Genomic DNA, 55,389 nt, shown 5'->3' with positions numbered 1-55,389 from the left:
CCCGATGTTGCGGACCTTGGCCAGGTCGGTGAGCACATCCTGTGCCACGGGTGTATCCCCTGTCTTGAGCTCGCAGGCTCACTAGGGCTGGGAGTGCCTGCCGGGCCGCTCGGGGCGGCCCGGCAGGCACGACGTCACCAGCGGTAGTGGGCGAAGGCCTTGTTCGACTCGGCCATCTTGTGGGTGTCCTCGCGGCGCTTCACGCTCGCGCCCAGGCCGTTGCTCGCGTCGAGCAGCTCGTTCATCAGGCGCTCGATCATGGTCTTCTCGCGGCGCTGACGGGAGAAGGTGATCAGCCAGCGCAGCGCGAGGGTGGTCGCGCGGCCGGGCTTGACCTCGATCGGCACCTGGTAGGTCGCGCCACCGACGCGGCGGGACTTGACCTCGAGCGCCGGCTTCACGTTGTCGAGAGCGCGCTTGAGGGTCACCACCGGGTCCGTGCCGTTCTTGTCGCGGGCGCCTTCGAGGGCGCCGTACACGATCCGCTCGGCCACGGAGCGCTTGCCGTCGACCAGCACCTTGTTGATGAGCTGGGTCACCAGCGGAGAGCTGTAGACCGGGTCGGAGATCAGCGGCCGCTTCGGGGCCGGTCCCTTGCGGGGCATCAGCTCTTCTCCTTCTTCGCGCCGTAGCGGCTGCGAGCCTGCTTGCGGTTCTTCACGCCCTGCGTGTCGAGGGAACCGCGGATGATCTTGTAACGGACACCGGGGAGGTCCTTCACACGACCGCCGCGCACGAGCACCATCGAGTGCTCCTGGAGGTTGTGGCCCTCACCGGGGATGTACGCGGTGACCTCGATGCCGCTCGTCAGCTTCACGCGGGCGACCTTGCGGAGCGCCGAGTTGGGCTTCTTGGGCGTGGTCGTGTAGACGCGGGTGCACACACCGCGCCGCTGCGGGCTGCCCTTGAGCGCCGCGGTCTTCTGCTTCGCGACCTTGTCCTGCCGGCCCTTGCGGACCAGCTGCTGGATCGTTGGCATACGCCGGCTGCTTCTTCCATTCGAGTGCTCGTCGCCTTGGGGGCGTCGACCACTGTTTACCTGGTCCCTCTCTGCACCCGAGGTCGGGCGTGTCGTGCCCTTCCGGTGGAGCCCGGCGAGGGTCCGGCACGATCCCCAGGTCCGCAGGCGACATCCCAGGACGCCCCTACGAGTGGAGGTCACCGCGGCCGGCTGTCCAGCACGACTGGCGCGTAGGCACGCGGAGCGGCCCGACATGGGTCGGGCACGAGTACCAAAGATACCCCGGTCCAATCCCACGGGTCAAAACGGGTGGGTCCGGCGGCTTGACACGACCGCTCCCACCCTGCCGGCGGCACGCCCGCCAGACTGACCGGGTGAATCCCGACCTGGTCGAGGGCATGGCGGAGATCGCCCGCACGTACGTCGACAACACCGCGGAGCCGGGTTCTGTTCCCCTCGAGCCGGTGGTGCTGGCGGTGCGCGGCCCGGTGGTCGTAGCCCGAGTGGGTGACGTCGTGGTGAAGGCGCACGAGCCCGGCACCCCGGTGGAGCCGCTGCGCGCGCGGTTGGCGGTCGCCGCCGACCACCGGACGGGCGACGTGCTGCTGCCACCGCTCGGGCCGCCGGCGTTCGTCGGCGACCGGGTGGTGACGGTGTGGCCGTTCGGCACGCCGGTGCCGCAGGGCGAACCGGAGGAGCTGCCGATGGAGGCCGCCGGGCGGGTGCTCGCGGCGCTGCACCGGTTCCCGGCGGCCGACTTCCCCGGCGTGCCGGAGTCCGGCGCGTGGTCGCGGATGGTGCGCGCGGTGCGCGAGATGCCGTCGTCGCCGGTGGCGGACGTGGTGCTGCGGGCGTTCGGCACGCTGCCCGCCGCGCCGAGGGCGGGCTCGGCGGTGATCCACGGCGACTGGCACCTCGGCCAGCTGCTGTGGCGGGACGGGTGGCGGCTGATCGACCTGGACGACCTCGGCCGCGGCGACCCCGCGTGGGACCTGGCGCGGCCCGCGGCGCTGCTGCTGGCCGGCGTCCTCGACCCGGACACCTGGGCCCGCCTGCTGGACGCCTACGCCGCGGCCGGGGGCACCGCGGTGGCGCCGACCGACCCGTGGGCCGCGCTGGAGGTACCGGCGCGGGCGCTGGTGGTGCAGATGGCGGCGCGTGCGCTGACGGCTGCGGAGCGTGACGGCAAACGTTTGGACGACGCCCAGGATGCCCTGATCGAGGCTTGTGGTCGGATCGTCTCGACCCACGAACCGGTCACCCGCGGCTAATATCGCGGTCAACGCACCGAGAGCAGGAGGCTCAGACGATGCAGTGTCCCAAGTGTCATGCGAACATGCGCACCTACGACCGCATGGGCGTGCACATCGAGCAGTGCGACGGCTGCCGCGGAGTCTTCCTCGACTACGGCGAGCTCGAGGCCATCACCCGGTTGGAAACCCAGATGGCTCCCCCGCCCCCGCCCGCCGCGCACGCCCCGGCACCTGCCCCTCAGGTCCACTACGTGCAGACCCAGCCCGCGTGGGGTCACCAGCAGCACTACGGCGGCCACCACTACGGCCACCGCAAGCACCACGGGCTGTCCGGGCTGTTCTTCTCGTCCTGACGGGGTGCGGGCGGCTCCTCCGGGAGCCGCCGTTGCGACTACCGAGAATCCGGGTGATAATCGGTAGTCAGGGAGGTGCGCCATGTCGGTCGCCACGGAGGCCGCGTTGATCCGCGGCCTGTTCTCGCAGGTGGAGGACATCGAGGAGGTCGCGTCGTCGCTCTCGGAGGACGACGTGCGACGGCACAAGCTGACCGACGTGGTCAGCCGCGTGCTCTCCGGCGCGCCGCCCGTGCGCCCGGTCGTGGCGGGCGAGCTGCTCGACCTGACGGAGAAGACGGTCAAGGCCTGGGCGCGCGAGGGCGTGCTGGAGGTCGTGACGTCGGAACCCCGGATGCTGTTGGACGCCGTGCGCCTGCACGAGGTCGTCCACCTGGTGTCGGAGTTGCGCCGGGCGGGTCGGACGAGGGGTTTGCTGGACGAGGTGCACCGACGGTTGAGCGACGCGTCCCTGCTGGACCGCGAGGACCTGGCGACGAGTCTCGACCAGATGCACCGCGGCGAAGGACGCGTGGTCCGCTCAGCTTGATCGAAGTAGTCGAAACCCCGGTGGCGACGCTCCAGTCCGCCGGACTCAGAGGCCAGGCCCGGGTCGCCTACGACCGTTTCCTGGACGAGCTCTCCCACTCCGGTTGCGCCGCTCTCGGCTACCGGATCACCGGTCCCGAACCGCTGCCCAGGCTGTGCGTGAAGCACCTGCGCGGCCCGGACCGGGTGGTGGTCGCCTTCCCCTCGCCCGACACCGCGTGGGTCCTGCTGGTGGGCGCGCACGACGACGACCCCGGCCGGAACCTCTACGACGCGCTGTACGAACTGGCGGGCGTCGCGCCGGCCCTCAACGAACGTCGCACCAAACCACCGTGCTGCGCCGACGGCGGGCCACCGCTCGCCGACGCCGACCTGGTGGACGACCTGGTCGCGCGGGCCAGGTCCCTGGCCAAGTCCCGCCGCCGCGCGCTCTAGCCCCTCGAACGGCCGGAGGCCCCGGGGGCGATTGCCCCGGGGCCTCCGGTCGGTGGATCAGCCGATCACGGACTTCAGCGGTAGTCGCGGCCGAAGTCGTAGTCGTCCAGCGGGACCGCGGCACCCGTGCCCGTGCCGAAGACGTCCGGCGTGTAGTAGCCGTCGTCGTAGCTCGGGATCGCGTAGGCCGCCGCGCGGGCCTCCTCGGTGGGCTGCACCTGGATGTTCCGGTACCGGTTGATGCCGGTGCCGGCCGGGATCAGCTTGCCGATGATCACGTTCTCCTTCAGGCCGATGAGCTTGTCCGAGCGGCCGTTGATGGCCGCGTCGGTCAGCACCCTCGTGGTCTCCTGGAAGGAGGCCGCCGACAGCCACGAGTCGGTGGCCAGCGACGCCTTCGTGATGCCCATCAGGACCGGACGGCCGGCCGCGGGCTCGCTGCCCTCGGCGACGGCGCGGCGGTTGCCCGACTCGAACTCCGCGCGCTCGACCAGCGAGCCCGGCAGGAACTCGGTGGCACCCGAGTCGATGATCGTCACCCGGCGCAGCATCTGCCGGACGATGACCTCGATGTGCTTGTCGTGGATCGCCACACCCTGGGCCCGGTAGACCTTCTGGACCTCCTGCACCAGGTGCAGCTGGGCCTCGCGGGGCCCCATCACGCGCAGCACCTCGTGCGGGTCGGGCGTGCCCTCCAGCAGCTGCTGGCCGACGGACACGTGGTCGCCGTCCTGCAACGGGCCGGTGGCCGTGTTGGCCAGGCGCTGACGCTTCGACAGCTTCTCGAAGAGGATCTCCTCGGACCCGTCGTCCGGGATGAGGGTGATCTTCCAGAAGCGGTCGCCGTCCTCGATCCGGACGCGGCCGTCGACGTCGGCGATGGGCGCCTTGCCCTTCGGCACGCGGGCCTCGAAGAGCTCCTGCACACGGGGCAGACCGGTCGTGATGTCGTCACCGGCCACACCACCCTGGTGGAAGGTGCGCATCGTCAGCTGCGTGCCGGGCTCACCGATCGACTGCGCGGCCACGATGCCCACGGCCTCGCCGACGTCGACCAGCTGGCCGGTCGCCATCGAACGGCCGTAGCACGAGGCGCACACACCCACGGCGGACTCGCAGGTCAGCACCGAGCGGACCTTCACCCGGGTCACGCCGGCCTCGACCAGCGTGGCCAGGGCCGGGTCGCCCAGGTCGTCACCGCGGTTGAGCACGGTGTTGCCACCGGCGTCGGTGATGTCCTCGGCGATCGTGCGGGCGTAGACCGACGTCTGCGCGAACTCCGCCAGGCCGACCTTGTCGCCCTGCCGCTCGCCGACCGTCATGTTCACGCCGCGCGAGGTGCCGCAGTCGACCTCGCGGATGATGACGTCCTGCGACACGTCCACCAGACGACGGGTCAGGTAACCCGAGTCGGCGGTGCGCAGCGCGGTGTCGGCGAGGCCCTTGCGGGCGCCGTGCGTGGCGATGAAGTACTCCAGCACCGACAAGCCCTCGCGGAACGAGTTCTTGATCGGACGCGGGATGTACTCGCCCTTCGGGTTCGTGACCAGACCGCGCATGCCCGCGAGGGAGCGGACCTGGGTCATGTTGCCCGCCGCGCCGGACTTCACGATCACGCGGATCGAGTTGTCCTCCGGGAAGTTGGCCTCCATGGCCTCGGCGACCTCTTCCGTCGCCTTGGTCCACACCTTGACCAACTCGCTGTTGCGCTCGGTGTAGGAGAGCTGACCGCGCTGGTAGCGCTTCTCCACCGCGTCGGCGAGCTTCTCGTACTCGTCCAGGATGTCCTGCTTGGACTCCGGCATGAGCACGTCCGAGATCGCGACCGTCACGCCGGAGCGGGTGGCCCAGTGGAAACCGGCGTCCTTCAGCTTGTCCAGCGTCCGGGCGACGGTGACCATCGGGTACCGCTCGGCCAGGTCGTTGATGATCGTGGCCTGCCGCTTCTTGGGCATGACCTCGTTGATGAAGGCGTAGTCCTGCGGCAGGATCTCGTTGAACAGGACCCGGCCGAGGGTGGTGTGGGCCAGCCACGGCTGACCCGGCTCCCAGCCCTCGGGCTCCTCGCCCTTGGGCGGGTTCTTGTCGTAGATCCGGATCTTGGCCATGGCCTGGAGACCGAGGACCTTGCGGTCGAACGCCATCTGCGCCTCGGCCGGCGAGGAGAACGCCAGGCCTTCGCCCAGGTCGTCCTCGCGGTGCCGGGTCAGGTGGTACAGGCCGGTCACCATGTCCAGACGCGGCATGGCGAGCGGCTTGCCCGACGCGGGCGAGAGGATGTTGTTCGACGACAGCATCAGCACGCGGGCCTCGGCCTGCGCCTCGGCCGACAGCGGCAGGTGAACCGCCATCTGGTCACCGTCGAAGTCGGCGTTGAACGCCTCGCAGACCAGCGGGTGCAGCTGGATGGCCTTGCCCTCGACCAGCTGGGGCTCGAAGGCCTGGATGCCGAGGCGGTGCAGCGTGGGCGCGCGGTTGAGCAGCACGGGGTGCTCGGTGATGACCTCTTCGAGCACGTCCCACACGGCCGGGCGGGCCCGCTCCACCATGCGCTTGGCCGACTTGATGTTCTGCGCGTGGTTGAGGTCCACCAGGCGCTTCATCACGAACGGCTTGAACAGCTCCAGCGCCATCTGCTTGGGCAGACCGCACTGGTGCAGCTTGAGCTGCGGGCCGACCACGATGACCGAACGGCCCGAGTAGTCGACGCGCTTGCCGAGCAGGTTCTGGCGGAACCGGCCCTGCTTGCCCTTGAGCAGGTCGGACAGCGACTTGAGCGGACGGTTGCCCGGACCCGTCACCGGCCGGCCGCGGCGGCCGTTGTCGAACAGCGCGTCGACGGCCTCCTGGAGCATCCGCTTCTCGTTGTTGACGATGATCTCGGGCGCGCCGAGGTCGATCAGTCGCTTGAGGCGGTTGTTCCGGTTGATCACGCGGCGGTACAGGTCGTTCAGGTCGGACGTGGCGAAGCGGCCACCGTCGAGCTGCACCATCGGGCGCAGGTCCGGCGGGATGACCGGGACGCAGTCCAGGACCATGCCCTGCGGGTTGTTGCGGGTCGCCTGGAACGCGGCGACGACCTTGAGGCGCTTGAGGGCGCGGAGCTTCTTCTGCCCCTTGCCGCTGCGGATGGTCTCCCGCAGCACGTCGGCCTCGGCGTCCACGTCGTAGTCACCCAGCAGCTTCTGGATGGCCTCGGCGCCCATGGCGCCGGTGAAGTAGTCGCCGTAGCGGTCGTACAGCTCGCGGTAGAGCATCTCGTCCGCGATCAGCTGGGCGCGCTCGAGCTTGGTGAAGGTGGACCAGATCTCGTCCAGCCGGTCCAGCTCGCGCTGGGCGCGGTCGCGGAGCTGGCGCATCTCCCGCTCGCCGCCCTCCTTGACCTTGCGGCGCACGTCGGACTTGGCGCCCTCCGCCTCCAGCTCGGCCAGGTCGGCTTCCAGCTTCTGCGCGCGGCCCTCGACGTCCGCGTCACGGCGGTTCTCGACGCGCTTGCGCTCGACCTGCATCTCGCTGTCCAGCGTCGGCAGGTCGTTGTGGCGCAGCTCGGTGTTCACGCCCACGATCACGTAGGCCGCGAAGTAGATGATCTTCTCGAGGTCCTTCGGGGCCAGGTCGAGCAGGTAGCCCAACCGGCTGGGGACGCCCTTGAAGTACCAGATGTGCGTGACGGGCGCGGCCAGTTCGATGTGGCCCATCCGCTCGCGGCGCACCTTGGCACGGGTCACCTCGACGCCGCAGCGCTCGCAGATGATGCCCTTGAAGCGCACGCGCTTGTACTTGCCGCAGTAGCACTCCCAGTCCCGGGTGGGACCGAAGATCTTCTCGCAGAACAAGCCGTCCTTCTCGGGCTTGAGCGTGCGGTAGTTGATGGTCTCGGGCTTCTTGACCTCGCCGAAGGACCACTGGCGGATGTCGTCCGCGGTCGCGAGACCGATGCGGAGCTCATCGAAGAAGTTGACGTCGAGCACGTCTACTCTCTTCCCCTTTTTGTTTCGGTGTGCACAGGAGCTGGCGGTGAGGCCGCCGGGAGCGCGGTGAGGCGTTCCCGGCGGCCGGCGAGGGTCAGTTGACGACGTCGTCCACGGACGGCGACTCGGACCTCGACAGGTTGATGCCGAGGTTCGCGGCCGCGCGTTCGAGGTCTTCGTCGTCGCCGTCGCGCATCTCGATCGCGGCGCCGTCCGAGGACAGCACCTCGACGTTGAGGCACAGCGACTGGAGCTCCTTGAGCAGCACCTTGAAGGACTCCGGGATACCCGGCTCCGGGATGTTCTCGCCCTTGACGATGGCCTCGTAGACCTTCACGCGGCCGAGCACGTCGTCGGACTTGATGGTGAGCAGTTCCTGGAGCGTGTAGGCGGCGCCGTACGCCTGCATCGCCCAGCACTCCATCTCACCGAAGCGCTGACCACCGAACTGCGCCTTACCACCCAGCGGCTGCTGCGTGATCATCGAGTACGGGCCGGTCGAACGCGCGTGGATCTTGTCGTCCACCAGGTGGCCGAGCTTGAGGATGTACATGTAGCCGACCGAGACCGGGAACGGGAACGGCTCGCCGCTGCGACCGTCGAGCAGGGTGGCCTTGCCGTTCGGCTTGACCATCCGCTCGCCGTCGCGGTTGGGGAGCGTCGCGCCCAACAGGCCCATCAGCTCGTCCTCGCGGGCGCCGTCGAACACCGGGGTCGCCGTCTTGGTGCCCGGGTCGACCTCGTAGATGTCCTCGGGCAGGTTCTTCGCCCAGTCCTCGTCGCCGTTGACGCTCCAGCCCTGCTTGGCGATCCACCCGAGGTGGGTCTCCAGGACCTGGCCGATGTTCATACGACGCGGCACGCCGTGCGTGTTCAGCACGATGTCGACCGGGGTGCCGTCCTCGAGGAACGGCATGTCCTCGACCGGGAGGATCTTGCCGATGACGCCCTTGTTGCCGTGCCGGCCGGCGAGCTTGTCGCCGTCCTGGATCTTGCGCTTCTGGGCCACGTAGACGCGGACCAGCTCGTTCACGCCGGGGGGCAGCTCGTCGTCGTCCTCGCGGCTGAACACGCGGATGCCGATGACCTTGCCGTACTCGCCGTGCGGCACCTTCAGCGACGTGTCGCGGACCTCGCGGGCCTTCTCGCCGAAGATGGCGCGCAGCAGGCGCTCCTCCGGGGTCAGCTCGGTCTCGCCCTTGGGCGTGACCTTGCCGACCAGGATGTCGCCCGGCTGGACCTCGGCGCCGATGCGGATGATGCCGCGCTCGTCCAGGTCGGCCAGGACCTCCTCGGAGACGTTCGGGATGTCCCGGGTGATCTCCTCGGCGCCCAGCTTGGTGTCGCGGGCGTCGATCTCGTGCTCCTCGATGTGGATCGAGGTCAGGACGTCGTCCTGCACGATCCGCTGCGAGAGGATGATCGCGTCCTCGTAGTTGTGGCCCTCCCACGGCATGATCGCCACGAGCATGTTCTTGCCCAGGGCCATCTCGCCGTTCTCGGTGCACGGCCCGTCCGCGATGACCTGGCCGTGCTCGACCCGGTCGCCCTCGTTCACGATGGGCTTCTGGTTGATGCACGAGCCCTGGTTCGAGCGGCGGAACTTGTGCAGCGCGTAGGTCTGCCGCGACGCGTCGTCGGCCATGACCGTGACGTAGTCGGCGGAGATCTCCTCGACCACACCGGCCTTCTTGGCCACGACCACGTCACCGGCGTCGACCGCGACGCGCAGCTCCATGCCGGTGCCGACCAGCGGCGACTCGCTGCGCAGCAGCGGGACGGCCTGGCGCTGCATGTTCGCGCCCATCAGGGCGCGGTTGGCGTCGTCGTGCTCCAGGAAGGGGATGAGCGCCGTCGCGGCGGACACCATCTGGCGCGGCGAGACGTCCATGTAGTCGACGTCCGACGGGTCGATGAACTCGACCTCGCCGCCCTTCTTGCGGACCAGGACGCGGTTCTCCACGAAGTTGCCGTCGTCGTCGATCTTGGCGTTCGCCTGCGCCTTGACGTAGCGGTCTTCCTCGTCGGCCGTCAGGTAGTCGATCTGGTCGGTGACCCGGCCCTCGACCACCTTGCGGTACGGCGTCTCGATGAAGCCGAACGGGTTGACCCGCGCGAACGACGAGAGCGAGCCGATCAGGCCGATGTTCGGGCCTTCCGGCGTCTCGATCGGGCACATGCGGCCGTAGTGCGACGGGTGGACGTCGCGGACCTCCATGCCGGCGCGCTCACGGGACAGACCGCCCGGACCCAGCGCCGACAGGCGGCGCTTGTGGGTCAGACCCGCGAGCGGGTTGATCTGGTCCATGAACTGCGACAGCTGCGAGGTGCCGAAGAACTCCTTGATCGCGGCCACCACGGGGCGGATGTTGATCAGGGTCTGCGGCGTGATCGCCTCGACGTCCTGGGTCGTCATCCGCTCGCGGACGACGCGCTCCATGCGGGAGAGGCCGACCCGGATCTGGTTCTGGATCAGCTCGCCGACGGTGCGCAGGCGGCGGTTGCCGAAGTGGTCGATGTCGTCGACCTCCACCGGCACCTCGGTCTCGCCCGGCTGCATCGACGTCTCACCGGCGTGCAGGCGGACCAGGTACTCGATCGTCGTGACGATGTCGTCCTCGGTCAGCACGCCCGTGGTGATCGGGGTGGCCAGACCCAGCTTCTTGTTGACCTTGTACCGGCCGACCTTGGCGAGGTCGTAGCGCTTGTCCTTGAAGAACAGGTTCTCCAGCAGGGCCTGCGCGGACTCCTTCGTCGGCGGCTCGCCCGGGCGCAGCTTGCGGTAGATGTCGAGCAGGGCCTCGTCGGTGCCCGCGGTGTGGTCCTTCTCCAGCGTCGTGAGCAGCGTCTCGCTGAACGAGAAGCGCTCGCGGATCTGCTCCGTCGACCAACCGAGGGCCTTCAGCAGCACCGTCACCGGCTGGCGACGCTTGCGGTCGATGCGGACACCCACGGTGTCGCGCTTGTCCACGTCGAACTCGAGCCACGCGCCCCGGGAGGGGATGATCTTGACGCTGAACACGTCTTTGTCGGTCGTCTTGTCGATCGCCGTGTCGTAGTAGACACCGGGCGACCGGACGAGCTGGGACACCACCACGCGCTCGGTCCCGTTGATGATGAACGTGCCCTTGTCGGTCATCATCGGGAAGTCACCCATGAACACGGTCTGGCTCTTGATCTCGCCAGTCGTGTGGTTGGTGAACTCCGCCGTGACGAACAACGGGGCGGCGTACGTCATGTCCTTGTCCTTGCACTCCTCGGTCGAGGCCTTGACCTCGTCGAAGCGCGGGTCGGAGAAGGAGAGGGACATCGAGCCGGAGAAGTCCTCGATGGGGGAGATCTCGTTCAGGACCTCCTCGAGGCCGCCCGTGGGGGCCTCGTCACCGGCGTCGACGCGGCGCTGGAACCAGGCCTCGTCTCCGGTGAGCCACTCGAACGACTGGATCTGCAGGTCGAGCAGGTTGGGCGTCTGAAGCGGCTCGTGGATCTTCGCGAACGAAACCCGCTTCGGCGCTCCGGGGATCCCCGACGTGGAGTTGGTCGCAGCAGTGGCCTTGGTCGCGCGAGAGATCGCCAAGATGCGTCCTTCCAGGGACAGGTAGCTGGCTAGTCAGCGGAACTAGCACGGCTGTCAAGGGTGCGGCGATGCCCGGCAATCCAGCTCTCGGCGAAGGGCAAACGGAAAGAGGGCAGCGCAAAGGGGCAGTCTAGCTACGCGCACGCCAACTGTCGAGAGGCACCTGGAAGGACCTTCCTCGTGTTCAACGACAGAGTGACCCCGCCGACGCCCGCAGTCAAGATGCCACGCACTGATCACCCCTGTGGCGCAAACCGCGTTCACCGCGAGTAACGGCCGTGACCAGGGCAAACTCCGGGGTGTTCCGCCTCGCGAGGCGTTGACCTGCCCCGGAAGCCGCGAACCGACCCCCGTTCGGGCCGCAGCCACCGGGCCAAGAAAAAGTGACGGACGTCACGTTGTAAACGATCAAAAAGAGCGCACCGGGGTCCTGAGTGGACGCCCGGCGGCTCACCCGCACCGGGCGAGGGACGCCGACTGGTCCGCGGTCGACCCGAACATCTCCATGTTGTCGACCTTCCACCGGTCGCCGGCCTTCTCGGCGCCGACCCGCATCATCGCGATGCCGCCGCCGCTCTGGTTGTCCGTCGTGCGGGTGGTGACCTGGTCGATGAACAGCAGGACGGTGGCCCGGCCGTCGTCCAGCGAGGTCACGCCGCTCGACACGGCCTTCACCGTGACCACCAGCTTCTGCTCGGGCGCCAGCGTGCGCACCGGCTCGAAGATCGCCTCGTACTGGCACTTGGCCTTGCCGACCAGCAGGTCGGCCGCGGCCTTCTCGGTGGCGGAGACGTCGGCGAAGTTGTACGAGAAGGCCTTCTCCACCGCGTCCCTGACCTGGCCGGACACCTCGGTGGTGGCGGCGCTGTCCACCAGGGCCCGGTTGTACCGCACGTCGCCCGCGCGGCCCTGGAACCAGACGCCCAGGCCCACCAGCACGGCGGCCAGCACCAGCAGGGACACCGGCAGCAGCAGCCCGCGCCGGGTCGGCTCCTCCCCCACCACCTCGACCGGGAGCGGTTCGGCGGCCTCGGGCCCGGGCTTGCGCCTGGGCTTGGGCGACGGGGCGTCGACCGGCTCGGGCAGCGGGGCGTCCCGGCGGCGTCGACCGGTCGGGCGCGGCTTGGCGGCCGGCTCGTCGGGGTCTTCCGGCTCGTCCGGGTCGGTGGAGTCGGCCGGTCGGTCGGATTCGGCCGGCTCGACGGGCTCGACGGGCTCGGTCGGCTCGGTCGGCCGAGGGGGGTCCGTCTCCTCGACGGCCGCGGGCGCCGCGGTGGTCGGGGTCGGGTCGGCCGGCTCGGCGGGCGGGGTCACGACGGGCGGGTCGGTCGGTCGCTTGCGCAGGCCGGCCACGCGGGGGCGGCCCGTCGGGGTGGACGGGACGGGACGGCGTCGGGCGGGAGGCACGGGGGTCCACTCTCCTAATCAGGCGCCGCCGGCCAGGACCGGCCCCAGGGCGCTGAGCTTCCAGCCGCCGTCGGTGCGGGTCAGGTCGGTCTGGTAGCGGTTGACCTTCTTCACCGACGCGGCGCCCTCCGGGGTGACCGTCGTCTCCACGACGGCGATCAGGTGGGCCTTGCCCGCCCGCGCGTCCAGGTCGGTCACGGCCGCGTCGAGCACCCGGCTCACGGTGACCGTCTTCGCGTCCTCGATCTGCTTGCGGCGCGAGTCGCGGGAGTTCTCGATCTCCGACCGCAGCCCGCCGGTCGAGGAGTCGAGCCAGCGGTTCAGGTCCTCGTCCACCTTCTTGTAGTCGAGCGTGGTGAAGTTCGCGATGCCGACCTGGCCGACCCGCAGCACCTCCTCGCGCTCGTGCGCGAACTCGACCGAGTCGCTGCGCGTGGCGCCCCACCAGGACACGCCGGCCCACACCGCGTACCCGGCCGCGAGCACCGCGAGCACCACGGCGACCGGGGTCACCCACCGTCGGACGTTCATCACCCTCCTCAGCCCGGCAGCCCGAGCAGCTGGCCGAGGCTCGTCAGCACCGGCACGTCGGCGGCGGGCCTCGAGGTCGACTCCTGACCCGGCTGCGACGTCTCGTCGCCCTGCGGCGTGGTGGGCGTGCCACCGTACGGCGCGTTCTGCGAGCCGCGCACACTGGTGGCACTACCCCTGGCGAGCGCGCAGTACGCCTGCGTGTTCAGGGCCTGCGGCGTGGTGTCGGTGCCGGAGCGGATCTTCGTCCCCTCGTAGCCGACCGTGCACGGCGGCGGGTCGAACACGTTCAGGGCCAGCCCGAAGTGCGCGGTGCCGTCGCCCGCGGCCACCGAGAAGCCGCCGCCGACCGCGATCGGGTAGGTGACCGCGATCTGCTCGAGGCCGTCGAGCCTGGTCACCAGGATGTTGCCGGTGGTGAGCAGGTTCGCGAACACCACACCCAGGTTCGGCCCGCTCTCGTCCAGCAGCGCGGACACCTGCTCGGCGGCCTGCGGCGCCACCGCGATCAGCTGCCGGATGTCCCCGTCGGACTTCTTCAGCTGCTCGGCGAGCTGCCGCAGGTCACCGCTGAACGACCGGATCGCGCTGCCCGAGGCCACCTGCGTGCGCAGCACGACCACCCCGCTGTCGAGCAGCGACTTGGTCTGCGGCAGGTGCTGCGTGGCGGCGGCGGTGAACGACCGGGTGTTGTCCAGCAGCACCTGGAGGTCGGGCCCGGTGCCGTCGAACGCCAGGTCCAGCTCGTCCACCACGGTCCGCAGCGAGTCCGTCGGCACCGACTTCGCGAACGCGTCGAGGTTGCCGAGCAGGGTGTCCACCGGCGGCGGGATCCGGGTCGCCGATTTCGGGATGACCGACCCGGCGGCCAGGTACGGCCCGTCGACGCCGCGCGGCCGCAGGTCCACGAACTGCTCGCCGACGGCGGACCGGTTCGCCACCACGGCCTCCAGGTCGGCGGGGATCGCCGGTGCGTCCGGGTCGATGCCGAGGTCGACCTCCAGCCCGTCCGCGGTCAGCCGCATCGCGCCGACCCGGCCGACGGCGACACCCCGGTAGGTGACCTCGGCGTTGGTGAACACGCCGCCCGAGTCGGCCAACTCCATCGTCACCACGTACCCGGACGAGCCGAACACCCGGCCGAGACCCGCGTACTTCGCGCCCACGTAGCTGACGCCCAGCAGCGCGATCAGCACGAAGGCGCCGATCTGGAGCTTGATCTTCCGGGGGATCACCCGCGACCACCTCCCAGCAGGCCACCGAGCAGGTCGCCGAGCCCGGGCGTGGTGCCGAGCTGCGGCAGCGGCAGGTTGGGCAGCGGCAACGGCAGCGACGGCGCGTTGCCGGTGATGCCGGGCAACGACGGGATCGCGCTCTGCCGGGACCGGCCGAGGTTGTCCGCGATGGTGCCCAGGTTCAGGTCGATGTCGGCGTACAGGTTGGTGTAGTCGCCCTTGATGCCGTCGACCGCCGAGTCCGGGAACGGGTAGGTCAGCAGCAGCTCGAACCCGTTGGGCAGGTTGGTGCCCGCCTCGGCGAGCTTCTGCAACGTCGGCGCCAGCGCCTTGAGGTCGGCCACGATGTCGTCCTTGGACCGGTTCACCGTGTCCACCGCGACGTCGGAGAGCTTGTCCAGCGACTGGAGCAGCGTCACGAGCTGGGTGCGCTGGTCGGACAGCACCTTCAGGCCCGGCTCCAGCCCGTCGAGCACGCCGGTGATCTGGTCGCGTTGCGCGTTGAGCGTGCCGCCGAGCCGGTTGACCCCGTCCAGGGCCCGGGTGATCTCGGCCTTGTGCTCGTCCAGCTGCCCGACCAGGGTGTCCACATCGGACAGCAGCGACCGGATCTCCGGCTCGTTGCCCTCCAGCGCGGCGCTGAGCTCCTTCGAGATGTTCTGGAGCTGCGCGATGCCGCCGCCGTTGAGCAGCATGGACAGCGCGCCGAACACCTCCTCGACCTCGGGGTTGCGGTTGGTCCGCTCGACCGGGATGGTCGCGCCGTCGGTCAGCGTGCCCTGCTCCTGGCCGGTGGCCGGGTTGCCCAGCTCCACGTACTTCTCGCCGAGCAGCGCGGACTGGCGCAGCTTCGCGACCGCGTTGGCCGGCAGCGTCACCGAGCCGTTCACCAGCAGCGTGACCTCGGCGGTCCAGCCGTCCGGGCCGAGCCCGATGCCCTCGACCCGACCCACCGGCACGTCGTTCACCTTGACCCCGGCCTGCGGCACCAGGTCCAGCACGTCCTTGAACCGCACCTTCACCCGGTACGGCCGGTCGCCCACGTCCGCGCCGCCGGGCAGCGGCATGTTGTAGACGCCGTCGAACCCGCCCGAACCGCAGCCCGCCAGCAGGAACGCGACGAGCACCACGACGAGCCGCCTCATTGCGGCACCCCCGCGAGCGGCAGGGGCAGCGGCAGCCTGCCCTGGTTGAGGTCGGTGATGACCTCGGCCGGCGTCTTCAGCGGCACCGCGCCGGACAGGATCGGGGCCAGCTGGTTGCACGTCTGGGACAGCACCTGCGGCACCTTCCCCGGCTCGACGGACTGGATCAGCTTGCAGATCAGCACGATCGGCGGCTGGTTCAGCTCGTTCAGGTCAGCGCGGACGTCCAGCGTGCCGGACGCCGCGTTGTAGGCGTTCTGGAGGTTGCCCAGCGCGAGCGGCGCGACGTCGAGGGTTTCGGCGAGCGCGGCCCGCTGGTCGACCAGGACCTGGGTGATGCCCGCCAGTTTGTCCACATTGGACTTGACGGCGCCCCGGTTGTCCTTGATGAACCCCTGGATCGCGCCCAGCGCGGTGGCCAGCTCGGTCAGCGCCGCGCCGAGGTCGTCCTTCTCGTCGGCGAGGAACTTCGCGACGTCGGCGAGCTGCCGGTTGAAGTCCCGCACCTGACCGTCGTTCGCGGCCAGCATGCCGGTGAACCGCGACAGGTTGTCGATCGTGCCGAACAGGTCGTCCTTCGAGCCGGACAGGGTGCGGGTGGCGTCGCCGAGCTGCTTGATCGTGTCGCCGATCGCCCTGCCGTTGCCGTCGAGGTTCTTCGCGGCCGAGGTCAGCAGGTCCGACAGCGCGCCGTTCTTGTTGGCACCGTTGGGTCCCAGCGCCGTGGTGAGCTTGTCCAGGCTCGCGTACAGCTCGTCGAGCTCGACCGGCGTCGCGGTGCGCTCGCGCGGGATCGTGGCGCCGTCGCCGAGCGTCGGCCCGGACGAGTACGCCGGCGACAGCTGCACGTACCGGTCCGACACCACGCTGGGCGCGACCACCACGGCCTGGGCGCCGGCGGGCACCTTCACGGCGCGGTCGAGCGACAGGGTGACCCGGACCTGGGTCCCCTCCGGTCGCACGTCCTCGATCTCGCCGATCCGCACGCCGAGCACCCGCACGTCCGAGCCGGGGTAGACGCCGACCGCCGCGCCGAACAGCGCCGTGACCTTGCGGGTGCCCGCGCCGTCGAACGCCCACCACATCGCGGTCGCCGCGACGAGCGCCAGCACGACCGCGATCACCACGGCCCGACCCAGGTCACGTCCCGCGCGCGTGGTCGCCATCAGTTCCCCTTCTGCACGCCGGGGGGCAGGCAGCCCTCTTCGTTGAAACCGATCACGCCGAGGTTCACCGACGGGGGCAGCAGGCCGCAGATGTAGGTGTCGAACCAGCGGCCGTTGCCCAGCGTGTTGGCGAAGACCCGGTAGAACGGGGCCAGCAGGGCGAGACCGCGGCCGAGCGCGTCCTGGTTGCGCTGCAACATGGTGGTGACCCGGTCGAGCTGGTCGAGCGCCGGCTTGAGCTGCGCGGTGTTGTCCGCGACCAGCCCGGTCAGCTGCCTGGACAGCTCGCGGGTCCCGCCCAGCAGCGCGGTGATCGCGTCCTTGCGCTTGCGCAGCTCGCCGAGCAGCAGGTTGCCGTCCGCGAGCAGCTTCTCGAACTGGTCGTTGCGGTCGGCCAGGGTTTGGCTGATCTGCTTGGTGCCAGCCAACAGCTGCGCGAGCTGGTCGTCCCGCGAGGAGATCGTCTTGGACAGCGCGGAGAGACCGTCCAACGCGCCGCGCACGCTGTCCGACGAGCCCTCGAACGTCTGGGACAGCACCTGGAAGCTGTCCGCGAGCTGGTTGGTGTCGATCTGGCCGACGGTCGTGGCGAGGCCGTTGAACGCCTCCTGCACGTCGTAGGGCGCGAGCGTGCGGTCCTTCGGGATCGGGTCGCCGGGGTCGAGCGGCCGCGACCCCTGCGGGTCCAGGGCCAGGAACTTCTGCCCCAGCAGGGTTTTGATCCGGATCATCGCGGTGCTGCGGTCGCCGACCCAGGCGTCCTTGACCTTGAACGAGACCACGACCCGGTCGTCGACCAGCCGCACCCGGGTGACCTTGCCGACCTTCACGCCCGCGACGCGCACCTCGTTGCCCGACACCAGACCCGCGGCCTCGGAGAACTCGGCCGAGTACGTCGTGCCGCCGCCCACGATCGGCAGGTCGTCGGAGTAGAACGCGGCGAGCAGCAGCAGCGCGATGACGGTGAGGCCGACGAGGCCGACGGTGACCGGGTTCCGTTGCGGTTTCACGGGCGGCACCTCGGCTGGGTCACGGGCAGGGCGGTGATCGGGATCGGGGTGGTGATCAGCGGCGGCACCGCGACCTTGCCCGAGCCCTCGCACAGGAAGAAGTTGAACCACGAGCCGTAGGAGGCGGTGCGGGAGAACGCCTCCAGCTTGTTCGGCAACCGCTGGATCACGCCCTCCACGACGGACTCGTTGTCCGCCAACGTCTGCGACACCAGCCCGAGGTTCGCGATGCTCTCCTTGAGCGGCCGCCGCGACTGGTCGACCAGGTCCGCGGTCGTGGTGGTGAGATCGCCCAGCGCGCTGATCGCCTCGCCGATCGGCTCGCGGTCCGCGGCCAGCCCGGTGGTCAGCTCCTGGAGCGTCGAGACCAGCGTGGACACCTCGTCGGTGCGCGCGTTCACGGTGTCCAGCACCGAGTTCAGGTTGGCCACGACCTCGCCGATCACCTGGTCCTTGGCCGCGAGCGTCGAGGTCAGCGAGGCGGTGTGGCGCAGCAGGCTGTCGATCGTGCCGCCCTCGCCCTGCAACACCTGGACGATCTCGCCGGACAGCTTGTTCACGTCGTCCGGGTTCAGCGCCTGGAACAGCGGTTTGAACCCGTTGAACAGCACGGTCAGGTCGAGCGCGGGCTTCGTGCGCGCCAACGGGATCGTGTCGCCTGCCTTGAGCACCGCGTTCGGGTCGCCGACGCCCTGGTCGAGCGAGACGTACCGCTGCCCCACCAGGTTCCGGTACTTGATGGTCGCCGTGACGCCGGCGGGCAGGGTCCGACCCTCCTCCACCGAGAAGTCGACCTCCGCGACCCGCTTGTCCACCACCCGGATCCCGTCGACCTGACCCACCCGGACGCCCGCGATCCGCACGTCGTCGCCCTCGTTGAGCGCGGTGACGTCGGTGAACCTGGCCTTGTAGCCGGTGGCGGCGGCGAAGTTGCTGTTGGAGATGGTGATCGCGAGCAGCGCGGTGGCCAGGACCGTGACCACGGCGAAGATCGCGAGCTTGACCAGCGGCGCGACGAGGGACCTCACGCGGTCACCTCCGCGCCCCGGTACAGCGGGCCGAGCAGCAGCGCGGTGAAGCTCGGCATCTGCTCCGGCGTGGCACCGAACTGCGGCGCGAGCAGCGCGGACAGCATCGCCTGCTCCTGCGGCGAGTTGGCCGTGCCCATCTCGTTCACCGCGGACGGCGAGGTGGTGCCGTACGCGGTCGCGGCGGGCAGCACGCCGTCGTTCGCGACCCGGGCGGCGGGCGGCGAGGACGAGCCGTCCTTCACCGCGCCCTCCGGCGGGTACTGCGGGAACGGGTTCGGCCGCGGCACGAGGTCGTAGCAGCGCGGCCCGCGCTTGTCGGCGTACTCCGGCTCGTCCTTGTTCGGCTCGTACTTGCCGCGGTTGGCGGTGATCTCCAGCGTGATGTGCAGGCCCGGCTCGTCGGTGCCCTTGCCGAACGCCTGGTCGATCACCGGCTTGAACTCGGTGAGCTGCTTGAGCAGGCACGGGTACTCGGGCGCGTACTTCGCGAGCAGCTGCAACGTCGGCCGGCTGACGTCGGCGAGCCGGATCAGGTTGTTCTTGTTCACGGTGAGGAACGTGTTCAGGTCCATCGAGGTCGTGGTCAGCGAGCCGTAGAGGGTCAGCAGGTTCTGCTTCTGGTCCACGAGGGTCCGGCTGGTGACGGTCGCGTCGGTGAGCGCCTGGAGCAGGTCGGGCGCGGCGTCGGCGTAGACGTTCGCGACGTCCGCGAGCCGGGAGATGCCCTCCTTGAGCGCGGGCAGCTGCGGGTTGAGCTCGCCGAGGTACCGGTCCAGCCGGACCAGGGTGTCGCCGAGCGGCTTGCCGCGGTTCTCCAGCGCCTGGGACACCGCGGTCAACGTGGTCGCGAGCTTCTCCGGCTGCACGGCCTGGATCACCGGCATCAGGTCGTCGAGCACCCGTTCCAGCTCGATCGCGCTGCTGGAGCGGTCCTGCTCGATGACCGCGCCGTCGGTGATCGGCGTCGTGGACTGCCTGGGCAGCACCAGGTTCACGTACCGCTCGCCGAACAGGGTTTTCGGGAGCAGGCGCGCGGAGACGTTCGCCGGTATCTGCCCGACCCGCGCCGGGTCCAGCGCGAGTTCGAGCTCGGCGCCGTCGCCGGAGGTGCGGATCGCCTTCACCGCGCCGACGACCAGGCCGCGCACCTTCACGTCCGAGTCGACCAGGAGCTGGTTGCCGACGTGGTCGGTTTTCAGCACGACCTTCACGCGTTCGGTGAAAGCGTTGTCGTACAACGCGATGGTGAGGCTGAGGAAGAGCGCGATCACCGCGAGGAAGACCACGCCCAGCAGCCGGCGGCGGATCACGGCGCGCCTCCCGCGCGGTGGGGACGTCGGCGCGTCATCCGGCGATCCTCACCGTCGTGGTGGTGCCCCAGATCGCCAGGCTCAGGAAGAAGTCCAGCAGGCTCGTGGTCACGATCGCGGTGCGCACCGCCCGACCGACCGCCACGCCGACGCCGGCCGGGCCGCCGCTCGCGCGGTAGCCGTAGTAGCAGTGGGTCAGGATGATCACGACCGCGAACACCAGCACCTTGAGGAACGACCACAGCACGTCGATCGGTGGCAGGAACAGGGTGAAGTAGTGGTCGTAGGTGCCCGCGGACTGGCCGTAGAACTCGACGGTGATCAACCTCGCCGCGAGGTAGGAGGTCAGCAGGCCGATCACGTACAGCGGCACGATCGCGACGAAGCCCGCGATGATCCGGGTGGTGACCAGGAACGGCAGGCTGGGGATGCCCATGACCTCCAGCGCGTCGATCTCCTCGGAGATCCGCATCGCGCCGAGCTGCGCGGTGAAGCCGGAGCCGACGGTGGCGCTCAGCGCGAGACCCGCCACCAGCGGCGCGATCTCCCGGGTGTTGAAGTAGGCGGACACGAAGCCCGCGAACGCCGACGTGCCGATCTGGTTGAGCGCGGTGAAGCCCTGGAGACCCACGACCGTGCCGGTGAACACCGACAGGCCGACCATCACGCCGATCGTGCCGCCGATGACGGCGAGCGCGCCCGAGCCGAAGCTGACCTCGGCCAGCAGGCGCAGCGTTTCGCGCAGGTAGCGGGTGAGCGTGCGCGGGGTCCACGCCAGGGCGCGCAGGTAGAACCACAGCTGGTCGCCGAAGCCGTCGAGGATCTTCAGCGGCGCGTTGGCCGCAGCCCGGGCGCGGTCGCCGATGGTGGCCACGTCAGCTCCCCTTCGCCGGGACGACCTGGAGGTAGATCGTGGTCAGCACGAAGTTCACGAAGAACAGCAGCAGGAACGTGATCACCACGGCCTGGTTCACCGCGTCGCCGACGCCCTTGGGCCCGCCGGACGGGTTCAGCCCCCGGTAGGCCGCGACGATGCCCGCGATGAAGCCGAAGATCAGGGCTTTCAGCTCGCTGATCCACAGGTCGGGAAGCTGGGCCAGCGCGCTGAAGCTCGCCAGGTACGCGCCGGGGGTGCCGTCCTGGAGGATCACGTTGAAGAAGTAGCCGCCCATCACGCCGACGACGCTCACCATGCCGTTGAGCAGCACGCTCACCAGCATCGCGGCCAGCACCCGCGGCACCACCAGGCGCTGGATCGCCGAGACGCCCAGCACCTCCATCGCGTCGATCTCCTCGCGGATGGTGCGCGAGCCGAGGTCGGCGCAGATCGCGCTGCCGCCCGCGCCCGCGATGAGCAGCGCGGTGACGATCGGGCTGGCCTGCTGGATGATCGCGAGCACGCTGGCCGCGCCGGTGAACGACTGCGCGCCGATCTGCCGGGTCAGGCTGCCGATCTGGAGCGCGATGACCGCGCCGAACGGGATCGAGACCAGGGCCGTGGGCAGCACCGTGACGCTGACGACGAACCAGCACTGCTGGATGAACTCGCGCAGCTGGAACGGGCGGCGGAACGTGTTGCGGACGACGTCGGCGCCCAGCGCGAACAGGCGTCCGGTCTCCCGCAGGGCGCCCGCGCCCGGGAAGGCGGCCGGTGCGGTCACCGCGGACCTCCCTGCCGGGGCCACGGGCTGGGGCGGTGCGCGGTGTCCGGCGCGGTGTCCGGCGCGGCGTCGGGTGTCGTGGGGTGGGGCGTGGTGGGCGCGCCGACCAGGTAGTGGCGCTGTTCCTCCGGGGTCAGGCTCGCGATGATGCCCTGCTGCGCCTGGGGAGGCAGCGTGTGGATGATGCTCATGACCCGGTCCTTGCGGCGGCGGACCGCGCCTCGGGGCGGGAGGCCCGGGGTCGGTTCGAGCTGCGGCACCACGCCGCGCACGTCCTCGTCCGGCGGGCCGTCGGCGTGGCCGGCGTCGCGGTGGGCGAGCTCGGCGGCCATGGTGGCCTGGTCCTTCTCCTCGGACATGCCGATCGGGCCGATGCGGCGGCCGTTGAGGAACTGCTCGACCACCGGTTCGTCACTGGTCAGCAGCACCTCGCGCGGGCCGAACATGATCAGTTCGCGGCGGAACAGCATGCCCAGGTTGTCCGGGACGGTGCGGGCGACGGTGATGTTGTGGGTGACGATCAGGATCGTCGCGTCGATCTGGGAGTTCAGGTCGATGAGGAGTTGGCTCAGGTAGGCGGTGCGGACCGGGTCGAGACCCGAGTCCGGCTCGTCGCACAGGATGATCTCGGGGTCCAGCACGAGGGCCCGAGCCAGCCCGGCCCGCTTGCGCATGCCGCCGGAGATCTCGCCGGGGAGCTTCTTCTCCGCGCCGACGAGGCCGACCATCTCCATCTTCTCGAGGACGATCCGGCGGACCTCGGCCTCGGTCTTGCGGGTGTGCTCGCGCAGCGGGAAGGCGACGTTGTCGAACAGGTTCATCGACCCGAACAGCGCGCCGTCCTGGAAGAGGACGCCGAAGAGCTTGCGGATCTCGTAGAGGCGGTGCTCGGAGCAGCGGACCAGGTCCGTGCCGTTGATCTCGATCCTGCCCTTTTCCGGCTTGAGGAGGCCCACCAGGGATTTCAGGAAGACCGACTTGCCGGTGCCGGAGGGGCCCAGCATGACGCTGACCTCGCCTGGGGGGAGAGTCAGGGTGACGTCCCTCCAGATGGTCTGCTTGCCGAAGGACTTCGTCAGGCCCTCGACGACCACCTCGACGCCCATCGCACCTCCAGGTCACCGTCGACCCCGTTGCCCAACCTGTTGCCGGCAACCTTCGACCGGCACTCGTCGCGGCTCGCGAGGAGCCGTCACCTCATGCGCAACGAGGCTGCCGCGCCATGGTTACTCACGAGTTAGGTAGTGGCGGTAACAGCCTCATAACGGTGTTCGCCTCCCGGTCGACGCCTGGTCGTCACCTCGTGCCCACTCTGCGTCCTTCCCCACCTCGGCGCACCTTCATCGGGGGGGGCGGTGGGGGTAGTGGGTGCGTCCGGCGGGGTGGCTGTGCGCAGGGGGTGCGGTGGGCGCGTGGGGGTGTTGAGCGCGAGGGGTGTAGTGGGCGCGAGGGATGCGGTGGGCGCGAAGGGTGCGGTTGTCCACAGGGGGTGCGGTTGTCCACAAGGCCGGTCGCTTGGCTGTCTCGCTGCGGTTTCGCATGGGAGAATTGTGTTGGGGGCCGGAGGCGTGGCCCGCCGATTTTTGTGTTTTTTGGGGCCTGGCCGAGTTTGAGGGAAATCTTTTCAAGCGTTGCCCGGTGAAGGGTGGCGTGTGTTTTTGGGGTGCGGCCGGCGGTTCAGGGGTGGCGGGCTTTTCAAGCGTGTCCTCGCCGGACGGGCAGGCCTCCGGGGAGGTAGGGCGTTGCGTGTTCTCCCCGTATGGCCTGCCTGAGGCAACCACATGCGTCAAGGGGGCCGTTTTTGAGTTTGGCCGGCGGTAGCGCTGAATGTGCCCCCTTGACACATGCGGTTGGGCTTCGCCCAGGCCATACGGGGAGAACACGCCAGGCTTGGCCTGTGTAAAAGCAAAAGCAAAAGAGGCGGCACCCTGGGGGTGCCGCCTCTTTTTGGCTGGTGCTAGATCACTTGAGCGAGATCTTGGCGCCGGCGGCCTCGAGCTTCTCCTTGGCGGCGTCGGCGACGTCCTTCGCCACGTTCTCCAGGAGCGGCTTCGGGGCGGACTCGACGAGCTCCTTGGCCTCCTTCAGGCCCAGGCCCGAGACGACCTCGCGGACGACCTTGATGACCTGGATCTTCTTGTCGCCGGCGGCCTCGAGGACGACGGTGAACTCGTCCTTCTCCTCCTCGACGGCGGCCACGGGGCCGGTGCCACCGACGGCGGCGACGGCGACGGGGGCGGCGGCGGTGACCTCGAAGGTCTCCTCGAACTGCTTAACGAAGGCCGACAGCTCCAGGAGGGTCATCTCCTTGAACGCGTCGAGCAGCTCGTCGGTGCTGAGCTTCGCCATGATGGCGGTCCTTTCTAATCAACGCCCGAACTGGACGCGTATGTGTCGGTGATCAGCTTTCGGCGGGAGCGTCGGTCTCGGCGGCGGCGGGCGCCTCCGCGGACTTCTTCTCCACCAGGGCAGCGGCAAGGCGGGCGACCTGGGAAGCCGGGGCGTTGAACAGACCCGCGGCCTTGGCCAGGTTGCCCTTCATCGCGCCCGCCAGCTTGGCGAGCAGCACCTCACGGGTTTCGAGGTCCGCGATCGCGGTGACCTCTTCGACCGAGAGCGGGCGGCCATCCATGTAGCCGCCCTTGATGACCAGGGCCTTGTTGTCCTTCGCGAAGTCGCGCAGCGCCTTCGCGGCGTCGACGGGCTCGCCCTCGACGAACGCGATGGCCGTCGGACCGACCAGCAGGGCTTCGAGGCCCTGCACGCCTGCATCCTCGGCGGCACGCTTGACCAGCGTGTTCTTCGCAACGGTGTACGTGGTGCCCGCGCCGAGAGCGCGACGCAGCGTGGTGAGCTGCGCCATGGAGAGGCCACGGTATTCGGTGACGACAGCGGCCGAGCTACCGCGGAACTTGTCCGACAGCTCGGCGACGGCCGAAACCTTGGTGGGCTTCGCCATGATCGCCTCCTCTCTGGGCTGGGGGTGACGCCGGCCCTGACGAGAGGTCACGCGGAAAACGAAAACGCCCCGGCGCAGGTGCGGCACGGGGCGAGACAAGGCGTGAGTGAACGCGCCTGCGAGTCTTCCTCGTCCTCCTGCGCGGGCCGTTCGCATCGCCTGCGAACCTTCGCTCCCACACGTGAGTGCGGGAAGACCAGCGGTCTTTGGTGGAACCACATCACCGTATCAAGGTTCCCTGCTACGGATCAAATCGGGGTGTGGTGCGCCGGCATGATGTGATCCGTGACGGATGAGCAGCCGCGCAACCCGGACCCGGTCGAGCCCGCTCCGGCGATCGATCCCGAGCAGCTTCGGCAGTTCCAGGAGTTCCAGCGGTTCCAGGAGTTCCAGCGGTTTCAGCAGGCTCAAGGAGGGTCGGGGCAAGGGGGTGCGGCACCGGGGAGCGTGGCACCGGGGCAGTGGGAGCAGGGGCAGTTGGGGCCTGGACCGTCTGCGCCGCCGCAGGGGCCGCCGCCGGTTGCCGAGGTGCGGTACGTCGAGGCGCGCAAGCCCTTGTGGCGGGTGGTGCTGGGCAGCGGGCTCTTCCGGCGGTTGGTGTACCTGCTGGTGGTGTTCCTGGTGCTGCTGTACTTCTACCAGCGGTTCTTCGGTGGCGACGAGCCCGGGGACGTGGCGGTGGACAGCGGTGGTGTGGAGAACAACGTCATCGCGCCGCAGACCCCGTACGGGATCGGCGGGACGGTCGCCTACTTCTACAAGCACGTCGGCACCGGTGACGCGAAGAACGCGTGCGGGCTGTTCAAGGGTGACGCGCCGCGCAAGGCGTTCGCCCAGGCGTTCGGCGAGACCGAGTGCGCGGCCGCGGTGGCCAAGTTGCAGAAGCAGGTCACCAACGTGACCAACTACCGGCAGCTCGGGTTCCCGGTGGACATGCGCGAGGTGCCCCCCGGCGGCACGGTCGAGGTCAGCTCGTGCCTGCTGACCGTGCGGGACGGGCCTCGGCTGGGGAAGTTCGTGCTGACCGCGCAGCCGAGCAAGAGCTGGGTGATCACCGGGTACGAGGCCGAGGCGGCGGACTGCGTGACCGGGTGAGGAACGCGAACAGCCCCCGGCGGGAGGCCGGGGGCTGTTCGGGAGAACGGGAACTCAGACGACGGCTTCGTCCGTCAGCAGGTTCCGGGTGCGGTTCGGGTCGACCGGGATGCCCGGGCCCATCGTGGTCGAGACGGTGACCTTGCGCAGGTACCGGCCCTTCGCGGCGGACGGCTTCGCGCGGAGGATCTCGTCCAGGGCGGCGGCGTAGTTCTCGACCAGCTTCTCGGAGTCGAACGACACCTTGCCGATGACGATGTGCAGGTTGGACTGCTTGTCCACGCGGAAGTTGATCTTACCGCCCTTGATGTCCGTCACGGCCTTCGCGACGTCGGGCGTCACGGTGCCGGTCTTCGGGTTCGGCATCAGGCCGCGCGGGCCGAGGATGCGGGCGATGCGGCCGACCTTGGCCATCTGGTCGGGGGTCGCGATCGCGGCGTCGAAGTCGGTCCAGCCACCCTGGATCCGCTCGATCAGCTCGTCGGTGCCGACCGCGTCCGCACCGGCGGCCTCGGCCTCGGCGGCCTTGTCGCCGGTCGCGAAGACGATCACGCGGGCGGTCTTGCCCGTACCGTGCGGCAGGTTCACGGTGCCGCGGACCATCTGGTCGGCCTTGCGGGGGTCGACACCCAGGCGGATCGCGACCTCGACGGTCGCGTCCAGCTTGACCTTGGAGGTCTCCTTGGCGAGCTTGGCCGCTTCGAGGGGCGAGTACAGCCGCTCCCGGTCGACCAGCTCGGCGGCGTTCTTGTACGCCTTGCTGCGCTTCATGTGCTTCTGTCCTTAAGCAACAGTTGTGGTGCGGACCGGCGCGGTCCTCCCACGACGAACGGTGGTTTCGGTCAGCCCTCGACCGTGATGCCCATGGAGCGGGCGGTGCCGGCGATGATCTTCGCGGCCTGCTCGACGTCGTTCGCGTTCAGGTCGACCATCTTGGTGGTGGCGATCTCGCGAACCTGGTCCGCGGTGATCTTGGCGACCTTCACGCGGTGCGGCTCGCCCGAGCCCTTCTCGACACCGGCGGCCTTGAGGATCAGCTTCGCGGCCGGCGGGGTCTTGAGCTTGAAGTCGAACGAGCGGTCCTCGTACACGGAGATCTCGACCGGCACGACGGTGCCGCGCTGCGACTCGGTCGCGGCGTTGTACTGCTTGCAGAACTCCATGATGTTGACGCCGTGCTGGCCCAGCGCGGGGCCGACGGGCGGCGCGGGGTTGGCCGCACCGGCCTTGATCTGCAGCTTGATGACCGCTGCGAGCTTCTTCTTCTTGGGTGGCATCTCAGTTCCTCTATTGCGGTGTCCGCGCGCGGCCCTGCCAGCCGCAGCGTGGCTGCCGGCGCCTCACCACGGAGGCGCCGATCAGATCTTGGAGACCTGGCTGAACGACAGCTCGACCGGCGTCTCGCGGCCGAAGATCGACACCAGGACCTTGAGCTTCTGACCGTCCGCGTTGACCTCGCTGATCGTCGCGGGCAGCGTGGCGAACGGGCCGTCCATGACGGTGACCGACTCGCCGACCTCGAAGTCCACCTCGACCGCGGTCTTCACGGGGGTCGCCGAGGCCTTCTTGCCGGCCGCCGGCTTCTCCTGGACCTGCGGGAGCAGGAACTTCAGCACGTCGTCGATGGTCAGCGGCGACGGCTTCGAGGTCGCGCCGACGAAGCCCGTCACGCCCGGGGTGTTGCGCACCGCGCTCCACGACGGGTCGTTGAGCTCCATCCGGACCAGGATGTAGCCGGGCAGCACCTTGCGCTGCACCTGCTTGCGCTGGCCGTTCTTGATCTCGGTGACTTCCTCGGTCGGCACCTCGACCTGGAAGATGTAGTCCTCCATGTCGAGCGTCTGGATGCGCGTCTCGAGGTTCGTCTTGACCTTGTTCTCGTAACCGGCGTACGAGTGCACGACGTACCAGTCGCCGGGCGCGCGGCGCAGGGCCTCGCGCATCTCGGCGGCCGGGTCGGCGGGCTCGGCGTCGATGTCGCCCTCGGCGACCGCGTCACCCTCGGCTTCGACGTCCTCGGCGGCGGGAGCGGTCTCCTCGTTCTCCTCCGACGCCTCGACCTGGTCGACGTCCCCGCCGTCGTTCGACGTGCCGGGGTCCTGCTCGTCGGTGAGGTCGGTCGGCTCCTGGGCGTCCAGGCCGTTCTCGGAGGTCACTGTGGGTCTCGCTTCCTTTTCTGCATCACGTGTCCGGCCGCCGTGGAGGGCGGCCGAGAGGCTCGGCTCAGCCGAAGACCTTGAACACGCCCCAGGCGAAGGCCGAATCAAGGCCGAAGACCAACGCCACCATGAAGGCCACGAAGACCAGCACGACCGAGGTGTAGGTCACCATCTGCTTGCGCGTCGGCCAGATGACCTTGCGCAGCTCGCCGACGACCTCGCGGAAGTAGCGGAAGAGCCGGCTGAAGACGTTCGGCCGCTTCTCCTGCGTGTCCCGAGCGCGCGTGGCGCGGCCCTTCTTGTCCGCCGACACCTCGACGTCCGCCTTGGCCTCGGCCTTCTTCTTGGCCTCGGGACGGTCGGCGGAGTCCTTGCGGCCCGCCGGGCGCGCGGAACCTCGGCGCTCGCGCCGTGCTGCGGCAGTGGACGGCCGGTTGGCGCTCTCGCGCTCTTCCGGCTCCTGCTCGCGGCCCTCGCTCATGCCGTCCTCCGCTCAACCATCGCGCTTCGACGCAGGGGCGACAGGACTTGAACCTGCAACCTGCGGTTTTGGAGACCGCTGCTCTGCCAGTTGAGCTACACCCCTATGTGAGGCCCCGAATTCGTCGGGATCCTCCTGGCCGGAGACGCCTTCCACCGTCCTCACGTGGCCCGTGAGGCAGCAACACGGCGTTCCGAGTACAGAAGCATACGGCACGGTGTGGCCCATCTTCCAACCGGGCAGGTCAACGGGGGAGCCGGGGGTCGGCGCGGGTGTGCGATCTGCCACGATTGGGCACATGGCTACGCCCGAGACGACCACCGAGTCCAGCCCCTCCGAGCACCCGAGGATCTCCCAGCGGATCGGCGGCATCGCCGAGTCCGCGACCCTCGCCGTGGACGCGAAGGCCAAGGCGCTCAAGGCCGCCGGACGACCGGTGATCGGCTTCGGCGCGGGAGAGCCCGACTTCCCCACCCCCGAGGCGATCGTGGCCGCCGCCCAGGCTGCTTGCGCCGACCCCCGCAACCACCGCTACACCCCTGCCGCCGGCCTCCCCGAGCTGCGCGAGGCCGTCGCCGCGAAGACGAAGCGCGACTCCGGCTACGAGGTGTCCGCCTCCCAGGTGTTGATCACCAACGGCGGCAAGCAGGCCGTCTACCAGGCGTTCGCCACGATCCTGGACCCGGGCGACGAGGTCCTGCTGCCGGCGCCGTTCTGGACCACCTACCCCGAGGCGATCACGCTCGCGGGCGGCGTGCCGGTGCAGGTCACCGCCGACGAGTCGACCGACTACCTGGTCACCGTCGAGCAGCTCGAGGCGGCGCGCACGCCGAAGACGAAGGTGCTGCTGCTCTGCTCGCCGTCCAACCCGACCGGCTCGGTGTACAGCCGCGAGCAGCTCGTCGCGATCGGCGAGTGGGCGCTCGAGCACGGCCTCTGGGTGATCACCGACGAGATCTACGAGCACCTGACCTACGACGGCGTCGAGTCGGTGTCGCTGCCGGTCGCCGTGCCCGCGCTGGCCGACCGCACGATCGTGCTCAACGGCGTGGCGAAGACCTACGCGATGACCGGCTGGCGGGTCGGCTGGCTGATCGGCCCGGCCGACGTGGTGAAGGCCGCCGCGAACCTCCAGTCGCACCTGACCTCGAACGTGGCCAACGTGTCGCAGCGGGCCGCGCTGGAGGCCGTCTCCGGCCCGCTGACCGCGGCGCACGAGATGCGTGAGGCGTTCGACCGGCGGCGGCGCACGATCGTGGAGCTGCTGTCCGCGATCCCCGGCGTGCAGTGCCCGACGCCGACCGGCGCGTTCTACGTCTACCCGTCGGTCAAGGCGCTGCTGGGCAAGACCCTGCGCGGCGCCGAGATCACCGACACGGTGCAGCTCGCCGCGCTGATCCTGGAGCACGCCGAGGTCGCGGTGGTGCCCGGCGAGGCCTTCGGCACCCCCGGCTACCTGCGGCTCTCCTACGCCCTGGGCGACGACGACCTGAAGACCGGCATCACCAGGCTGGCCGAGCTGCTGGCCGAGGTGCAGTAGTCGCGTTCCTCGAGGAGGGCGTCCCGGTGTAGCGGGGCGCCCTCCTTTTTTGTGATCGAGAACACAGCAGGACGACGCTTGCAGGTGAACAGTCGTAACCCGGGCGCGGAACTTGACGATGCTCCGTTCAGTGGAATGGATCTTCACCCGAGGAGCGCAACGATGACTGCGGCAGACCCGCCGAAGCGTCGGAGGTGGCTCGTGCTCACCGGCACGGTCGTAGTGGTGCTCGCCGGGCTCCTCGCCGCGGTGTCGGCGAGGTGGCCCGACGAGCCGTCGCGCGTGGTCTACGAGGTCACCGGCGACGCCGCGAGCGCGACGGTGACCTACTCGACGTTCACCGAGACGGGCACGACGCACGAGGTGCTGACGACGTTCCCGTGGCGCAAGGAACTGGTCGTGCACGAGGAGATCACCGGCGGCGTGCTGACCGTCCGAGTCGGCGAGGGCGGCGGCTCGGTGGCGTGCGGGATCAGCGTCGACGGCGTCGAGCGCAAGTCCGCGACGGCCACCGGGCCGCTCGCCAGCGCGCTGTGCAGCGGGTTCGCCGACGGCGGGTTGCGCGGCACGTGGTTCCCGGTCGGCGGGCTGCTGGTGTAGCCGCTACGGCAGGCGCACGCGGGCGGAGGCGCCCCCGAGCACCGACCTGCCCTCGAACGAGGCCGTTACGTTGACCTTGAACGTGCCGTCCTCGAGCACCTTGGTCACCTTGCCGGTGACCTCCACGAGCGCGCCCTCGTCGTCGTCGGGCACCGGTACGGGCCTGCCGAAGCGGACGCCGTACTCGACCACCGCGCCCGGGTCGCCGGTCCAGTCCGTGACGATGCGCGAGGCCATGCCCATCGTGAGCATCCCGTGCGCGATGACGCCGGGCAGGCCGACGCCCTGGGCGAAGCGCTCGCTCCAGTGGATCGGGTTGAAGTCGCCCGACGCGCCCGCGTAGCGGACCAGGTCGGCGCGGGTGATGCGCAGCGTCAACGGGGGCAGCACGTCGCCCACGGACACCTCGGCGGCGGTGATCACGCGTCCTCCCCGCGGACGACGAGGGTGCAGCGGCCGGTCGTCAGCGACTCGCCCTGGTCGGTGCCGACCTCGGCCCGGATCGACAGCATGTCGTTGCCCATCCGGGAGGTGATGGCGTCGACGTGCAGCACGACCTCCAGCCGGTCGCCCGCGGTGATGGGGCGGTGGTGGGTGAAGCTCTGCTCGCCGTGCACGACGCGGGTGTAGTCCAACCCGAGTTCGGGGTCCTCCACCAGCACGTCGTTGGCCTTCAGCGACACGATGATCGCGAACGTGGGCGGCGCGATGACGTCCTTGTGGCCGGCGGCGCGGGCGGCGTCGGGATCGCGGTAGACGGGGTTCGGGTCACCGATGGCGTCCGCGAACTCGCGGATCTTCTCCCGCCCGACCTCGTAGGTGAACGCGGGCGGGTACGAACGCCCGACGAAAGCTTGGTCCAAGGGCACCGCCGCAGGTTACGCGACGAGGCCCGCCCCCGGTTCGGGGACGGGCCTCGTCGAAAGCTCTGCGATCAGCGCGTTTCCTTGTGCGCCCGGTGCGTCTTGCAGTTCGGGCAGAACTTCTTGATCTCCAGGCGGTCCGGGTCGTTGCGCCGGTTCTTCCTGGTGATGTAGTTCCGGTGCTTGCACTCCTCGCACGCGAGGGTGATCTTCGGGCGTACGTCGGTTGCAGCCACGGTCCTTGCCTTCCTGAGAGCGCGCGTGCCCCGGTGAGCCCTGGGCGGGCCTGTCCAGTGCGGGCTTACCGCCTGGCGGGGATCGAACGAGTAGCGGTGGCCGGACTTGAACCGGCGACACAGCGATTATGAGCCGCTTGCTCTACCAACTGAGCTACACCGCTGTACACAACACGGCCGCAGTGCTGCTGCACCGCGGCCATTTTGTGGAGCCCCTTTACGGAATCGAACCGTAGACCTTCTCCTTACCATGGAGACGCTCTGCCGACTGAGCTAAAGGGGCTTGCTCTTGCAGCGAGTAGAACTCTACAGGAGGGATCCCCGATCGGTGAAATCGGGGGGTCCCCTAGTGCACGAGCGTGAGCACCGTCTCGTCGCGCGCGCCCCTGACCTGCACCGTCCTGGCGCGCAGCCACGCCTCGAAGCGGTCCTCGGAGAGCGGGCGGGAGATCAGGTAGCCCTGGGCGATGTCGCAGCCCATGCCGACCAGCTGGTCGCGGGCGGCGTCGTCCTCGACACCTTCGGCGACCACCGTGAGCCCGAGCGAGTGGCCCAGTTCCACGATCGAGCGCACCACCGCCATGTCGCCCAGGTCGGTGCCCATGCCCAGCACGAACGACTTGTCGATCTTGACCTCGTCCACCGGCAGCTGGCGCAGGTAGGCGAGCGACGAGTAGCCGGTGCCGAAGTCGTCCACCGCCAGCACGACGCCCATGGTGTGCAGGCGCCGCAGCACGGGCAGCGCGCGCTCCGGGTCGGCCATCACGCCGGACTCGGTCAGCTCGAAGGTCAGCAGCTCGGCCGGCACGTCGTGGCGCAGCAACGCGCGGTGCACCCGGTCCGGGAACTCCTCGTCGGCCAGCGTCCGCACCGACAGGTTCACCGCGATCGACATCCGCAGGCCGCGGTCGATCCAGCGGCGGACCCGCTCCAACGCGGTGTCCATCACGAAGTCGGTCAGCACGTCCACCAGGCCGGTGGCCTCGACCGCGGGCACGAACTCGTCCGGGTCGACGCGGCCGAACTCCGGGTGCTTCCAGCGCACCAGGGCCTCCGCGCCGACGACCTGGCGGCTCGGCAGGGCGACCTTCGGCTGGTAGTGCACCGAGATCTGGCCGTTCTCCAGCGCCGACCGGAACTGGGTGACCAGCTGGAACCGGCGCAGGAAGATCTGGCCCATCGACGGCGCGTACTCGCGCTGCGGCTCGTTCTCCGTCGTCGCGCGCACCGCCACGTCCGCCCACTGGAGCAGCGCGTCCGCGTCCGGGTCCTCCACGTCGGCGTTGGCCGACGACGCCCAGCCCACGACCGCGCTCGCCTCGACGGTGAGCCGGTCGACCGGGTACGGCACGGACAGCGCGGCGCGCAGGCGTTCGGCGATCTCCCCGATCCGCTCGGCCTGCCGATCCAGCAGCAGCGCGGCGAACGCACCGCCCTCCAGCCTGGCCAGCGGCACCTCGGGACCGAGTTCGTCGCGCAACCGCCGACCGGCGGCCACGACCATCCGGTTGCCCCACGCCTGACCCAGCGCGTCGGACACCGTGGAGAGCACGTCCAGGTCGATCCGGACCACCACGGACAGGTCGGCCTGGCGCATCGGCTCCACCGCCGCCTCGCGCAGGCCGGGTCGGTTGAGCAGGCCGGTCAACGGGTCGTGGTAGGCGTCGTGGCGCAACCTGGCGAGCAGCCGGCGGTTGTCCACGGCGGTCGACAGGTGGCTCGCGAGCGTGCCGAGCAGCTGGATGTCGGCCTTGCCGAACCCGCGCCAGCGCGAGAGGCGGTCGTGCACCTCGACCGCGCCGAGCATCTGGGTGGCGCCGCGCAGCGGCACGACCAGCGCCTCCTGCGCGTCCCGGCGGACCAGCGCGTCCGACACGTCCTCGCCCGCGTCGGCCAGCCGGAAGTAGCGGACCGAGGAGCCGGGCAGCTGGAGCATGGCGTCGTCGCGCAGCAGCCTCGGGTCGTCGCGGCGCAGGCCCGGTGGCAGCGGCTCGCCGGCGACCAGGGTGCGCATCGGGGCCTGCGGGTCGGTGCGCAGGCGCAGCACGACCCGGTTGGCGTTCAACTGCTCGCGGATCCGCTCGGCGATGCCCTGCCACTCGTCGTCGTCCGCGCGGCCGTCGCCGTCGTCGAGCCCGTTTCCCTTGGGACCGGTGGCGTTGCGGCCGGACCTGGCGACCCGCAGCGACACCTCGCCCAGCGCCTCCAGGTCGCGCTGCTCGCGCAGCAGACCCGAGTAGGCCAGGTAGATGGCGGTGATGCCGGCGAACACCAGCACGATCAGCAGGCCGCCCCACGGCGCGCGCGTCGCGATCTCGTAGCCGACGAGACCGGCCGAGGTGTTCAGCAGCGCGACGACCAGGGTTTGGAGCACCAGACGCAGGCTCGGGCCGACCCGCATGCCCTTGCCGAGGAACTTCAGCGCCATCAGGCCGAGGATGCTGGCCAGCAGCGGTACGGCGATGGTGCCGAGGAAGGCGCCCGCCCAGATCGGGCCGCGGCCGTCCAGGAACACCTTCACGGCCTCGGCGACCGCGAAGGCCACCGAGATCTCCATGAACATCAGGCCCGCGTTGTAGACCGCGCGGTCGAGCACCCGCCTGCCGAGCAACGTGCCGACGCCCGCCACCACGTGCGCGGCGAGCACGACCTCGAAGGGCGCGACGAGCAGGCCGAGCACGAGCGGGATCTCGGTGAACGAGATGGTCCACGCCACGCCGCTGCGGACGTCGACGTTGATCGCGAGCTGCTCGGCCAGCAGGAACCCGACCACCAGCAGCGGTCCGGTCCAGAGCAGGTCGAGGTTGTGCGGGTCCTCGGGCAGCCACAGCCCGACGACGAGCGCGGACAGCGCGCCCGCGAGGAGGAGCAGGACCGCGAACACGCTGAAGGCGCGGTTCGTGGACCGGGTCGGCGTACCAGTCGCCGTGGCCGACGCGTGGTCGGACATCCAGCCTCCTCGTCGGCCGTGGTGTCACTGCGCGGCCGGGTCTCGGCCTCCTGGCGTGACTTGAGGGGTCCCGGATAGCCGACCGAGACCCCTCCAGGGCTGCCAATGTACCCCGGTCGGGCGATGAAATGGCAGGTCGGCCAGCTAATTGCCACGAGAAGTAACGCTTCGGGTCACACGATCAGATGCCCATGGAGCACCGTGACCGCCTGGCCCCCGAGCCGCACCCGATCGCCGGCGAGCGTCGCCCGGACCAGGCCCCCGCGCGGCGACGCCTGCTCGGCGAGCAGCTCCGCCTTCCCGAGCCTCGGCGACCACCACGACGCCAGCGTGCAGTGCGCGGAACCGGTCACCGGGTCCTCGGGCACGCCATAGGACGGGTAGAAGCAGCGTGACACCACGTCCAGGCCCGGTCGGTCGCCCGGCGCGGTGACGATCACGCCCCGACCCGGCACCCGGGCCAGCGCCTCCAGGTCCGGTGTGATCTCGCGCACCTCCGCCGCGGACCCGACCTCGACCAGCACGTCCGACACCGCCCGCGCCACCGCCCCGATCGTCACGCCCGGCAGTCCGGCCCGCAGGTCCGGCGTCGCCTCGACCGGCGTGGCCGGATCGGCCGGGAAGTCCATCTCCACCCAGCCGTCGCGCGCGGTGCAGGTCAGGGTGCCGCTGCGGGTGGTGAACGCGTGGTCGCCGCCCAGCACGTGCGCGGTGGCCAGGGTGGCGTGCCCGCACAGGTCCACCTCCTTGACCGGCGTGAACCAGCGCAACCGGTGCGTGGTGGTGTCCACGAACGCCGTCTCGGCGTGCTTCATCTCGGCCGCGACGGACTGCATCCAGTCCTCGTCGGCGGGCCCGTCCAGCAGCACCACGCCCGCCGGGTTGCCCGCGAACGGGCGGTCCGTGAACGCGTCGACCACGTAGATGTCCACGGTGGGAGGTTACGGTCGGGTGTGGACTCGTTGCTGCCTGCTTTCGACCCTTCCGGCGAGCCGTACTCCTTCACCGAGTTCGCGCCCGACGCGCTGAACGCGACGTGGGGCGCGTTGCGGGTGCACTCGCTCGCCTACCGACCCGACGACGACCTGGACGCCCGGCTGCGCGCGTGGCCGCTGCCGTCGACCGACGACCGGGACACCGCGGCCGTGGTGACCGTGCCCAGCCGCGACCTGACCGCGGCGGACGCGCTGGCGCGGCACGGTTTCGCGCCGTTGGTGGTGCTGGCCGCGCGACCGGCCGGACGGGTCGGCGTCCCCTCCGACGCCTTCTCCGGCGACGTCCGGCCGATGACCGGGGACGACGTCGAGGCGGTGACCGCGATCAACCTGGAGACCGTGCGGTACGACGGGCACTTCGGGATGGTCAACGAACGGCCGTCGACCGAGGGGGTGCTGCGCGGGCGGATCGCGGGCCTGCTGGAGCGGGACGAGCCGTGCTCGTGGGTGGCCGAGGTCGACGGGCGGGTGGTCGGGGCGCTGAACTACGACCTGCCGGGGCACTCCGAGTGGGTCGCGGGGCGGACGTCGGTGCGGCCGGTGGCCTACGTCGGGCTGCTGGGCGTGCTGCCGTCGTTCCGCGGCGGCGGGGTGGGCGGCGCGCTGGCCGCGGTGGCGCACGAGCGGTTGGACGCGGCGGGCGTGGGGGTGACGTTGCTGCACCACGCGGCGCCGAACCCCCGTTCGACGCCGTTCTGGTACTCCCAGGGCTACCGGCCGCTGTGGACGAGTTGGCAGCGGCGGCCCTGCTAGACCAGGACCAGTTCGCCCTCGGGCGTGTGCCGGCCCAGTTCCTCCTTCAGCTCGGCGCGGATGTGCTCCAGGCACCGGCGCGCGTTCGCCGCCGCGGTGTGCTGGGCCGCACCGCTGCCGACCGCCTCGCGCAGCACGAGCCAGACGGCGGCCTCGTCCTCCTGCACGGCGGTGAACAGCTCGCGGCGTTCCGGGAACGGGTGGAGGCCGATCTTCTCGGTGTGCGTGCGCAGCGCGTCCAGGGTGTCGTCGTCGAGCGTGCCGGTGCGGACGATGCGGTCGAGCTTCGCGGACAGGTCCACCGAGTTCAGCTCGGTGGTCGACAGCGGGCCGAAGTTGAGCACCGTGTTCAGGCCGTACTCCAGGTCGTCGGCGGCGGTGAGCAGTTCGCGCAGCCGGCGTCGTTCGGGCGAGGGCGGCGCGGGGTCGGGCGTCGACCGCCGCCGACCGCGCGCCCAGCCACCCAGCAGGACCCCGACGACGAGTCCGACGAGGGCGATGACGAATTCGCTCATGTGATCAGTCTCGGGGCTCCGCGACCCCCGACCCGCCCGATCCGCGACGGCGGGTCGATCCCGGCGACGAACGGTCGGGGCGACTTCGGTTGGACTGAACAGCGCAACCGGTCGGCGTGGCGAGGTGATCCGAACGGCCGCAGAGGGGAAGGTGGTGCCCGGCGGCGCGTTCCGCCGGTCGTCGTCCGGGCGGGTGAAACCCCGGTCCGGGCGGTACTCGCGCGGCCGGCCGGACCTCCTACCAGGCGGAGGGACGACCAGGGGGTTGGTTATGACGATCGTGATGGAACTGTCGGGACGCGCGCGGTCCATGCTGCGCGCGGTGGCGGCCGGCCGGGCCGAGCTGTCCGGTGGCAGCGAACCGGACCTGTACGTGGACGGACTGCCGTGCTGCGACCAGTCGGCGAGCCACGCGCTGGTCCACCAAGGCCTCCTCCGCCCCCGCTCCGCGGTCCGCTTGGGGGAGCGGGTCGGCGCGGAGCTGACGGAGGAGGGCAGAGCGGCCATCGCGTAACCCTCGAACATGTGTTCGACATGGGTTATGCTTGGCTCGGGGCCGGCACGCAAGCGAGAGGAAGCGCTTGCGCGTCGGCCCCATCTGCGTTTTCAGAGCGTGCCCCAGATGCCGACTGCGGCGCGGTAGTGCGCCGGTACCGCAGCGGGGCAGACCGGTGCGCGCACCTGAATCGCACGTCCCTGAAGTGCGCGGTACCTGTGGTGGAAGCGAAGCCGCGGCGCCAGGCGGAGCGTCAACTCGGACGGGCGCACCGTCATCAGGCAGCGGTCGAACAACACGTGGATGTCCGCGCAGAGGAGCAGTCCCTCGTCGAGGTCCGGCGCGCCGTGAGCGGTGGGCGCACCGAGATGAGCGGGCTTGAGCACTTCGGCCGGGCACTCCCCCGCGGCCGCGCACACCGCGCCGTGTCGCCGCAGCAACGCCGCGCGGAACCGAGGTCCCCCGACGCGCGTCGCGACGAGCCCCGCCGTGGATCCGGCGGGCGATGCCGACAGGCCCGCGTACGCCTGCCGACGCGGTGGCGCGACGGCCACGGGCAGCAGGCGGACGACGTTCGCCCGGTGGAGCGGGGTGATCGACTGCTGACGCGAGTCGTCCGTCTGCGCCGTTCGCAGGTCCACGACGCCGATCGGGCGGTCGAGCCGGCGCGAGGTGCCGCCGAAATGGGCGGTGCAGCGGGTGACGGGGATCTCGACATCGGCGTGATCGGCGAACTCCAACCGGCAGTTCTGGCAGAGGCACTCGGGCCGCTTGGCCTTACGCGTGAGACTCGTCCGCGCGCAGCGCGAGCACGTCGGCATAACCGCCGTTGACCTGGAAGTGCCGGTCCTCCCCGACCGACGACAACGACCACGCACCCACTGCACACCCCCGATGTCGGCAGCACGAACGGCACTACTCCGGGCAAGGACCCCGGGAATGCGAAGACCTCCGCCAGTAACCTGGCGGAGGTCTTCGGTGCTTCGCGTGGCGGGTAGAGGATTCGAACCTCTGTAGCTTTCGCGACGGATTTACAGTCCGCTCCCATTGGCCGCTCGGGCAACCCGCCCCGCTCCCGGTGGTGCCGGGTGCGGTGGAGAGAATACATAGGGCTGCCCGGGGGGTTGCAACCGGGTGGTCCCGGTAGGCTTTCGGACGGTTCCGGAGGGCTTCTACACGGAGGTGTTCGGCACGTGGCAGACCCGTCGTTCGACGTGGTGAGCAAGGTCGACCGGCAGGAGGTCGACAACGCCCTCAACCAGGCCTCGAAGGAGTTGGGAACGCGGTTCGACTTCCGCGGTACCGGGACGAGTGTCGCCTGGGCGGGTGAGGAGGCGATCACGTTCGAGTCCGAGACCGAGGAGCGGTGTCGGGCGGCGATCGACGTGTTCCAGGAGAAGTTGATCAAGCGCGGCATCTCCATGAAGGCGTTCGAGATCGGGGACCCGGCGGTGTCCGGGAAGGTGTTCAAGGTCACGGGGAACCTCGTGCAGGGCATCACGAGCGAGAAGGCCAAGGAGATCGCCAAGGCGGTCCGCGACGAGGCGCCCAAGGGCGTGCAGGCGCAGATCCAGGGCGACCAGCTGCGCATCTCGGGCAAGAAGAAGGACCACTTGCAGGACGTCATCGCCCTGCTCAAGAACCACGACTTCGGGATCGCCCTCCAGTTCACCAACTACCGATGAAGGGCATCGTCCTGGCGGGCGGCAGCGGCACGCGGCTGCACCCGATCACCCAGGCGGTGTCCAAGCAGCTCCTGCCCGTCTACGACAAGCCGATGATCTACTACCCGCTGTCGGTGCTGATGCTCGCCGGCATCCGGGAGGTGCTGGTCATCTCCACGCCCACCGACCTGCCGCTGTTCCGCCGGCTGCTGGGCGACGGGAGCCAGTTCGGCCTGGAGATCTCCTACGCCGAGCAGGCCCACCCCAACGGGTTGGCCGAGGCGTTCGTCATCGGCGCGGACTTCGTCGGCGACGACAGCGTCTCGCTCGTGCTGGGCGACAACATCTTCTACGGCCAGGGCTTCTCGCGGGTGCTCCAGCACCACGCGGCGAACCTCGACGGGTGCGTGCTGTTCGGCTACCCCGTCAAGGACCCCGAGCGGTACGGCGTGGGCGAGGTCGACGCGGACGGCAGGCTCGTCAGCATCGAGGAGAAGCCGGACCGGCCGAAGTCCAACAAGGCGATCACCGGCCTGTACTTCTACGACAACCAGGTCGTGGAGATCGCCCGCGACCTCGAGCCGTCGCCGCGCGGCGAGCTCGAGATCACCGACGTCAACCTGGAGTACCTGCGCCGGGGACGGGCCCACCTGGTCGACCTCGGCCGCGGCTTCGCGTGGCTGGACACCGGCACGCACGACTCGCTGCTGGAGGCGGGCCAGTTCGTGCAGGTGCTCGAGCACCGGCAGGGCGTGCGGATCGCGTGCCCCGAGGAGATCGCGCTGCGGATGGGCTTCATCACCGCCGACGAGTGCTACGCGCTCGGCGAGAAGCTCGCCAAGTCCGGCTACGGCCGGTACGTGATGAACGTCGCACGCGAGGTCCGCTAACCCCGGCGGGCGAGTTCCTCCAGCCGGCGCACCCGGTCCGCGATGGGCGGGTGCGTGGAGAACAGGCGCGAGAGGTGCTCGCCCGGCCGGAACGGGCTGGCGATCATCAGGTGGGACTGCGCGACCACCTGCGGCTCGGGCGCGAGCGGCGCGGCCCGGGTGCCGGCGTCCAGCTTGCGCAGCGCCGAGGCCAGCGCCAGCGGGTCGCCGGTGAGCTCGGCGCCCGACTCGTCGGCCTGGTACTCGCGCGACCGGCTCACGGCCAGCCGCACGATCGCCGCCGCCACCGGGCCGAAGATCGCGATCAGCAGCACCGCGAACGGGTTCGGCCGGTCCTCGTCGTCGCCGGAGAACACGCTGGCGAAGATCGCCAGGTTGGCCAGCATGCTCACCGCGGACGCGAGCGCGCCCGCCACGCACGAGATCAGGATGTCCCGGTTGTACACGTGGGACAGCTCGTGCCCCAGCACGGCGCGCAGCTCGCGCTCGTCCAGCAGCTCCAGGATCCCGGTGGTGCAGCACACGGCCGCGTTGCGCGGGTTCCGGCCGGTCGCGAACGCGTTGGGCGCCGCGGTCGGGCTGACGAACAGCCTGGGCATCGGCTGCCTCGCGGTCTGGGCCAGCTCGCGCACGATCCGGTACAGGGCGGGCTGCTCCACCTCGGACACCGGCCGCGCCCGCATCGCGCGCAGGGCCAGCCGGTCCGAGTTGACGTACGCGTAGACGTTCACGCCCAGCGCGAGCACCAGGCCGAACACCAGGGCGGTACGCCCGAAGAACGCGCTGACACCGGTGATCAGCGCGCCCATCGCGCCCAACAGGAGCGCGGTCTTGAGCCCGTTGTAGTGCTTGTGCACGGTGCTTCGCCTCCGCCGTTACGTCCTCTCCCTCAACGCGCCGGGCCTGCGCGTGGTTCCGGTACCGGGACGTGCCGGGCGGCCGGCGGCCTGCTCGGGCGCCGGTTCGGCGGCCGGGTCGAGCTCCGGCGGCGGCGGCACGTGCGCCACCCACGAGCCCAGGACGTCGCGCTCGTGCACCAGTTCGGCGACCGCGCCGGTGCCGTCGAGGGTGCCCGTGCCGGGGTAGGAGAAGTCCGGCGCCCAGTGCAGCGCGTCGAACGGGCAGGCCTCGACGCAGATGCCGCAGTACAGGCACTGGCCGTAGTCGATGGCGAACCGGTCGAGCACGTTGCGGGCGCGGGGACGGGCCGAGCCCGGCTGCTGCTCGACCTCGGTGTGCGAGTCGATGTGCAGGCACCAGTCGGGGCACTCGCGCGCGCAGATCATGCACACCGTGCAGTTGGCCTCCAGCAGCGCGATCACGCCGCGCGTGCGCGGTGGGAGGGTCATCGGTCTTCCCTTCTGGGTCCCCACGAGGGGTCGGGCACGCCGGGTGGCGCGGTGCGGCGGCGGCTCGGCGCGGACGTGCCGTCCTCGCCCGGTTCGAGCCGGCCCGGCCACGGGCGGACCACGCGCGAGGCGAGCACGAAGTCCTTGCGCAGCGGGTGGCCCGCGAACGAGTCCGACAGCAGCAGCCGGTCGACGGGGTGGTCCAGGGCGAGGCCGAACATCTCGGCGGCCTCGCGCTCGTGCCAGGCGGCGCCGGCCCACAGGTCGGCCACCGATGGCAGCGGCTCGTCGGCCAGTTCGGCGCGGATCAGCAGGCCCGCCGTGGTGGCCGGGTGCACGACGTGCAGCAGCACGGCGTGCACGCGGCCCGAGGCGCCCGGCCGGCCCGCGTCCTCGACACCGAGCCAGTCGAACATCAGGCAGCCCAGGGCGTGCGCGGTCTCGGCGGCCCGGCGGTAACCGGCGGCCGGCACGTGCGCGGTGGTCTGGCCGAAGGCCGTCTTCGCGGTGGCGTCCGGGATCAGCCCGGCCAGTGCGCGGGAGGTCACGACACCAGCCGGTGCAGCGCGGCGAGCCCGTCGAGCAGGGCTTCGGGGCGTGGTGGGCAGCCGGGTACCGCGACGTGGACGGGCAGCACCTGGTCGATGCCCTTGGTGACGCTGTACGAGTCCCAGTACGGGCCGCCCGTGTTGCTGCACGCGCCCACGGACAGCACGTAGCGCGGCTCGGGCATCTCCTCGTACGTGGCGATCACGGCGGGCAGCATGGCGTCCGTTACCGTGCCCGACACCACCAGCACGTGGGCCTCCCCCGCGGCGCGCACGGGGTCCACCCCCAACGCGGCCAGGTCGGGTTCGCCATCCAGGGCGGCCATGACCTCGACGCCGCAGCAGGCGAGGCCGAGGTCCATCACGGTGACCCGGTAGGTCGTACCCCAGTCGAGAGTGGAAACCGTCACATCCGATGAGGTTAATACGTGAGGCCCGCCAGGTCCCCCACCCGGCGGGCCCCAACCCCCCAAATTACTCCCCCACTGATTGCTCCCACGTGAACTCGCACCTGGTTGCAGGGATAAGTCTTCTACGGTTCCCGTATACCTGTCCACCCCGATCGCCAAGATCTTCGGATAATTTGTGCGCGAACTGTGGCCAAGTTCAGTACAACTAATCGGTAGAACATCTCGCCCTGACCCGAGAGGTGCCCATGTCAACGTCCAGCCAGTTGCTGCTCCCCGTCGGCAACCAGCTCAGCAGGCTCCTGCACGCCTCGCCGATGCTGATGGACACCACGTTCGACCAGCTCAGAACCCTGATCGCGGTGTACGAGACCCGATCGGCCCTGCGCGCGGCCCGGGTGCTCGGACGCGAGCAGTCCAGCGTGCAGAAGCAGGTCGACACCCTGAACCGGAACTTCCGGCAACTGTGCGGTGAACCGCTGGTCGTCAAGCAGGGCCGGGGAAAGGACGTGCTGATCACACCGACGGGTGAAGCTCTGGTGGAATTGGCGAAGACCACCCTGACGGACTGGCTGGATTCGATTCACGAGTGCCGGCGCAAGCTGGGCACCACGCTCACCGTGGGCACCACGCGGTTCATGCTCGACTCGCTGGCCAAGGCGTGGCACCACGTGGCGGACGACTTCCGGCAGCGGGACGTGGAGCTGAAGGTCGTGCACATCCGGACCCGGGACATCTGGTCGAAGCTCGAGTCCAAGGAGGTCGACATCGTCTGCGGCAGCGTCGTCACCCAGGCGGGTGGAGATTCCGGGTTCGAGGAGTTCGACGTGATCGAGTGGCGGCGCGGCGGGCTCGCGCTGCTGACCAACCTCCCGCCGCACCGGCTGGGCACCGCCGTCGGCACCGGCGAACTGCCCCGACTGCCGCTGGTCGTACCGGGCGACGGGCTGATCGCGGAGTTCCTGCGCGGGTGGTTCGGGCCGGACTACCGCAACGAGCTGGACATCGCGGCCGAGATCGACGAGATCCAGTACGGCATGTCGCTGCTGCGGTCGGGGCTCGTGGAGGGCTGCATGATCGTCACGTCCGGGCTGGGCGTGGTGGCCGCGAACAACGAGCTGCGCGAGGGGTCCGGGCTGCGCGTGGTGGAGCTGAAGAACGACCGGAAGCCGCAGCTGGAGCGGTTGGTCGGGGTCTTCGCCCGCAAGGACGAGCGGGCGAAGTTCCCGGCCGACCACCCGCTCAACCTGCTGTGGGCGGCGTTCCAGCGCGAGGTGGCCGACTAGCGCTCGGACTCGCGCTCCGCGCGGCCCTCGTTCTGACGCCGGGTGTCGCGCTTGCGCTGGGCCTGCTTGACCAGCCACTCCAGCCCGCTGAGCCTGCGGGGAACCTCCGGTGTCGTCCGCTCCACCTGGTCCTCCTGCTCCTGCCGCGGCGTCTGCTCTTCGAGGTCGTTCATGGCGCGCTCCCTACCTTGGTCGAGGGCGAGTGCCGTCGATCGGAGCACTAGCGCGGGCCGGCTCGCTAGCGCGATCAGCCCTATGGGTGACATGAGGCACCTGTCACGGGCTCGGTGGGTCCAAAGGGTGAACCTCCCTTGTGCGCACCGAGAGGAAGTCCCACCATGACGCTCCCCTTTCCCCTGCTCGACGACCCGGCCGCGCTGGCGCGCCTGGAGTGCTGGACCGAGCCGGTCTACCGCGACCTGATCGCGCTGGAACGCGGTGAGCTGGAGTTATCCGACTTCCGGTCGCGGTACGTCCGGCGGCGAGCGGTGCTGGTGCTCGACATCACCGGGTTCACCGAGGCGTCGGCGCGCGGCGCGGAGGCGGCGTTCCTGCGCATCCTGCACGTGCAGCGGGTGGCGGGCGCGGTGTTCCGGGACGGCGGTGCGGTGCTGGTGCGGGCGTTCGCGGACGACCTGGTGGCGCTGTTCGACTCGCCCGCGGCCGCGGTGGAGGCGGCGTTCGAGGCGCACCGGCGGGTGGCCGTGGCGAACGCGGTGCTGGACGTGCCGGACGCGCCGTCGTGCTGCGTGGGCATCGGGTACGGCGACGTGTACGCCATCGGGCCGAACCTCGCGATGGGGCACGAGATGAACCTGGCGTCGAAGCTCGGCGAGGACACCGCGTGCGCGGGCGAAACCCTGCTGACGTGCGCCGCGCACGCCGCCGTGTCGGCCGTCGGGTCGGCGGTCGGGTCGGCCGACGCCCGGACGTCGTTCGAGTGGCGCTCGACGCCCGGGCTGCCGCGGTACGTGGCGGCGCGGCGCTGACGGGTTCCCTAAGGGCGAGGGCGCGGGCCGGCCAGCAGGTCGCCGAGCTTGACGACGGCGAACTCCACCTGGGACTGGCCCTCCTCCCAGTTGGCGATCAGCTCGCAGCCCTCCTCGACCAGCAGGCCCCCGGCGGTCCGGTCGTCCTGGAGGTACATCAGGCCGTCCTCGCCGTCGGTGCAGTAGAAGCCCAGGTGGGCGCGCAGCGCGGGGTCCTCGACGGCTTCCAGCGCCTCCTCCCACTCCTCGGAGACCTCCGCCTCGTGGTCGACGAGGGATTCCGGGCCGTGGCCCAGTCCGAGGGCGACCCGGAGGGCGTCGTAGAGGGTGCCGTCGGAGGCGAGCACCGGGTAGGCGACCTGGCGCTTGTCGGCCCACTCCGGACCGGTGAGGTCGACGCCGTGCCGGTCGAGCAGCGGGGCGAGGTCGGCGCCGCGGATCAGGCCGGGCGTGAAGCAGGCGTTCTCGAGGTCGGCGGCGAACTCCGCCGGGAACGCGTCCCGCGGCCGGTGGAGCTCGAAGATCGAGGCGGCGGCGTCGAAGACGAGGGGCGACTCCCCGAAGTCCCAGACGACCGCCTCGGCGCCGCCCAGCGCCGCGGGCCGGAACCAGCCGGGGTCCCGGTCGTAGCCGATCTCGTTGATCATGTTGCCACCGAAGAAGGTGGCGTAGCGGGCGTCGGGGTCGAAGTCGCCCAGCGGGGCGTCGAGCAACACCTCGAAGGCCTCGGTCAACTGCTGCTTCCAGTCGGCAGCGCCGTTCGGATCACGCACCATGCGCGCACGCTAAACGAGCGATGATCTTGGTGCGGCACCGGGCCGTTCCCCGGTCGCCTCACAGCAGCCGGACGAGCTGCTCCCGTCCCGTGTCGGGGTGGCGCAGGACCAGCTCGTTGCCCGCGGCCAGTTGGGCGTCGAGGAACTCGTAGACGGAGATCGCCCGGTTCACGGCGTCGGTCTTGGACAGGCCGGTGCGCTCCTGGACGCGGCGCAGCTCCTCGGTCACCTTGGCGATCAAGGCGACGGTGATGCGCTCGGCCGTCGCCGTGCGCGGGGACTCGATCTTGTCCGATGCGGCCATGCCTTCCACCTCCTCGTGGCGAGCGTAGCGCATCGGACAGGGAATTACCATCAGATCAGCAGCAAATCGCTGCTTCCTGTGCTAGCTTCGGCGGTGTGACCTCGTTCCTGGGGTGATCGCGGTGCGGTCACCCCAGGTGCGCGGTCAACCGTCCGCTTCCTGTGGACCAGGTTGTCGGCCGTGTCGGAGGGGGTCAGTCATGTGGTGGCTGAAGAGCGAACCCCTGGGCCGCGCAGGCCTGGGGGGTGACATCCCTGGGAGGAACCCGTGTCCGAAGTCCCGGACCGCAGAATCGTGGAAGAGGCGACCGCCGCCGCCAGCCTGACCATAGATCTGGTCAACCTGGAGGCCTCGGCCGAGGTTTCGGTCGCCGAGAAGCACACCGGCTCGTTACTCCTGCTCACCTCGGCCGTGGCAATGCTCGCCGCAACCGTGTTGGGCGTCCCGCTGTCCGTGGTCACAATGGCAGGCGCAGGCCTGTCCGAATGGCTGATCACCACCGTGGCCGTCCTGGAAACGGCCGCACTCGTGACAATCCTGCTCAGGCTCTACCGCTTCCGAACGGAGTTCGACAACCGCACGGCCTGACCGGTGCACGGCCACAGCGCCCTTCCGGGCATGCTCCCGTGGGCACAACTGCTCGGATCGGATTCGGTCAGGCAGTGACCGGAAGGGCGCGCGCCGCAGCTCGGCACTGGGCACGAAGTGCTGTCAACGCCTGGTGATGCGGGCTGCGGGCGTTGTGCTCCAGGTTCAACGGCAACACCTCGTCGGTGATGAGGTGGTGTCCCCCTCCACCTGTGCAGCGTAGGGATCCAACCCGACCAGCACGAACCATCAGGCCCACGAACCCTGAACCCGCAGGCCCCCCTTGACAAACGGCACCCTATTTCTCGACCTCAAGAATTTTCGGAGTTCTTACACCAAGCTCTTCACGTGCAACTTCAAGGAATTTCTTGCGGTACCTACCGGCGAATTCCCGACGAAGGTTGATGTCACGTTCGTAGCGCACCAGTTCTTCCGACTCGTGCGGAGCCTCTGGAAACAGTGGCCACGTTCGACGTAGTTCGTCGGTCTCCCGGACACAACCCCTCAAGAAGCTGAGCATTTCGACCGAACAAATCAACTGAATCTCGGAGACCTTCCCGCTCAAAGCGGAGAACTGCCGCCGAGATTCACCGAACAGCTCTCGGCACTCCGCCGCACTTCTTACGATCGCAAGACGCGCGAGTCCGTGTTCGAAATCGCGTAAACTTTTCAGATAGTCACCATAGATACGCACCTTTACCTCTCGCCATCGAACAGCATGATCATGAGCGAGTCGGACAGATTCGGCCTTTACATCTCTTTGCCAACGAATCTCCTCGCGATTTCGCTCGCGCCAAGAGTTTACAAATTGTGCGAGAATCGGACCACTGGCACCGATAAGTGACGCCACTACTGCCGCAGACAGGGCCGCCCAAAGGGGGAGTTGAACGTTGGACATTCGACCAAGATAGCGGGTTCGAAGGCAAGTCGACGGGCAGTTGATGACGTCGATCTGCCGCTGCTTACAGGCTGAGTATGGACGTGATCCTGACACGAAAGCCCTCGGGCGAGGTGCAGAACACCGCGGACGTGGTGCGGTTGCCGGTGCCGGCCAGGTTGGAGGACGCGCAGGCGCCTGGTCCCGGAACTAGGCTGGGTGTGTGGAGCCGGTGAGCGATCGACCCCAGGTCGCTCCCTTCACCCCGGGTTCCGCCAAGGCTGCGTTGTTGGTGGCGTGTGAGGGTGCGGGGATCGAGGCGGGTGACGCGGAATTGGTGCGGCTCGGGGAGAACGCCCTGTTTCACCTGCGTCGGAGCTCGCTCGTGGTTCGGGTTGCTCGTGGGATGGAGCACTGGGAGGACGCCACCAAGGAAGTCGCCGTGTCTGCTTGGTTGGCCGAGTTGGGGATTCCGGCGGCCCGCACCGCCACCGGTATCGGGCAACCCGTGGTGGCGGATGGGCGACCGGTGACGTTCTGGGCCTTCCTGGACGGGCGGAACGCTGGGAGGGCGGATGTCCGGGCCTTGGGCCAGGTGCTCCGTCGGGTGCACGCGGCTAAGGCTCCCACAGGGTTCGCGCTCCCCCGGCAGAATCCGCTTGAACGGGTTTCGGAGCGGATCGCTTCGGCTCCGATTCCGTTGGCGGACAAGGACTTCCGAGAGCAAGATGACGACATGGATCATGCAGAACGTCCATCACAGCGATGACATCACGCGCGAGTACCGGGTGCGGATGGGTACCTTGCGCGACCGGTCCGGGCTTGGGGCCTGGCGGGCGTTCTGATCTACGCCACGCGCGATAGGAGGACGGCCGTTAGTCAGCGCCCCCGCGGCGGTCACCATGCCGATGAACGCGCATGTTCTCGGTGATGTCGCTGCGGGGCCGATCGCTTGGGCCGCGAACAGGCGCGTCTCGGTGGCGCGGTCCAAGTCGCGGAAGCCGTGTGAGGCCTCGCCTGCCGGTTCCTCCGCGTTGAAGATCCACTCGGGTTCCTCGTCCGGGCGGTGGCGTTCGAAGGCTTTTTTCGGCCAGGCTGAAACTCGGCGCCGTGGCCGCTGCCGGCCAGTTCTCGGGCCTCCATCGCGAGGAACATCGACCGGACCGCCAGGGTTGCCACTCCGGCGGTTGCGATCCGGGCGGTGCGGGCCAGTGGGATCGCGTCGTAACCTGCCCAGGTAGTTCAACTGGTTCAGGATTGCCTGGGTGGCTGGGCGCCAGAACGGATCTTCTCGTCGGCACGCGAAGTGTCGCCGAACCGGGAGCCGGTGATCACCTGCGGCGGGACCTCCAGTGCCTACCCCGTGGTCGCCAGTCGTGACTGGTCTTCCCGTGCGCGACGGACAGCCAGCCCAGCAGGTGCACGGCGGCCGCGGGGCCGGGAGGGTCTCGGAGGCGGCGCTGTGGTTTCCGGTGCCGACAGGCTCTGCCAAGGAGAGTTCGAACCGGTAGAGAGCCCTTCAGCGTGCACTCGGCGAACCCCCTCCATGATCCAAAGTTGCCTCAAGGAGCGCCGCAATACCAGAAAAGACTTCGTCGAACGTTAGAATTGTCACATCTCGCAGCCCGGTTCGAAAGAGCTCGAAAGACCGCCGCTGAGTGGGACTGAGACCTTCCCGCTCCTGGTTCCCGATAATTACAAAACAGGCCGGACCAACCGGGTTCACGTGACGCAACGATTCCGAGTTTGCATTGATATGCGCTATCTCGCGCATCAGCGAGTGCCGACTCTCCAGCACCTGAACCACAGCCCCCGCGAGTTCGCGGCTAGGCGAGTACACGTTTCCGCGGTACTTGGATTTCGCCATCAACCGGGTTGTTGGCGTCTTGATTTCAACACATGCCACGTTCGCACCGTAGACGACGAGGAAATCCAGTTCGCTTCCGCCCGTATCCCACCCCCTCCCCCCGACGAAACACTTGGACTGTAGCCGGTACGAACGACCGCCAAGGCTGGGCAACAAGCAAACGGGGAAGTCGGTGAACAGCTTCTGCCAGAACTCTTCGACACTGTTTCCCTGGTTCGCCTGCCATGCCTCCAGCACCATCGCCAGTGGGCTCTTTTTGGCCTGCACGGGCTGCTCGACCTGCCTCCTCCTGGAATTCTCTTTGAAGCCGATCAGCACCTCCGGGGAAAACTTCTCCGGATAACGATCGACAAGCGCGTGGTGAGTAGGGCAGAGCAGAAGCAGGTTCGACAGTTCATCAGACCCGCCCGCCGAGTGGTCCGACGGGGAGCGCGGACCATCGGAGCCGAGCGCATAAATGTGAGCCAATTGAAGCAGCGGGAGGGTCTCCTCGTCCCACTGACGTTGATCACAATCGGGAAAGTTGCATATCCCCCCAGATTCCAAAAAGACCCGCCTTCTGACTTCTGCGGCCATTCTTCGACGGGAGGGAGAATTGAGTTCCACTACTTGATTCCCGTTCTCTTGCGATATTCCGGATTCAGACAGTGCAGGACAGGGGGTAGCGATCGACGGACATGATGGCCTGCGGTTTTCACGCGCCCGTCGTCCACTGGAAATGCGCGCTCACTCACTGGAACGAGGATGCCGCAGGACACCGTTGGCTCGCCCGCCTCCTACGCTCTCCAAAGCACGGTCGCAGACACACTCAGTCGTATGGATGATGTTCGCTCAAAGACAGGCGTACCGAACGGCACCTCCGCGTAGCGCAACTTGCGACAACATGCGCGGGTCACCGGATCCGGCTTGTGGCAGGCACGGTCACCGCTGGGCGCAGACCTCGTCAATCGTCGCCACGCTGCGGCGTCGGCCTGGCTCGCGGCCGGGGTGTAACCGACAGGAAGGCCCCCGGTGTCGATCTTGCCGGGGGCCTTCGCTGTTCCGTGCATGTTCCGTGAGAGGTGGCAGAGCGCCGCAGTAGGTGACGGTTGCTCACTTTGCCCAGGCGGGGGCGAACGAGTGTTTGTGCTGCCCAGAAGGCATACAAGCGTTCCACCAGCACCAAACACCGATGTCCGGAGTGTCCGGTTCTAGTCCCGGAGTTCCATGGTGCAGCACTTCGGGCCTCCGCCTGAGGCGCGGAGTTCGGAGATGTCCACGGGGATCGGGGTGAAGCCCCTTGTGGCGATTTCTTCGGCCAGGGTGGTGGCTTCCTTGGGGAGCACCACGTTTCGGCCGTCGGAGACCGCGTTCAGGCCCAGGCAGGCTGCGTCTTCCTCGGTTGCCAGGATCGCGTTCGGGTACAGGCGGTCCAGGACTTTTCGGCTTCCTGGGGAGAAGGCGTTCGGGTAGTACGCGATCACGTCTTCCGACAGCACGAACAGGGCCACGTCCAGGTGGTAGTAGCGCGGGTCCACCAGGTGCAGGCCGATGACCGGGACGCCGAGGACCTCCTGGGCTTCGGCGTGGGCCAACGGGTCCGTGCGGAAACCCGTGCCGGCCAGGAGGTGGCGGCCGGTCCAGGTGAAGTCGCCCTCCGCCTCGTTCGTGCGTTCCGGCATCACGACGTCCGTGTAGCCGTGTGACAGGAACCAGCGGCGGTAGTGGTCGGCCTCGGCGGCTCGTTGGGGGGCTCGGAAGCGGGCGCCCAGGACCTTTCCGTCGATCACGGTGCCCGAGTTCGCCGAGAAGACCATGTCCGGCAGGCCGGGTACCGGGTCGATCAGGTCGACCTTGTGGCCCAGGTTCTCGTAGGTCTCCTTCAGGGCCGTCCACTGGGCTACGGCGAGCGCCGTGTCCGTCGGCCTGGACGGGTCCATCCACGGGTTGATCCGGTACTCGACCGTGAAGTGCTCCGGGGCGCACATCAGGTAGCGGCGGGTCGTGGGGACGCGCTCGGACGGCAGGTCCAGCACGATCGAGGCTTCGCCGGGGAGGGCAACCGTGGTCATGGATCGAAATGTAAATCAGGGTCTGACCAGCGAACAACGCCGCGATATTGCGTCATGTAGGGCAGAATGTTGCGTGTGGACTCCATCGACCAGCGAATCATTTCTTGCCTCATGGCCAACGCGCGGTCCAGCTACGCGGACATCGGCAAGGAGGTGGGGCTCTCGGCGCCCGCGGTGAAGCGGCGGGTGGACCGGTTGCTCGACGCGGGTGTGCTGCGCGGGTTCACCGCCGTGGTGGACCCCGAGGCGCTCGGGTGGGGCACCGAGGCGCTGGTGGAGGTGCACTGCCGCGGCAACGTGACGCCCGGCGACATCCGGCAGCGGTTGGAGCCGATGGCCGAGGTGATGGCCGCCTACACGGTGTCCGGCGCGGCGGACGCGATCGTGCACCTGCGCGCGGCGAGCATCCACCACCTGGAAACCGCGCTGGAGCGGTTGCGGGCGATCGAGATCATCGATCGCACGGTGTCGACCGTCGTGCTGTCCCGACTCCTGGACCGGCCGCCCGCGCCCTAGGGTCGTACCCCATGGCCGAGGTCCGACTGGAACGCGACGACCGTGTGGCGGTCGTCACCGTGCACGATCCCGACAGGCGCAACGCGCTGACCCTCGAACTGTCCGCGGCGCTCGCCGACGCGGTCGCGGAGTGCGAGCGGGACGCCCGCGTGCACGCACTGGTGGTCACCGGAACGCCGCCCGCGTTCTGCGCCGGCGCCGACCTCACCGCGCTGGGCGAGGCGCGCGAGGAGGGGCTGCGCAAGATCTACGCGGGCTTCCTCGCGGTGGCCGGCTGCACGCTGCCGACGATCGCCGCGGTGGGCGGCGCGGCGGTGGGCGCGGGGCTCAACCTGGCGCTCGCGTGCGACGTCCGACTGGTGGGTCCGAAGGCCCGGTTCGACGCCCGGTTCCTCCAGCTGGGCATCCACCCCGGCGGCGGCATGACGTGGATGCTCCAGCGCCTCGCCGGACCCCAGACGGCGACCGCGATGACGCTGTTCGGGCAGGTCCTGGACGCGGACGGCGCGGTGCGGCACGGGCTCGCGTGGGACCGGGTGGACGGCGGGCACGACGAGCTGGTCGCCTCCGCGGTGGAGTTCGCCCGGGCTTCGGCCGAAGCCTCGCGCGACCTGGTGCGCACGATCAAGGCGACGATGAGGACGACGGCCGCGACACCGGCGCACGCGGACGCCGTGGGGATCGAACTGGCGCCGCAGGCGGAGTCGATCGGCACCCCGGAGTTCCAGAACCGGCTGGCAGCGATGAAGGCCAGGATCAGCGGCCGGGACTGACCTGGACAGCCGGCGGGCTTACCTGTAACTTCCGGTAACAGTTACCGGTGGGTACACGCCGGCCGGTCCCGGACACCCCGGCGCGACAAGTGGAACGATTCGTCCCGGCCTGTGGAACGGCCGCAACCGTCGATTTAGCGGGCACGACTACCCTCGGCACAGGGGGTGGGGAACAGCGAGTTCCTCAGGGCGTAGAGAGGGATCGGCGGAGGAATGACTACCGACGTTGGTAACGGCGCCGCGCCAGGTGGCACCGAGGTCCGCAAGCTCGACCGGGTGGTGATCCGGTTCGCGGGCGACTCGGGTGACGGCATGCAGCTCACCGGCGACCGCTTCACCTCGGAGGCCGCGGCGTTCGGCAACGACCTCGCGACCCTGCCGAACTTCCCGGCCGAGATCCGGGCGCCACAGGGGACGCTGCCCGGCGTGTCGAGCTTCCAGTTGCACTTCGCGGACTACGACATCCTCACTCCCGGTGACCGGCCCGACGTGCTGGTGGCGATGAACCCGGCCGCGCTCAAGGCCAACATCGCGGACCTGCCGCACGGCGGGATGCTGATCGTCAACACCGACGAGTTCACCAAGCGCAACCTGACCAAGGTCGGGTACGCGGCCGACCCGCTGGAGGACGGCTCGCTCGAGGCCTACCAGGTGCACAAGGTCGCGATGGCCACGCTGACCATCGGCGCGCTCGAGGACACCGGCCTCGGCAAGAAGGACGCCGAGCGCGCCAAGAACATGTTCGCGCTGGGTCTGCTGTCGTGGATGTACCACCGGCCGACCGAGGGCACCGAGCGGTTCCTGCGCGAGAAGTTCGCCAAGAAGCCCGACATCGCCGAGGCCAACGTGCTCGCGTTCCGCGCGGGCTGGAACTACGGCGAGACCACCGAGTCCTTCGCGGTCACCTACGAGGTCGCGCCGGCCAAGCTGAACGTCGGCACGTACCGGCAGATCACCGGCAACACCGCGCTGGCCTACGGGCTCGTGGCGGCCGGTCAGCAGGCGAACCTGCCCGTGGTGCTGGGCACGTACCCGATCACGCCGGCGTCGGACATCCTGCACGAGCTGTCCAAGCACAAGCACTTCGGCGTCACCACGCTCCAGGCCGAGGACGAGATCGCGGGCATCGGCGCGGCGCTGGGCGCGTCCTACGGCGGCGCGCTGGGCGTGACGTCGACGTCGGGCCCGGGCATCGCGCTGAAGTCCGAGACCATCGGCCTCGCGGTGATGACCGAACTGCCGCTGGTCGTCATCGACGTGCAGCGCGGCGGGCCGTCGACCGGTCTGCCCACCAAGACCGAGCAGGCCGACCTGTTGCAGGCCATGTACGGCCGCAACGGCGAGTCGCCGGTGCCGATCGTGGCGCCGCAGTCGCCCGCCGACTGCTTCGACGCCGCCCTGGACGCGGTCCGGATCGCGCTGAAGTACCGCACGCCGGTGCTGCTGCTGTCCGACGGCGCGATCGCGAACGGCTCCGAGCCGTGGCTGATCCCGGACGTGGAGGCGCTGCCCGACCTGACCGTCGAGTTCGCGAGCGAGCCGAACGCGCCGGACGGCTCCGGCGAGTTCTGGCCCTACCTGCGCGACCCGGAGACGCTGGCGCGGTCCTGGGCCGTCCCCGGCACGGCCGGTCTCCAGCACCGCATCGGCGGCCTGGAGAAGGGCGACGGGCACGGCAACATCTCCTACGACCCGGCCAACCACGACTTCATGGTGCGGCTGCGGCAGCGCAAGATCGACGGCATCGAGGTGCCCGACCTGACCGTGGACGACCCGTCCGGCGAGGCGAAGGTGCTCGTCGTCGGCTGGGGCTCCTCCTACGGGCCGATCGGCGCCGCCGCCCGTCGGGTGCGCAAGCTCGGCCTGCCGGTCGCGCACGCCCACCTGCGGCACCTGAACCCGTTCCCGCGCAACCTCGGCGACGTGCTGGGGCGCTACGAGCGGGTGATCGTGCCGGAAATGAACCTGGGCCAGCTCGCGTTGCTGTTGAGGGCCAAGTTCCTCGTCGACGCCATCAGCTACACCAAGGTGCAGGGCCTGCCCTTCAAGGCGGAGGAGTTGCAGGACGTGCTCGCCGACGTGATCAAGGGAGTGTCCGCGTGACCGCGATCGACCTCGGTCTGCCGGGCTCGGGGGGTCTCCTCGGGGTTCCGACCACCGACGAACCGCAGAAGGCGAAGGACTACAAGTCCGACCAGGAAGTCCGCTGGTGTCCCGGGTGCGGCGACTACGTGGTGCTCAACGCCGTGCAGTCGTTCCTGCCGACGCTCGGGCTCAAGCGCGAGAACATCGTGTTCATCTCGGGCATCGGGTGCTCGTCCCGCTTCCCGTACTACATGAACACCTACGGCATGCACTCGATCCACGGGCGCGCGCCGGCCATCGCGACCGGCCTGGCCGTGGCGCGGCCCGACCTGTCGGTGTGGGTGGTCACCGGTGACGGCGACGCGCTGTCCATCGGCGGCAACCACCTGATCCACACGTTGCGGCGCAACGTGAACCTCAAGATCCTGCTGTTCAACAACCGGATCTACGGGTTGACCAAGGGCCAGTACTCGCCCACCTCCGAGGAGGGCAAGGTCACCAAGTCGACGCCGCTCGGCTCGCTGGACCACCCGTTCAACCCGGTGTCGCTGGCGCTGGGCGCGGAGGCCACGTTCGTCGGGCGCGCGGTGGACTCGGACCGCAAGGGGCTCACCGAGGTGCTGCGACAGGCCGCCGAGCACCGCGGGTCGGCGCTGGTCGAGATCTACCAGAACTGCCCGATCTTCAACGACGGCGCGTTCGACGTGCTCAAGGACGCCGACGAGGCCGCGAAGCGGATCATCAACGTGGTCGACGGCGAGCCCGTCACGTTCGGCGCCGGCGGCGAGTACGCCGTGGTGCGGGACGGGTTCGGGCTCGCGGTGGCGAAGACGTCCGAGGTCGCGCCGGGTGACGTCGTGGTGCACGACGCGGCCGACCTGAACCTGGCGTTCGCGCTGTCCCGGCTCTCGACCCAGGACCTCCGGCACACCGTGACGGGCGTGTTCCGCAAGGCCGAGCGGACCACGTACGACGACGCGGCACGGGCCCAGGTCGACTCCGCGAAGGCGGAGCGGCAGCCCGACCTGCGGTCGCTGCTGCACGGCAAGGACACCTGGACCGTGGTCGGCTGACCTACGTTCCGCTCGCGGAAGGGCCCCTGTCCCGGGACAGGTGCCCTCGGCGTTCGTGGAGCTGGAGCGGATCCCGTTGACGCCCAACGGGAAGGTGGACAAGGCCGCGCTGCCCGCGCCGGAGGTGAAG

The 55,389-nt window shown here is 69.5% G+C and carries 58 protein-coding genes and 4 tRNA genes (1 of these 62 only partly in view); 19 read left to right on the top strand and 43 right to left on the bottom strand.

What is annotated here, in order from left to right:
- From fusA to rpsL, 3 genes are all read right to left on the bottom strand, one after another.
- A protein-coding gene (gene fusA, locus AB0G50_RS20940; protein ID WP_360111028.1) for an elongation factor G crosses the window boundary here: on the bottom strand, positions 1–48 show its 5' end (the start). 2,055 nt of this gene lie to the left of the window's left edge; only the first 48 of its 2,103 coding nucleotides appear in the window; it begins with the start codon at positions 46–48; its stop codon lies off the left edge, out of view.
- A gap of 86 nt (positions 49–134) precedes the next feature.
- Positions 135–605 carry a 30S ribosomal protein S7 gene (gene rpsG, locus AB0G50_RS20935; RefSeq protein ID WP_360111025.1) on the bottom strand — a complete coding sequence of 157 codons (471 nt, stop codon included), beginning with the start codon at positions 603–605 and terminating at the stop codon, positions 135–137.
- Entirely contained in the window at positions 605–979 is a 375-nt protein-coding gene (gene rpsL / locus AB0G50_RS20930; RefSeq protein ID WP_030473471.1) for a 30S ribosomal protein S12, read from the bottom strand. Before rpsL ends, rpsG begins: the two co-directional genes overlap by 1 nt.
- A 356-nt stretch (positions 980–1,335) precedes the next feature.
- Here rpsL and AB0G50_RS20925 point away from each other — a divergent pair, with 356 nt between their 5' ends.
- The 4 genes from AB0G50_RS20925 (at position 1,336) to AB0G50_RS20910 (ending at position 3,530) form a co-directional block, all read left to right on the top strand.
- On the top strand, positions 1,336–2,232 hold the full coding sequence (locus tag AB0G50_RS20925; RefSeq protein ID WP_360111021.1) for a phosphotransferase: 897 nt from the start codon (positions 1,336–1,338) through the stop codon (positions 2,230–2,232).
- A 38-nt stretch (positions 2,233–2,270) separates the two neighbouring features.
- Positions 2,271–2,567 carry a zf-TFIIB domain-containing protein gene (locus AB0G50_RS20920; RefSeq protein ID WP_360111018.1) on the top strand — a complete coding sequence of 99 codons (297 nt, stop codon included), beginning with the start codon at positions 2,271–2,273 and terminating at the stop codon, positions 2,565–2,567.
- 82 nt (positions 2,568–2,649) lie between these two features.
- Entirely contained in the window at positions 2,650–3,096 is a 447-nt protein-coding gene (locus tag AB0G50_RS20915) for a hypothetical protein (RefSeq protein WP_360111015.1), read from the top strand.
- Entirely contained in the window at positions 3,093–3,530 is a 438-nt protein-coding gene (locus AB0G50_RS20910) for a hypothetical protein (protein WP_360111012.1), read from the top strand. The genes AB0G50_RS20915 and AB0G50_RS20910 overlap by 4 nt, the downstream gene beginning before the upstream one ends.
- A gap of 74 nt (positions 3,531–3,604) precedes the next feature.
- Here the strand turns inward: AB0G50_RS20910 and AB0G50_RS20905 are convergent, their stop codons facing one another.
- The 15 genes from AB0G50_RS20905 to rplJ form a co-directional block, all read right to left on the bottom strand.
- Positions 3,605–7,501: a DNA-directed RNA polymerase subunit beta' gene (locus AB0G50_RS20905; protein WP_360111009.1), complete on the bottom strand. Its 3,897-nt coding sequence runs from the start codon at positions 7,499–7,501 to the stop codon at positions 3,605–3,607.
- A gap of 94 nt (positions 7,502–7,595) precedes the next feature.
- Positions 7,596–11,078: a DNA-directed RNA polymerase subunit beta gene (locus tag AB0G50_RS20900; RefSeq protein ID WP_360111006.1), complete on the bottom strand. Its 3,483-nt coding sequence runs from the start codon at positions 11,076–11,078 to the stop codon at positions 7,596–7,598.
- A 450-nt stretch (positions 11,079–11,528) separates the two neighbouring features.
- On the bottom strand, positions 11,529–12,485 hold the full coding sequence (locus AB0G50_RS20895) for a hypothetical protein (protein WP_360111003.1): 957 nt from the start codon (positions 12,483–12,485) through the stop codon (positions 11,529–11,531).
- Between the two features lie 18 nt (positions 12,486–12,503).
- The gene (locus AB0G50_RS20890; RefSeq protein WP_360111000.1) at positions 12,504–13,016 is read right to left on the bottom strand and encodes a hypothetical protein; all 513 of its coding nucleotides are present in this window, start codon (positions 13,014–13,016) and stop codon (positions 12,504–12,506) included.
- Between the two features lie 8 nt (positions 13,017–13,024).
- Positions 13,025–14,251, bottom strand: a complete 1,227-nt coding sequence (locus tag AB0G50_RS20885) for an MlaD family protein (protein WP_360110997.1) — start codon at positions 14,249–14,251, stop codon at positions 13,025–13,027.
- Positions 14,248–15,396 carry an MCE family protein gene (locus AB0G50_RS20880; protein ID WP_360110994.1) on the bottom strand — a complete coding sequence of 383 codons (1,149 nt, stop codon included), beginning with the start codon at positions 15,394–15,396 and terminating at the stop codon, positions 14,248–14,250. The genes AB0G50_RS20885 and AB0G50_RS20880 overlap by 4 nt, the downstream gene beginning before the upstream one ends.
- On the bottom strand, positions 15,393–16,562 hold the full coding sequence (locus AB0G50_RS20875; RefSeq protein WP_360110991.1) for an MCE family protein: 1,170 nt from the start codon (positions 16,560–16,562) through the stop codon (positions 15,393–15,395). The genes AB0G50_RS20880 and AB0G50_RS20875 overlap by 4 nt, the downstream gene beginning before the upstream one ends.
- The gene (locus AB0G50_RS20870) at positions 16,562–17,572 is read right to left on the bottom strand and encodes an MCE family protein (RefSeq protein WP_360110988.1); all 1,011 of its coding nucleotides are present in this window, start codon (positions 17,570–17,572) and stop codon (positions 16,562–16,564) included. The genes AB0G50_RS20875 and AB0G50_RS20870 overlap by 1 nt, the downstream gene beginning before the upstream one ends.
- Positions 17,569–18,600, bottom strand: coding sequence for an MCE family protein (locus AB0G50_RS20865; RefSeq protein ID WP_360110985.1), 1,032 nt, complete (start codon positions 18,598–18,600; stop codon positions 17,569–17,571). The genes AB0G50_RS20870 and AB0G50_RS20865 overlap by 4 nt, the downstream gene beginning before the upstream one ends.
- On the bottom strand, positions 18,597–19,913 hold the full coding sequence (locus AB0G50_RS20860) for an MCE family protein (protein WP_360110982.1): 1,317 nt from the start codon (positions 19,911–19,913) through the stop codon (positions 18,597–18,599). Before AB0G50_RS20860 ends, AB0G50_RS20865 begins: the two co-directional genes overlap by 4 nt.
- Positions 19,914–19,947: 34 nt before the next feature.
- Positions 19,948–20,787: an ABC transporter permease gene (locus AB0G50_RS20855; RefSeq protein WP_360110979.1), complete on the bottom strand. Its 840-nt coding sequence runs from the start codon at positions 20,785–20,787 to the stop codon at positions 19,948–19,950.
- A 1-nt stretch (position 20,788) separates the two neighbouring features.
- Positions 20,789–21,574: an ABC transporter permease gene (locus tag AB0G50_RS20850; RefSeq protein ID WP_360110976.1), complete on the bottom strand. Its 786-nt coding sequence runs from the start codon at positions 21,572–21,574 to the stop codon at positions 20,789–20,791.
- Positions 21,571–22,680, bottom strand: a complete 1,110-nt coding sequence (locus AB0G50_RS20845) for an ATP-binding cassette domain-containing protein (protein WP_360110973.1) — start codon at positions 22,678–22,680, stop codon at positions 21,571–21,573. Before AB0G50_RS20845 ends, AB0G50_RS20850 begins: the two co-directional genes overlap by 4 nt.
- A gap of 856 nt (positions 22,681–23,536) precedes the next feature.
- Positions 23,537–23,923 (bottom strand): 50S ribosomal protein L7/L12, encoded by a 387-nt coding sequence (gene rplL, locus AB0G50_RS20840; RefSeq protein WP_360110970.1) that lies wholly within the window; start codon positions 23,921–23,923, stop codon positions 23,537–23,539.
- A gap of 52 nt (positions 23,924–23,975) precedes the next feature.
- On the bottom strand, positions 23,976–24,533 hold the full coding sequence (gene rplJ / locus AB0G50_RS20835; protein WP_360110967.1) for a 50S ribosomal protein L10: 558 nt from the start codon (positions 24,531–24,533) through the stop codon (positions 23,976–23,978).
- A 285-nt stretch (positions 24,534–24,818) separates the two neighbouring features.
- Here rplJ and AB0G50_RS20830 point away from each other — a divergent pair, with 285 nt between their 5' ends.
- A complete protein-coding gene (locus tag AB0G50_RS20830) occupies positions 24,819–25,628 on the top strand; it encodes a hypothetical protein (protein ID WP_360110964.1) in 810 nt (269 codons plus the stop codon).
- 54 nt (positions 25,629–25,682) lie between these two features.
- Here AB0G50_RS20830 and rplA read toward each other — a convergent pair whose 3' ends face one another.
- The 5 genes from rplA to AB0G50_RS20805 form a co-directional block, all read right to left on the bottom strand.
- A complete protein-coding gene (gene rplA, locus AB0G50_RS20825; protein ID WP_360110962.1) occupies positions 25,683–26,399 on the bottom strand; it encodes a 50S ribosomal protein L1 in 717 nt (238 codons plus the stop codon).
- A 71-nt stretch (positions 26,400–26,470) separates the two neighbouring features.
- Positions 26,471–26,905, bottom strand: a complete 435-nt coding sequence (rplK, locus tag AB0G50_RS20820) for a 50S ribosomal protein L11 (protein WP_360110959.1) — start codon at positions 26,903–26,905, stop codon at positions 26,471–26,473.
- A gap of 81 nt (positions 26,906–26,986) precedes the next feature.
- The gene (gene nusG / locus AB0G50_RS20815) at positions 26,987–27,784 is read right to left on the bottom strand and encodes a transcription termination/antitermination protein NusG (protein WP_360110956.1); all 798 of its coding nucleotides are present in this window, start codon (positions 27,782–27,784) and stop codon (positions 26,987–26,989) included.
- 67 nt (positions 27,785–27,851) lie between these two features.
- Positions 27,852–28,268, bottom strand: coding sequence for a preprotein translocase subunit SecE (gene secE, locus AB0G50_RS20810; protein WP_360110953.1), 417 nt, complete (start codon positions 28,266–28,268; stop codon positions 27,852–27,854).
- A 32-nt stretch (positions 28,269–28,300) separates the two neighbouring features.
- Positions 28,301–28,373 (bottom strand) — tRNA-Trp (locus AB0G50_RS20805).
- Positions 28,374–28,566: 193 nt separating this feature from the next.
- On the opposite strand from AB0G50_RS20805, the gene AB0G50_RS20800 reads away from it, so the two are divergent.
- Both AB0G50_RS20800 and AB0G50_RS20795 read left to right on the top strand, forming a co-directional pair.
- Positions 28,567–29,808: a pyridoxal phosphate-dependent aminotransferase gene (locus AB0G50_RS20800; RefSeq protein WP_360110950.1), complete on the top strand. Its 1,242-nt coding sequence runs from the start codon at positions 28,567–28,569 to the stop codon at positions 29,806–29,808.
- A 162-nt stretch (positions 29,809–29,970) separates the two neighbouring features.
- Positions 29,971–30,408 (top strand): MmpS family transport accessory protein, encoded by a 438-nt coding sequence (locus AB0G50_RS20795; protein WP_360110947.1) that lies wholly within the window; start codon positions 29,971–29,973, stop codon positions 30,406–30,408.
- A 3-nt stretch (positions 30,409–30,411) separates the two neighbouring features.
- Here AB0G50_RS20795 and AB0G50_RS20790 read toward each other — a convergent pair whose 3' ends face one another.
- From AB0G50_RS20790 to AB0G50_RS20760, 7 genes are all read right to left on the bottom strand, one after another.
- Complete coding sequence (locus tag AB0G50_RS20790) at positions 30,412–30,831, bottom strand: MaoC family dehydratase (RefSeq protein ID WP_360110944.1); 420 nt, start codon at positions 30,829–30,831, stop codon at positions 30,412–30,414.
- On the bottom strand, positions 30,828–31,277 hold the full coding sequence (locus AB0G50_RS20785) for a MaoC family dehydratase N-terminal domain-containing protein (RefSeq protein ID WP_360110941.1): 450 nt from the start codon (positions 31,275–31,277) through the stop codon (positions 30,828–30,830). The genes AB0G50_RS20790 and AB0G50_RS20785 overlap by 4 nt, the downstream gene beginning before the upstream one ends.
- Positions 31,278–31,342: 65 nt before the next feature.
- Complete coding sequence (rpmG, locus tag AB0G50_RS20780) at positions 31,343–31,507, bottom strand: 50S ribosomal protein L33 (RefSeq protein WP_015105301.1); 165 nt, start codon at positions 31,505–31,507, stop codon at positions 31,343–31,345.
- A 91-nt stretch (positions 31,508–31,598) separates the two neighbouring features.
- A tRNA-Met gene (locus AB0G50_RS20775) sits at positions 31,599–31,671 on the bottom strand.
- A gap of 43 nt (positions 31,672–31,714) precedes the next feature.
- Positions 31,715–31,790, bottom strand: a tRNA-Thr gene (locus AB0G50_RS20770).
- A gap of 63 nt (positions 31,791–31,853) precedes the next feature.
- Positions 31,854–34,457, bottom strand: a complete 2,604-nt coding sequence (locus AB0G50_RS20765) for a bifunctional diguanylate cyclase/phosphodiesterase (protein WP_360110938.1) — start codon at positions 34,455–34,457, stop codon at positions 31,854–31,856.
- Positions 34,458–34,630: 173 nt separating this feature from the next.
- A complete protein-coding gene (locus AB0G50_RS20760; RefSeq protein WP_360110935.1) occupies positions 34,631–35,389 on the bottom strand; it encodes a PhzF family phenazine biosynthesis protein in 759 nt (252 codons plus the stop codon).
- A 21-nt stretch (positions 35,390–35,410) separates the two neighbouring features.
- Between AB0G50_RS20760 and AB0G50_RS20755 the strand changes: the two genes are divergently transcribed.
- Positions 35,411–36,205 (top strand): GNAT family N-acetyltransferase, encoded by a 795-nt coding sequence (locus tag AB0G50_RS20755; protein ID WP_360110932.1) that lies wholly within the window; start codon positions 35,411–35,413, stop codon positions 36,203–36,205.
- Here AB0G50_RS20755 and AB0G50_RS20750 read toward each other — a convergent pair.
- A complete protein-coding gene (locus AB0G50_RS20750) occupies positions 36,202–36,720 on the bottom strand; it encodes a hypothetical protein (RefSeq protein WP_360110929.1) in 519 nt (172 codons plus the stop codon). The genes AB0G50_RS20755 and AB0G50_RS20750 overlap by 4 nt on opposite strands.
- A 271-nt stretch (positions 36,721–36,991) precedes the next feature.
- Between AB0G50_RS20750 and AB0G50_RS20745 the strand changes: the two genes are divergently transcribed.
- Complete coding sequence (locus AB0G50_RS20745) at positions 36,992–37,234, top strand: hypothetical protein (protein ID WP_360110926.1); 243 nt, start codon at positions 36,992–36,994, stop codon at positions 37,232–37,234.
- 92 nt (positions 37,235–37,326) lie between these two features.
- Here the strand turns inward: AB0G50_RS20745 and AB0G50_RS20740 are convergent, their stop codons facing one another.
- Positions 37,327–37,956 carry an HNH endonuclease gene (locus AB0G50_RS20740; protein ID WP_360110923.1) on the bottom strand — a complete coding sequence of 210 codons (630 nt, stop codon included), beginning with the start codon at positions 37,954–37,956 and terminating at the stop codon, positions 37,327–37,329.
- A gap of 248 nt (positions 37,957–38,204) precedes the next feature.
- Positions 38,205–38,285, bottom strand: a tRNA-Tyr gene (locus tag AB0G50_RS20735).
- Positions 38,286–38,409: 124 nt separating this feature from the next.
- On the opposite strand from AB0G50_RS20735, the gene AB0G50_RS20730 reads away from it, so the two are divergent.
- Both AB0G50_RS20730 and rfbA read left to right on the top strand, forming a co-directional pair.
- Complete coding sequence (locus AB0G50_RS20730) at positions 38,410–38,901, top strand: YajQ family cyclic di-GMP-binding protein (RefSeq protein ID WP_360110920.1); 492 nt, start codon at positions 38,410–38,412, stop codon at positions 38,899–38,901.
- Positions 38,898–39,770, top strand: coding sequence for a glucose-1-phosphate thymidylyltransferase RfbA (gene rfbA, locus AB0G50_RS20725; RefSeq protein WP_360110917.1), 873 nt, complete (start codon positions 38,898–38,900; stop codon positions 39,768–39,770). The genes AB0G50_RS20730 and rfbA overlap by 4 nt, the downstream gene beginning before the upstream one ends.
- Here rfbA and htpX read toward each other — a convergent pair.
- Genes htpX through nuoB form a run of 4 tightly spaced genes read right to left on the bottom strand, consistent with a single transcriptional unit; the run spans position 39,767 to position 42,077 of the window.
- Positions 39,767–40,627 (bottom strand): zinc metalloprotease HtpX, encoded by an 861-nt coding sequence (gene htpX / locus AB0G50_RS20720; protein ID WP_360110914.1) that lies wholly within the window; start codon positions 40,625–40,627, stop codon positions 39,767–39,769. The genes rfbA and htpX overlap by 4 nt on opposite strands.
- 18 nt (positions 40,628–40,645) lie before the next feature.
- Entirely contained in the window at positions 40,646–41,119 is a 474-nt protein-coding gene (locus AB0G50_RS20715; protein WP_360110911.1) for a 4Fe-4S binding protein, read from the bottom strand.
- Positions 41,116–41,667 carry an NADH-quinone oxidoreductase subunit C gene (locus AB0G50_RS20710; RefSeq protein ID WP_360110908.1) on the bottom strand — a complete coding sequence of 184 codons (552 nt, stop codon included), beginning with the start codon at positions 41,665–41,667 and terminating at the stop codon, positions 41,116–41,118. The genes AB0G50_RS20715 and AB0G50_RS20710 overlap by 4 nt, the downstream gene beginning before the upstream one ends.
- On the bottom strand, positions 41,664–42,077 hold the full coding sequence (gene nuoB / locus AB0G50_RS20705; RefSeq protein WP_360110905.1) for an NADH-quinone oxidoreductase subunit NuoB: 414 nt from the start codon (positions 42,075–42,077) through the stop codon (positions 41,664–41,666). Before nuoB ends, AB0G50_RS20710 begins: the two co-directional genes overlap by 4 nt.
- Before the next feature lie 245 nt (positions 42,078–42,322).
- On the opposite strand from nuoB, the gene AB0G50_RS20700 reads away from it, so the two are divergent.
- Positions 42,323–43,360, top strand: coding sequence for a LysR family transcriptional regulator (locus AB0G50_RS20700; RefSeq protein ID WP_360110902.1), 1,038 nt, complete (start codon positions 42,323–42,325; stop codon positions 43,358–43,360).
- Here AB0G50_RS20700 and AB0G50_RS20695 read toward each other — a convergent pair.
- Entirely contained in the window at positions 43,357–43,533 is a 177-nt protein-coding gene (locus AB0G50_RS20695) for a hypothetical protein (protein ID WP_360110899.1), read from the bottom strand. The two genes, AB0G50_RS20700 and AB0G50_RS20695, sit on opposite strands and share 4 nt — an antisense overlap.
- Positions 43,534–43,698: 165 nt before the next feature.
- Between AB0G50_RS20695 and AB0G50_RS20690 the strand changes: the two genes are divergently transcribed.
- Positions 43,699–44,349, top strand: coding sequence for a hypothetical protein (locus tag AB0G50_RS20690; protein WP_360110896.1), 651 nt, complete (start codon positions 43,699–43,701; stop codon positions 44,347–44,349).
- 8 nt (positions 44,350–44,357) lie between these two features.
- On the opposite strand, the gene AB0G50_RS20685 is transcribed toward AB0G50_RS20690, so the two are convergent.
- Positions 44,358–45,125 carry a hypothetical protein gene (locus tag AB0G50_RS20685; RefSeq protein WP_360110893.1) on the bottom strand — a complete coding sequence of 256 codons (768 nt, stop codon included), beginning with the start codon at positions 45,123–45,125 and terminating at the stop codon, positions 44,358–44,360.
- 58 nt (positions 45,126–45,183) lie between these two features.
- Positions 45,184–45,429 (bottom strand): hypothetical protein, encoded by a 246-nt coding sequence (locus AB0G50_RS20680; RefSeq protein WP_360110890.1) that lies wholly within the window; start codon positions 45,427–45,429, stop codon positions 45,184–45,186.
- Positions 45,430–45,696: 267 nt separating this feature from the next.
- On the opposite strand from AB0G50_RS20680, the gene AB0G50_RS20675 reads away from it, so the two are divergent.
- Positions 45,697–46,017 (top strand): hypothetical protein, encoded by a 321-nt coding sequence (locus AB0G50_RS20675; RefSeq protein ID WP_360110887.1) that lies wholly within the window; start codon positions 45,697–45,699, stop codon positions 46,015–46,017.
- A 298-nt stretch (positions 46,018–46,315) separates the two neighbouring features.
- On the opposite strand, the gene AB0G50_RS20670 is transcribed toward AB0G50_RS20675, so the two are convergent.
- Entirely contained in the window at positions 46,316–46,915 is a 600-nt protein-coding gene (locus AB0G50_RS20670) for a hypothetical protein (protein ID WP_360110884.1), read from the bottom strand.
- A 202-nt stretch (positions 46,916–47,117) separates the two neighbouring features.
- On the opposite strand from AB0G50_RS20670, the gene AB0G50_RS20665 reads away from it, so the two are divergent.
- The gene (locus tag AB0G50_RS20665) at positions 47,118–47,663 is read left to right on the top strand and encodes a phosphotransferase (RefSeq protein WP_360110881.1); all 546 of its coding nucleotides are present in this window, start codon (positions 47,118–47,120) and stop codon (positions 47,661–47,663) included.
- Positions 47,664–48,413: 750 nt separating this feature from the next.
- Here the strand turns inward: AB0G50_RS20665 and AB0G50_RS20660 are convergent.
- Positions 48,414–49,337: a Shedu anti-phage system protein SduA domain-containing protein gene (locus AB0G50_RS20660; RefSeq protein ID WP_360110878.1), complete on the bottom strand. Its 924-nt coding sequence runs from the start codon at positions 49,335–49,337 to the stop codon at positions 48,414–48,416.
- Positions 49,338–49,951: 614 nt separating this feature from the next.
- Entirely contained in the window at positions 49,952–50,812 is an 861-nt protein-coding gene (ddaH, locus tag AB0G50_RS20655) for a dimethylargininase (protein WP_360110875.1), read from the bottom strand.
- Between the two features lie 75 nt (positions 50,813–50,887).
- Between ddaH and AB0G50_RS20650 the strand changes: the two genes are divergently transcribed.
- From AB0G50_RS20650 to AB0G50_RS20635, 4 genes are all read left to right on the top strand, one after another.
- Entirely contained in the window at positions 50,888–51,328 is a 441-nt protein-coding gene (locus AB0G50_RS20650; protein ID WP_360110872.1) for an Lrp/AsnC family transcriptional regulator, read from the top strand.
- Positions 51,329–51,339: 11 nt separating this feature from the next.
- Complete coding sequence (locus AB0G50_RS20645; protein ID WP_360110869.1) at positions 51,340–52,101, top strand: enoyl-CoA hydratase; 762 nt, start codon at positions 51,340–51,342, stop codon at positions 52,099–52,101.
- Positions 52,102–52,314: 213 nt separating this feature from the next.
- A complete protein-coding gene (locus tag AB0G50_RS20640; protein ID WP_360110866.1) occupies positions 52,315–54,204 on the top strand; it encodes a 2-oxoacid:acceptor oxidoreductase subunit alpha in 1,890 nt (629 codons plus the stop codon).
- Positions 54,201–55,259 (top strand): 2-oxoacid:ferredoxin oxidoreductase subunit beta, encoded by a 1,059-nt coding sequence (locus AB0G50_RS20635; RefSeq protein WP_360110863.1) that lies wholly within the window; start codon positions 54,201–54,203, stop codon positions 55,257–55,259. Before AB0G50_RS20640 ends, AB0G50_RS20635 begins: the two co-directional genes overlap by 4 nt.
- The last annotated feature ends 130 nt before the right edge of the window (positions 55,260–55,389 follow it).

The sequence above is a fragment of the Actinosynnema sp. NPDC020468 genome, from assembly GCF_040642015.1.
GTDB lineage: Bacteria > Actinomycetota > Actinomycetes > Mycobacteriales > Pseudonocardiaceae > Actinosynnema.
Note: the sequence above shows the minus strand (reverse complement) of the source record. Positions and strands in the feature narration are given on the sequence as shown.

Excerpts from the sequence above, each read along its gene's own strand:
- rpsG (WP_360111025.1), bottom strand. The coding sequence starts at position 605 with ATGCCCCGCAAGGGACCGGCCCCGAAGCGGCCGCTGATCTCCGACCCG.
- rpsL (WP_030473471.1), bottom strand. The coding sequence starts at position 979 with ATGCCAACGATCCAGCAGCTGGTCCGCAAGGGCCGGCAGGACAAGGTC.
- AB0G50_RS20920 (WP_360111018.1), top strand. The coding sequence starts at position 2,271 with ATGCAGTGTCCCAAGTGTCATGCGAACATGCGCACCTACGACCGCATG.
- AB0G50_RS20915 (WP_360111015.1), top strand. The coding sequence starts at position 2,650 with ATGTCGGTCGCCACGGAGGCCGCGTTGATCCGCGGCCTGTTCTCGCAG.
- AB0G50_RS20890 (WP_360111000.1), bottom strand. The coding sequence starts at position 13,016 with ATGAACGTCCGACGGTGGGTGACCCCGGTCGCCGTGGTGCTCGCGGTG.
- AB0G50_RS20880 (WP_360110994.1), bottom strand. The coding sequence starts at position 15,396 with ATGAGGCGGCTCGTCGTGGTGCTCGTCGCGTTCCTGCTGGCGGGCTGC.
- AB0G50_RS20875 (WP_360110991.1), bottom strand. The coding sequence starts at position 16,562 with ATGGCGACCACGCGCGCGGGACGTGACCTGGGTCGGGCCGTGGTGATC.
- AB0G50_RS20845 (WP_360110973.1), bottom strand. The coding sequence starts at position 22,680 with ATGGGCGTCGAGGTGGTCGTCGAGGGCCTGACGAAGTCCTTCGGCAAG.
- rplL (WP_360110970.1), bottom strand. The coding sequence starts at position 23,923 with ATGGCGAAGCTCAGCACCGACGAGCTGCTCGACGCGTTCAAGGAGATG.
- rplJ (WP_360110967.1), bottom strand. The coding sequence starts at position 24,533 with ATGGCGAAGCCCACCAAGGTTTCGGCCGTCGCCGAGCTGTCGGACAAG.
- rplA (WP_360110962.1), bottom strand. The coding sequence starts at position 26,399 with ATGAAGCGCAGCAAGGCGTACAAGAACGCCGCCGAGCTGGTCGACCGG.
- rplK (WP_360110959.1), bottom strand. The coding sequence starts at position 26,905 with ATGCCACCCAAGAAGAAGAAGCTCGCAGCGGTCATCAAGCTGCAGATC.
- secE (WP_360110953.1), bottom strand. The coding sequence starts at position 28,268 with ATGAGCGAGGGCCGCGAGCAGGAGCCGGAAGAGCGCGAGAGCGCCAAC.
- AB0G50_RS20800 (WP_360110950.1), top strand. The coding sequence starts at position 28,567 with ATGGCTACGCCCGAGACGACCACCGAGTCCAGCCCCTCCGAGCACCCG.
- AB0G50_RS20795 (WP_360110947.1), top strand. The coding sequence starts at position 29,971 with ATGACTGCGGCAGACCCGCCGAAGCGTCGGAGGTGGCTCGTGCTCACC.
- AB0G50_RS20765 (WP_360110938.1), bottom strand. The coding sequence starts at position 34,457 with ATGTCCGACCACGCGTCGGCCACGGCGACTGGTACGCCGACCCGGTCC.
- AB0G50_RS20750 (WP_360110929.1), bottom strand. The coding sequence starts at position 36,720 with ATGAGCGAATTCGTCATCGCCCTCGTCGGACTCGTCGTCGGGGTCCTG.
- AB0G50_RS20745 (WP_360110926.1), top strand. The coding sequence starts at position 36,992 with ATGACGATCGTGATGGAACTGTCGGGACGCGCGCGGTCCATGCTGCGC.
- rfbA (WP_360110917.1), top strand. The coding sequence starts at position 38,898 with ATGAAGGGCATCGTCCTGGCGGGCGGCAGCGGCACGCGGCTGCACCCG.
- AB0G50_RS20715 (WP_360110911.1), bottom strand. The coding sequence starts at position 41,119 with ATGACCCTCCCACCGCGCACGCGCGGCGTGATCGCGCTGCTGGAGGCC.
- AB0G50_RS20700 (WP_360110902.1), top strand. The coding sequence starts at position 42,323 with ATGTCAACGTCCAGCCAGTTGCTGCTCCCCGTCGGCAACCAGCTCAGC.
- AB0G50_RS20695 (WP_360110899.1), bottom strand. The coding sequence starts at position 43,533 with ATGAACGACCTCGAAGAGCAGACGCCGCGGCAGGAGCAGGAGGACCAG.
- AB0G50_RS20690 (WP_360110896.1), top strand. The coding sequence starts at position 43,699 with ATGACGCTCCCCTTTCCCCTGCTCGACGACCCGGCCGCGCTGGCGCGC.
- AB0G50_RS20685 (WP_360110893.1), bottom strand. The coding sequence starts at position 45,125 with ATGGTGCGTGATCCGAACGGCGCTGCCGACTGGAAGCAGCAGTTGACC.
- AB0G50_RS20680 (WP_360110890.1), bottom strand. The coding sequence starts at position 45,429 with ATGGCCGCATCGGACAAGATCGAGTCCCCGCGCACGGCGACGGCCGAG.
- AB0G50_RS20670 (WP_360110884.1), bottom strand. The coding sequence starts at position 46,915 with ATGTCCAACGTTCAACTCCCCCTTTGGGCGGCCCTGTCTGCGGCAGTA.
- AB0G50_RS20660 (WP_360110878.1), bottom strand. The coding sequence starts at position 49,337 with ATGGCCGCAGAAGTCAGAAGGCGGGTCTTTTTGGAATCTGGGGGGATA.
- ddaH (WP_360110875.1), bottom strand. The coding sequence starts at position 50,812 with ATGACCACGGTTGCCCTCCCCGGCGAAGCCTCGATCGTGCTGGACCTG.
- AB0G50_RS20645 (WP_360110869.1), top strand. The coding sequence starts at position 51,340 with ATGGCCGAGGTCCGACTGGAACGCGACGACCGTGTGGCGGTCGTCACC.
- AB0G50_RS20640 (WP_360110866.1), top strand. The coding sequence starts at position 52,315 with ATGACTACCGACGTTGGTAACGGCGCCGCGCCAGGTGGCACCGAGGTC.